This window comes from Corynebacterium sp. 239_CJEI, assembly GCF_001055995.1.
GTDB lineage: Bacteria > Actinomycetota > Actinomycetes > Mycobacteriales > Mycobacteriaceae > Corynebacterium > Corynebacterium jeikeium_D.
In genome coordinates this window covers 1-54,481 of the sequence record NZ_JVOW01000011.1, presented here as the reverse complement: position 1 = coordinate 54,481, position 54,481 = coordinate 1, and the positions used below count along the sequence as shown (strand labels likewise).

At 60.0% G+C, this 54,481-nt stretch carries 48 protein-coding genes and 3 tRNA genes; 11 read left to right on the top strand and 40 right to left on the bottom strand.

From position 1 onward, the window contains the following. Window positions 1-152: 152 nt before the first annotated feature. Complete coding sequence (locus ADB08_RS03945) at window positions 153-1,337, top strand: IS256-like element IS3503 family transposase (RefSeq protein ID WP_015382061.1); 1,185 nt, start codon at window positions 153-155, stop codon at window positions 1,335-1,337. 36 nt (window positions 1,338-1,373) lie between these two features. On the opposite strand, the gene ADB08_RS03940 is transcribed toward ADB08_RS03945, so the two are convergent. The 18 genes from ADB08_RS03940 to ADB08_RS03855 all read right to left on the bottom strand — a co-directional run bounded on the left by ADB08_RS03940 (window position 1,374) and on the right by ADB08_RS03855 (window position 23,138). Next, window positions 1,374-1,727, bottom strand: a complete 354-nt coding sequence (locus ADB08_RS03940) for a hypothetical protein (RefSeq protein WP_239660013.1) — start codon at window positions 1,725-1,727, stop codon at window positions 1,374-1,376. A 126-nt stretch (window positions 1,728-1,853) separates the two neighbouring features. Then, window positions 1,854-3,197 carry a DegV family protein gene (locus ADB08_RS03935; protein WP_049171019.1) on the bottom strand — a complete coding sequence of 448 codons (1,344 nt, stop codon included), beginning with the start codon at window positions 3,195-3,197 and terminating at the stop codon, window positions 1,854-1,856. After that, a complete protein-coding gene (locus ADB08_RS03930) occupies window positions 3,187-3,894 on the bottom strand; it encodes a histidine phosphatase family protein (RefSeq protein WP_053087306.1) in 708 nt (235 codons plus the stop codon). The genes ADB08_RS03935 and ADB08_RS03930 overlap by 11 nt, the downstream gene beginning before the upstream one ends. A gap of 2 nt (window positions 3,895-3,896) precedes the next feature. Then, window positions 3,897-4,355, bottom strand: coding sequence for a ribosome silencing factor (rsfS, locus tag ADB08_RS03925; protein WP_005511538.1), 459 nt, complete (start codon window positions 4,353-4,355; stop codon window positions 3,897-3,899). Between the two features lie 87 nt (window positions 4,356-4,442). Then, window positions 4,443-5,198, bottom strand: coding sequence for a nicotinate-nucleotide adenylyltransferase (gene nadD, locus ADB08_RS03920; RefSeq protein ID WP_049171017.1), 756 nt, complete (start codon window positions 5,196-5,198; stop codon window positions 4,443-4,445). Window positions 5,199-5,219: 21 nt separating this feature from the next. Beyond that, a complete protein-coding gene (locus ADB08_RS03915) occupies window positions 5,220-6,563 on the bottom strand; it encodes a glutamate-5-semialdehyde dehydrogenase (RefSeq protein ID WP_239660012.1) in 1,344 nt (447 codons plus the stop codon). Window positions 6,564-6,577: 14 nt separating this feature from the next. Further along, window positions 6,578-6,730 carry a hypothetical protein gene (locus ADB08_RS11645; protein WP_016422316.1) on the bottom strand — a complete coding sequence of 51 codons (153 nt, stop codon included), beginning with the start codon at window positions 6,728-6,730 and terminating at the stop codon, window positions 6,578-6,580. Next, a complete protein-coding gene (locus ADB08_RS03905; protein ID WP_049171011.1) occupies window positions 6,731-7,444 on the bottom strand; it encodes a class E sortase in 714 nt (237 codons plus the stop codon). Between the two features lie 175 nt (window positions 7,445-7,619). Then, window positions 7,620-8,966, bottom strand: coding sequence for a glutamate 5-kinase (proB, locus tag ADB08_RS03900; protein ID WP_049171008.1), 1,347 nt, complete (start codon window positions 8,964-8,966; stop codon window positions 7,620-7,622). Window positions 8,967-9,064: 98 nt separating this feature from the next. Further along, window positions 9,065-10,579 carry a GTPase ObgE gene (gene obgE, locus ADB08_RS03895; protein WP_049171005.1) on the bottom strand — a complete coding sequence of 505 codons (1,515 nt, stop codon included), beginning with the start codon at window positions 10,577-10,579 and terminating at the stop codon, window positions 9,065-9,067. Between the two features lie 257 nt (window positions 10,580-10,836). Continuing rightward, the gene (rpmA, locus tag ADB08_RS03890; protein ID WP_016422312.1) at window positions 10,837-11,094 is read right to left on the bottom strand and encodes a 50S ribosomal protein L27; all 258 of its coding nucleotides are present in this window, start codon (window positions 11,092-11,094) and stop codon (window positions 10,837-10,839) included. Between the two features lie 40 nt (window positions 11,095-11,134). Next, the gene (gene rplU, locus ADB08_RS03885; protein ID WP_038628111.1) at window positions 11,135-11,443 is read right to left on the bottom strand and encodes a 50S ribosomal protein L21; all 309 of its coding nucleotides are present in this window, start codon (window positions 11,441-11,443) and stop codon (window positions 11,135-11,137) included. 383 nt (window positions 11,444-11,826) lie between these two features. Then, window positions 11,827-15,897, bottom strand: coding sequence for a translation initiation factor IF-2 N-terminal domain-containing protein (locus ADB08_RS03880; protein WP_049171002.1), 4,071 nt, complete (start codon window positions 15,895-15,897; stop codon window positions 11,827-11,829). Window positions 15,898-16,468: 571 nt separating this feature from the next. Continuing rightward, entirely contained in the window at window positions 16,469-16,879 is a 411-nt protein-coding gene (gene ndk, locus ADB08_RS03875) for a nucleoside-diphosphate kinase (protein WP_038629458.1), read from the bottom strand. An 84-nt stretch (window positions 16,880-16,963) separates the two neighbouring features. After that, on the bottom strand, window positions 16,964-17,479 hold the full coding sequence (locus ADB08_RS03870) for a DUF4233 domain-containing protein (RefSeq protein WP_016422309.1): 516 nt from the start codon (window positions 17,477-17,479) through the stop codon (window positions 16,964-16,966). Continuing rightward, the gene (gene folC, locus ADB08_RS03865) at window positions 17,476-18,981 is read right to left on the bottom strand and encodes a bifunctional tetrahydrofolate synthase/dihydrofolate synthase (protein WP_246819399.1); all 1,506 of its coding nucleotides are present in this window, start codon (window positions 18,979-18,981) and stop codon (window positions 17,476-17,478) included. The genes ADB08_RS03870 and folC overlap by 4 nt, the downstream gene beginning before the upstream one ends. A gap of 224 nt (window positions 18,982-19,205) precedes the next feature. Beyond that, on the bottom strand, window positions 19,206-21,941 hold the full coding sequence (locus ADB08_RS03860; RefSeq protein ID WP_049170997.1) for a valine--tRNA ligase: 2,736 nt from the start codon (window positions 21,939-21,941) through the stop codon (window positions 19,206-19,208). 213 nt (window positions 21,942-22,154) lie between these two features. Next, window positions 22,155-23,138, bottom strand: coding sequence for a malate dehydrogenase (locus ADB08_RS03855; protein ID WP_049170995.1), 984 nt, complete (start codon window positions 23,136-23,138; stop codon window positions 22,155-22,157). 230 nt (window positions 23,139-23,368) lie between these two features. On the opposite strand from ADB08_RS03855, the gene ADB08_RS03850 reads away from it, so the two are divergent. Then, complete coding sequence (locus ADB08_RS03850; RefSeq protein ID WP_016422305.1) at window positions 23,369-24,154, top strand: TetR/AcrR family transcriptional regulator; 786 nt, start codon at window positions 23,369-23,371, stop codon at window positions 24,152-24,154. Between the two features lie 63 nt (window positions 24,155-24,217). Here the strand turns inward: ADB08_RS03850 and clpX are convergent, their stop codons facing one another. The 5 genes from clpX to ADB08_RS03825 all read right to left on the bottom strand — a co-directional run bounded on the left by clpX (window position 24,218) and on the right by ADB08_RS03825 (window position 28,550). Beyond that, entirely contained in the window at window positions 24,218-25,480 is a 1,263-nt protein-coding gene (gene clpX / locus ADB08_RS03845) for an ATP-dependent Clp protease ATP-binding subunit ClpX (protein WP_042388518.1), read from the bottom strand. Window positions 25,481-25,653: 173 nt separating this feature from the next. Next, window positions 25,654-26,277 (bottom strand): ATP-dependent Clp protease proteolytic subunit, encoded by a 624-nt coding sequence (locus ADB08_RS03840; protein ID WP_369707172.1) that lies wholly within the window; start codon window positions 26,275-26,277, stop codon window positions 25,654-25,656. A 46-nt stretch (window positions 26,278-26,323) separates the two neighbouring features. Then, window positions 26,324-26,896 carry an ATP-dependent Clp protease proteolytic subunit gene (locus tag ADB08_RS03835; RefSeq protein WP_016422302.1) on the bottom strand — a complete coding sequence of 191 codons (573 nt, stop codon included), beginning with the start codon at window positions 26,894-26,896 and terminating at the stop codon, window positions 26,324-26,326. Between the two features lie 141 nt (window positions 26,897-27,037). Next, on the bottom strand, window positions 27,038-28,414 hold the full coding sequence (gene tig, locus ADB08_RS03830) for a trigger factor (protein WP_049171025.1): 1,377 nt from the start codon (window positions 28,412-28,414) through the stop codon (window positions 27,038-27,040). A 59-nt stretch (window positions 28,415-28,473) separates the two neighbouring features. After that, a tRNA-Pro gene (locus ADB08_RS03825) sits at window positions 28,474-28,550 on the bottom strand. A gap of 563 nt (window positions 28,551-29,113) precedes the next feature. Between ADB08_RS03825 and ADB08_RS03820 the strand changes: the two genes are divergently transcribed. Both ADB08_RS03820 and ADB08_RS03815 read left to right on the top strand, forming a co-directional pair. Then, a tRNA-Gly gene (locus tag ADB08_RS03820) sits at window positions 29,114-29,188 on the top strand. A gap of 186 nt (window positions 29,189-29,374) precedes the next feature. Continuing rightward, window positions 29,375-29,587 carry a hypothetical protein gene (locus ADB08_RS03815; RefSeq protein ID WP_048735147.1) on the top strand — a complete coding sequence of 71 codons (213 nt, stop codon included), beginning with the start codon at window positions 29,375-29,377 and terminating at the stop codon, window positions 29,585-29,587. A gap of 38 nt (window positions 29,588-29,625) precedes the next feature. On the opposite strand, the gene ADB08_RS03810 is transcribed toward ADB08_RS03815, so the two are convergent. The 3 genes from ADB08_RS03810 to ADB08_RS03800 form a co-directional block, all read right to left on the bottom strand. Beyond that, window positions 29,626-31,146, bottom strand: a complete 1,521-nt coding sequence (locus ADB08_RS03810) for an alpha/beta fold hydrolase (protein WP_126107929.1) — start codon at window positions 31,144-31,146, stop codon at window positions 29,626-29,628. Window positions 31,147-31,406: 260 nt separating this feature from the next. After that, the gene (locus ADB08_RS03805) at window positions 31,407-32,696 is read right to left on the bottom strand and encodes an MFS transporter (protein WP_049170992.1); all 1,290 of its coding nucleotides are present in this window, start codon (window positions 32,694-32,696) and stop codon (window positions 31,407-31,409) included. Next, a complete protein-coding gene (locus tag ADB08_RS03800) occupies window positions 32,693-34,216 on the bottom strand; it encodes a glycoside hydrolase family 1 protein (protein WP_049170990.1) in 1,524 nt (507 codons plus the stop codon). Before ADB08_RS03800 ends, ADB08_RS03805 begins: the two co-directional genes overlap by 4 nt. 377 nt (window positions 34,217-34,593) lie before the next feature. Between ADB08_RS03800 and ADB08_RS03795 the strand changes: the two genes are divergently transcribed. Both ADB08_RS03795 and ADB08_RS03790 read left to right on the top strand, forming a co-directional pair. Next, the gene (locus tag ADB08_RS03795) at window positions 34,594-34,827 is read left to right on the top strand and encodes a hypothetical protein (RefSeq protein ID WP_048734899.1); all 234 of its coding nucleotides are present in this window, start codon (window positions 34,594-34,596) and stop codon (window positions 34,825-34,827) included. Window positions 34,828-34,973: 146 nt separating this feature from the next. Beyond that, window positions 34,974-35,855 (top strand): hypothetical protein, encoded by an 882-nt coding sequence (locus ADB08_RS03790; protein ID WP_016422295.1) that lies wholly within the window; start codon window positions 34,974-34,976, stop codon window positions 35,853-35,855. 16 nt (window positions 35,856-35,871) lie between these two features. On the opposite strand, the gene ADB08_RS03785 is transcribed toward ADB08_RS03790, so the two are convergent. Then, a complete protein-coding gene (locus tag ADB08_RS03785; RefSeq protein WP_016422294.1) occupies window positions 35,872-36,489 on the bottom strand; it encodes a DJ-1/PfpI family protein in 618 nt (205 codons plus the stop codon). Window positions 36,490-36,596: 107 nt separating this feature from the next. Continuing rightward, window positions 36,597-37,070 carry a ribose-5-phosphate isomerase gene (locus ADB08_RS03780; protein ID WP_005511109.1) on the bottom strand — a complete coding sequence of 158 codons (474 nt, stop codon included), beginning with the start codon at window positions 37,068-37,070 and terminating at the stop codon, window positions 36,597-36,599. A gap of 228 nt (window positions 37,071-37,298) precedes the next feature. Here ADB08_RS03780 and ADB08_RS03775 point away from each other — a divergent pair, with 228 nt between their 5' ends. After that, window positions 37,299-38,504 (top strand): TIGR04053 family radical SAM/SPASM domain-containing protein, encoded by a 1,206-nt coding sequence (locus ADB08_RS03775; RefSeq protein WP_049170988.1) that lies wholly within the window; start codon window positions 37,299-37,301, stop codon window positions 38,502-38,504. Between the two features lie 27 nt (window positions 38,505-38,531). On the opposite strand, the gene ADB08_RS03770 is transcribed toward ADB08_RS03775, so the two are convergent. After that, complete coding sequence (locus tag ADB08_RS03770; protein ID WP_016422291.1) at window positions 38,532-39,176, bottom strand: DsbA family protein; 645 nt, start codon at window positions 39,174-39,176, stop codon at window positions 38,532-38,534. 129 nt (window positions 39,177-39,305) lie between these two features. Here ADB08_RS03770 and pepN point away from each other — a divergent pair, with 129 nt between their 5' ends. After that, the gene (gene pepN / locus ADB08_RS03765) at window positions 39,306-42,008 is read left to right on the top strand and encodes an aminopeptidase N (RefSeq protein WP_049170984.1); all 2,703 of its coding nucleotides are present in this window, start codon (window positions 39,306-39,308) and stop codon (window positions 42,006-42,008) included. Between the two features lie 67 nt (window positions 42,009-42,075). Next, entirely contained in the window at window positions 42,076-42,474 is a 399-nt protein-coding gene (locus ADB08_RS03760; RefSeq protein WP_038628076.1) for a globin, read from the top strand. Between the two features lie 36 nt (window positions 42,475-42,510). Here ADB08_RS03760 and ADB08_RS03755 read toward each other — a convergent pair whose 3' ends face one another. The 5 genes from ADB08_RS03755 to ADB08_RS03735 form a co-directional block, all read right to left on the bottom strand. Further along, window positions 42,511-43,314 carry a hypothetical protein gene (locus ADB08_RS03755; RefSeq protein ID WP_048734886.1) on the bottom strand — a complete coding sequence of 268 codons (804 nt, stop codon included), beginning with the start codon at window positions 43,312-43,314 and terminating at the stop codon, window positions 42,511-42,513. A gap of 6 nt (window positions 43,315-43,320) precedes the next feature. Next, a complete protein-coding gene (locus ADB08_RS03750) occupies window positions 43,321-43,764 on the bottom strand; it encodes an acyl-CoA thioesterase (RefSeq protein ID WP_048734885.1) in 444 nt (147 codons plus the stop codon). Window positions 43,765-43,900: 136 nt separating this feature from the next. Further along, window positions 43,901-45,571, bottom strand: a complete 1,671-nt coding sequence (gene ettA / locus ADB08_RS03745; RefSeq protein ID WP_016422285.1) for an energy-dependent translational throttle protein EttA — start codon at window positions 45,569-45,571, stop codon at window positions 43,901-43,903. Between the two features lie 285 nt (window positions 45,572-45,856). After that, complete coding sequence (locus tag ADB08_RS03740; protein WP_049170979.1) at window positions 45,857-46,417, bottom strand: single-stranded DNA-binding protein; 561 nt, start codon at window positions 46,415-46,417, stop codon at window positions 45,857-45,859. A 232-nt stretch (window positions 46,418-46,649) separates the two neighbouring features. Further along, complete coding sequence (locus ADB08_RS03735; RefSeq protein ID WP_049170976.1) at window positions 46,650-48,797, bottom strand: cytochrome c oxidase assembly protein; 2,148 nt, start codon at window positions 48,795-48,797, stop codon at window positions 46,650-46,652. A gap of 86 nt (window positions 48,798-48,883) precedes the next feature. Here ADB08_RS03735 and ADB08_RS03730 point away from each other — a divergent pair. Further along, window positions 48,884-48,956, top strand: a tRNA-Arg gene (locus ADB08_RS03730). A gap of 205 nt (window positions 48,957-49,161) precedes the next feature. Here the strand turns inward: ADB08_RS03730 and ADB08_RS03725 are convergent. The 6 genes from ADB08_RS03725 to ADB08_RS03700 all read right to left on the bottom strand — a co-directional run bounded on the left by ADB08_RS03725 (window position 49,162) and on the right by ADB08_RS03700 (window position 52,900). Continuing rightward, entirely contained in the window at window positions 49,162-49,515 is a 354-nt protein-coding gene (locus ADB08_RS03725; protein WP_049170973.1) for a hypothetical protein, read from the bottom strand. Window positions 49,516-49,521: 6 nt separating this feature from the next. After that, window positions 49,522-49,926 carry a hypothetical protein gene (locus ADB08_RS03720; protein ID WP_049170971.1) on the bottom strand — a complete coding sequence of 135 codons (405 nt, stop codon included), beginning with the start codon at window positions 49,924-49,926 and terminating at the stop codon, window positions 49,522-49,524. Continuing rightward, a complete protein-coding gene (locus ADB08_RS03715) occupies window positions 49,910-50,284 on the bottom strand; it encodes a phage holin (protein WP_049170968.1) in 375 nt (124 codons plus the stop codon). Before ADB08_RS03715 ends, ADB08_RS03720 begins: the two co-directional genes overlap by 17 nt. A 79-nt stretch (window positions 50,285-50,363) precedes the next feature. Then, window positions 50,364-51,260 (bottom strand): hypothetical protein, encoded by an 897-nt coding sequence (locus ADB08_RS03710; RefSeq protein WP_049170965.1) that lies wholly within the window; start codon window positions 51,258-51,260, stop codon window positions 50,364-50,366. Beyond that, window positions 51,257-52,495, bottom strand: coding sequence for a peptidoglycan DD-metalloendopeptidase family protein (locus ADB08_RS11145; RefSeq protein ID WP_053087305.1), 1,239 nt, complete (start codon window positions 52,493-52,495; stop codon window positions 51,257-51,259). The genes ADB08_RS03710 and ADB08_RS11145 overlap by 4 nt, the downstream gene beginning before the upstream one ends. Before the next feature lie 45 nt (window positions 52,496-52,540). Further along, window positions 52,541-52,900 (bottom strand): hypothetical protein, encoded by a 360-nt coding sequence (locus tag ADB08_RS03700; protein ID WP_049170962.1) that lies wholly within the window; start codon window positions 52,898-52,900, stop codon window positions 52,541-52,543. A gap of 245 nt (window positions 52,901-53,145) precedes the next feature. Between ADB08_RS03700 and ADB08_RS03695 the strand changes: the two genes are divergently transcribed. Beyond that, complete coding sequence (locus tag ADB08_RS03695) at window positions 53,146-54,357, top strand: IS110 family transposase (RefSeq protein ID WP_011273191.1); 1,212 nt, start codon at window positions 53,146-53,148, stop codon at window positions 54,355-54,357. The last annotated feature ends 124 nt before the right edge of the window (window positions 54,358-54,481 follow it).

The following is a 54,481-nucleotide window of genomic DNA, read 5'->3' as shown; positions in this document are numbered from 1 at the left end:
GGGTTAAGTAAAGAAAAGTGTGTCCGCATGCCACCATAACCCCAGACCACACACCACAAATCACCAAAGAATAGCTCCCCGAAAGCTATTACCCACACCATCCCACACCTCCGGCCACATTTGTGCTAACCGCACACCGGTTGGATTAAAGGATGACCACCAACCGCCCCAGCTGCCCACTATGCGGCAACAACACAAAGAAAAACGGCACCACCAGCAAATCAACCACCCGTTGGCGCTGCACCCACTGCGGACACTCCTTTACCCGCAACACCCAAACCCACAACAAAAACACCGCCACCATGGCTTTGTTCATCCAATGGGCCACCGGCACCCAATCTCTAACCACCTTCGCCGCACACCATGGCGTAACCAGGCAAACCATGCACCACCGATTCCGATGGTGCTGGTGGATCATCCCCACACCCACCATCGACTCATTCCGCATCCATGACCAAATCTTCCTCGACGCGACCTATCTAAAGTCCGGATGCCTCCTGATCGCAGCCAGTAAAACCCACGTCATCAACTGGACCTGGGCCAGACACGAAACCACCGCCGCCTACACCGAACTCCTACGCCCCATTGCCGCACCACTAATCGCAGTCACAGACGGCGGACAAGGTGCCCAATCAGCCATCCACCACTGCTGGCCAACAACACGCATCCAACGCTGCCTCGTCCACGCCCAACGAACAGTCCGCCGCCACACCACCAGCAACCCCCGCACCGATGCCGGCAAAACCCTCTACCGCCTAGCCCTGAAACTCACTCGCATCACCGACCTTGACCAAGCATCCACATGGGTCGCCCACCTGCACGAATTCGACCACACCTACCGGGAATGGATGAACGAGAAAACCACCATCAAAGACCCCGTTACCGGCGCCTACACCAAGGTCTACACCCACCAACGCGTCCGAGCGGCCTATCAATCATTGCTATCTCTGCACCGCAGAGACCTGCTGTTTACCTACCTGCAACCCCCACCAACAACCATCGACCCCGACAACCTTGCAGCAACAACAAACAGCCTCGAAGGTGGCATCAACGCCCCCATAAAAGAACTAGCCCGCAGACACCGCGGACTATCACTACCGCATCAACGCACAGTGATGGATTGGTGGCTGTATCTACATACAGAAGTCCCTGACGATCCGGTCAAGATCGCCAGGGACCAACGATGGGGTCAAGACGCACTTTCCACAGCAACAGACCTGATCACCCACAACACCACAGCCACTACCAATGACATCGGTGCACCAGCAGAATACGACACCGCCATCGACACCAGCTACCAACACAACCTCGGCATCCAAAAAGGCTGGATCAAATAACCGCAACACGCCCGGAAAAGACACACTTTTCTTTACTTAACCCCCAGGATTCACAACCAACCCCACCACCGACACAATCAACGGCCCCGCCTGTGCCTGAGCGTTAGTCTCCTGCCCCGGACCGCCCGGCATCTCCGCTGAGGTCTCGGGCGTCTCCGGTGTCGTCCCCGCGTCAGCCGCGTCCTGCACCGCAGGCATCTCCACCTGCGGCGTCGACGGCCACACCACCGCAGCGATTGCTCCAACAGCCAACACCGCAATCACAAGGCACGCAGCCATCGCCACCCGCGGCGTCACCACCGCCCGGCGCGTGGAAAAGTCCACCGCCATGCGCTTGTCTTGATCAATCGGTTCCAGGTAGTCCGCCAGCCGATTCCGCAAATTCGTCACGATGCGCACACTAGCGCCCCGCACCACGCCCCACCTTGACGAAAGCACTCATCAAGGCGTCATCTGTGGATAAAAAATGACCTGCGGAGGTTATCCACAGGCCACATCATCTTCGCAGTTCAGCAACTACTTCTTCTTCTCGTCGCCGTCATCATCACGCTTGTCGCTTGACGACGACTCCCGCGATTTCTCCCCTTCGGTGCCAAATACAGCTCCCTCAGGATCGGACTTATCGCGCAACGCCAAATCAGAGATAGCTTTCGCCAGACGCTCAGCCTTGTCCAGGGCTGCTTGGCGATTCTCACTCCACGTTGGCAATTTCGAAACAGCCGTGGTGAAAAGCGGAATTCCCTGTTCATTAGTCACGACTGTGCGATGGATTCGTTTATTGCGGTTGCGACTGGCAGCCGGATTCTCAACTACTTTCACCTCAGCCTGGTCGGTGATTGGCTCACCTGGGCCCGTGGTGCCAGCGTTTTCAGCCGAACCGTCCGTGTCAGCAGAGTCACCGGAATTGTCTATGTTCCCGGAATCGTCGTCTACCGCGTCTGCAGCCACAGCATCAACAGCAGGCGCGTCACTCTCCTCCACACTGTGGAGCAGCGCTGTCACGCCCATCTCTGTTTCAAAATCCATGGCATTCGAATCAATCGAGCCACCGGAGACCATGCCAACTGCATAGGCTCCCTGCCCGACATGAGCGGTAAGAGACTCCGGCAAATCCAGGATTCTAAACCGGGTATCGTCGGGTAGCTCTTCGGCAAGCATGGCCTGGAGCTCGTGAACGTCGTCAAGCGCATCGGAATGATGCAGCAATACCGCAGGCGGACGGTTCGCCGATGACGCGGACCGCACCATCTTCGTGGCGAAATCCACCATGCGCTGCTTGACCTTCGCCTCTGTCCGGCACTTGGCGACCAGCGCTAGTGAGCCATCTTTAATACCGACGATGGGCTTGATAGCGAGAGCCGTGGAGAGCATTGCTTGGCCTGCAGAGATGCGACCGCCACGGCGCAGCGAGTCAAGCTTCGGTACGAACAACCAGAGTCGATAGTGCTGCAGCACATCACGAGCTACATCGGCAACCTCATCACGACTGGCCCCGGCACGCGCGGCCTTAGCTGCCGCGATGGCAGCGGCACCGACTCCAGCTCCGACGGTGTCGGTATCGATGATGGTCACACGGTCCAGCGCACCAGCAGCGGTGACAGCGTTAGACCAGGTAGCGGACATTCCCTTGCCAAGATGCAGGGCGACAACGCCAGCGTCAGAACCATCCTTGTTGGAGCGTTCCAGCGCACGCGCATATGCGGCGCACAACTTCAGTGGACTGACTGCCGACGTGGTGACGGCGTCTTCATTGATGTCATGGCCGATGGGAACCACGGTGATGTCGAGCTTGCGGGCAACCTCCGGCATCAGGCACGCGGTGTCATCGACAACAATGCGAACGCGACCGTCACCGGGCATGGCGGCCTCCTGAAGAATGAGAAACCTGCGACTCCCGCTCACGGACCTTCGCGTTAAAAGCATTCAGGTACCAGGAGGTCTCACCATTGACGCGCGTGCGCTGCTCCATTTCGACCCACGCAGTGTTGCCCAGGCCGTTGAACGTGCTGAAGTAGTCGCGCGGCATCTGCAGCAGGGCTGCGGTAGCGGCAGCAATGGCACCACCGTGGGATACGAGCACAAAGGTATCCGACTCCCAATCGGGGTTAGCCGCTAGCTCAGCAATGACCGCCAGCATTCGGTTGGAAACCTCAAAACGGGTCTCGCCGCCCTTGGGCGCCCAGTTGAGATTATGGCGCCAGTGGTCACGCATACCGGGAAACGCGGAGTCAATCTCGTCGTAGGTGCGCTCTTGCCATTCACCGAGGTTGGTCTCACGTAGCCGCCTATCAAAACTCAACTCTGCACCGGTGGCCTCAGCTAGCGCGCGGGCGGTGTCCGCTGCCCGGGTCAGGTCAGAGGACACGATTTTTGTGATTCGCGGTTCAGCCTCCGCCAGGTACCGCGCCGCAGTACGGGCTTGCTCGCGACCAACGTCGGAAAGCTGCGTGTCCAGCTGTCCCTGAATGCGGCCGGTAGCGTTATACGAGGTCTGCCCGTGCCGCAGCATAATCAGGCGACGTCGAGCAGCAACATGTGCCTCGCGTGAGCCCGCCACAATTAAAACTCGTCCGTGTCCGGGTTTTCGGCAGCCAGCGGAATCTCGTCGATAGAACGAGCATTGCGGGCGGAATCTTCGCCGTCCTCGTTGCTCGGCTGCTCGATGCCCTCGACCTCGATGCGCGGGCAATCGCGCCACAGTCGATCCAGGCCGTAGAAGTCGCGTTCTTCACTGCGGAAGACATGCACGACAATGTCGCCGTAATCCAGCAGCGCCCAACGTCCCTCACGGACACCTTCGCGGCGAACCGGCTTTGCGCCGAGGTCACGCAGATCGTCCTCAATTTCGTCGACGATTGCGGCAACCAGACGCTCATTGTCAGCACTGACCAGGACGAATGCGTCCGTAATCACCACCGGGCCAGAGACATCGAGAACAACGACGTCCTCACCCTTTTTGCTATCGGCGGCCTTCGCCGCGGCGGTCGCCAGCTCAATGGCGCGTGGTTGTGCAGTCACGAAAGACTTCAGCTCCTTGTGATTAAAAGTCGTGAAAAACAGCGTTTGTACTTGTAACTTACCGTCTCAGCGGGATTTTGCTAACTTTCAGTCCGCGGTATCGGACTTCGCATCCACCGATGCCGCATCCTCGGAGGTCGAGTTCACCGATGCGGGGCCCACAGAACCAACCGTGCCCTCAGCAGACTGGTACAGACCCCGCTTAGCGATGTACTGCACCACGCCATCCGGCACCAAGTACCAAACAGGGCGTCCTGCCTCCGCACGCTTTCGACAATCGGTAGAAGAAATAGCCATGGCGGGAATCTCGATGAGGTGCAACCGTGAAGCGTCGATTCCTTCCAGGTCCTCTGCCCGCAGGTGAACCCCTGGACGAGTGACACCGACGAACGTTGCTGCGTCGAACATCTCCTCCCAGTCCCGCCACGTCATAATCTTCTGCAGCGCATCGGCACCGGTAATGAAGAACAGATCCGCATTGGGATAGATGACCTTCAAATCCCGCAGCGTATCGACGGTATAGGTCGCACCCGGCCGGTCAATATCAACCCGCGAGACCGAAAACTGCGGGTTCGACGCAGTGGCAATGACCGTCATCAGGTAGCGATCTTCGCTGTGAGAGACCTTTCGGCCGCGCTTTTGCCACGGTTCACCCGTGGGCACGAAAAGCACAAAGTCCAGGTCAAAACGGTCTGCCACTTCGCTCGCGGCAACCAGGTGACCATTGTGAATGGGGTCAAAAGTGCCACCCATTACGCCAATGCGCTGCCGGGGCGCTTCCGCCGACTTCGCTGTCAACGCGGCGTGTACTCGCGACCGCACACTTTTCTTGCGCTTAATCATGACTGGCACTTTACCCGGGCACTACGGACGAGTCTGTCCACGACCAGCCAGAACCCACTTGCTGCTGGTCAACTCCGGCAGCCCCATGGGCCCACGGGCGTGCAGCTTCTGGGTGGAAATACCAATCTCTGCGCCGAAACCGTACTGCTCACCATCGGTGAACGCAGTGGAGGTATTGACGCTGACAGCGGCAGCATCAACACGGTCGACGAACTCCTGGCACACGCCCCAGTCACGTGCAGAGATAGCTTCCGTGTGACCCGAGGAGTACTCAGTGATGTGATCCGTCGCGGCCACCACACCGTCGACAATGCGTGCGGCAATGTCTAGCGAAAGGTACTCATCCGACCAGTCTTCTTCCGTCGCAGGAATGACCTCACCGGTCCACCCAGAGGCCGCCAGATTATCGACATCGCCGTGGACCGCAATGCCCGCGTCGGCAAGCGCGTCCAAAATGCGGACCTGATCCTGCGCGGACAGCGCCGAGTCAATGAGAACCGTTTCAGTGGCGTTACAGACGCTCGGACGGCGGGTCTTGCCGTTAATCATCAGCGCAATCGCCTCGTCGATATCGGCGGAAGCATCGATGTAGATATGGCAGTTACCGGTACCGGTCTCAATGGTCGGCACCGTTGCCTTCGTCACGACGGCCTCAATCAGACCGGCACCGCCGCGCGGAATCACTACGTCAACCAGGCCGCGGGCAGTGATGAGATCCTGCACGGAATCGTGGGTCTCACACGGCAGCAGCTGAACAAGGTCCTCCGGTGCATCGTGGTTGGCCAGCACCTCACGCAAAACCGCGACCAGCTGCGTGTTGGAGTGGACGGCGGACTTGGAGCCACGCAGCAAGGCCACGTTGCCCGACTTCAGCGCCAGACCAAAGGCATCGACAGTAACGTTCGGGCGAGCCTCATAGACCATGCCCATCACGCCCAGCGGAACGCTGACCTGGGAAAGCTTAATGCCGTTAGGAAGAGTGCTTCCCCGCAGCACCTCGCCTACCGGATCCGGCAGGGCCGCAACCTGGCGCAGCCCACCGGCAATACCCTCAACACGATTGGCGTCAAGACGCAGGCGATCCAGCAGGGAGTCACTAAAACCACGGGCCTTACCGGCCTCGATGTCCTTGGCGTTGGCTACCAGAATCTCTTCAGTACGGGCGACCAGCGCATCTGCTGCGGCCAGCAGGAGCTCGTTCTTGCGTGCCGACGTAAAGCGAGCCAGCTCTCCCGCGACAGCCTTGGCACGCTGTGCCTTATCTAAAACCTCGGCGCGCTCAGCAGCACGCTCCGGGCTAAGAGCCGAATCCTCGGCAATGCCCTGTTGAATGGTGTTAGCAGTTTCGTTCGTTTGAGCAGTCATGCCTACCAGCATAACTAGAGTGAGACATCATTTGAAGGAATTAGCTCAGCAACCCAAGGAAAGATGTAATTCATCAACAGCAGGAACACGATGACGGCAATCACGATGGTGATGATCGCTTTCACCCACCACGGACCCGGCAGGGATCGCCAAAAAGCTGCGTACATCTAGTTGACCTCCTTGGTCTCAACACCGGCGAGAACCGCGTGAATAATGAGCCGATGAGTGTTGTCCCACTGCGGATGGCAGGTAGTCAGCGTAAGTAGAGTCGCGTCACCGACCGGATTGAGGACATCGGCGCGGTCTGGAGTGACAATGTGCTGGCCGGGAATCTCGGGGACGTTAGTTCCTTCTGGCACGCAGTCGAAGCTTTCCCCTGCGCCAGCCATACCGTCGACCGGCAATACCTTGTAGCGGTAAATAGCATCACGCGTCTCTACGGTGATGTCATCGCACGTCTGCAGGCGGTCAATGTTGTCAAAGGGAGCTCCGTGGCCGTCACGATGGGCGGCATAAGAGCTGTTGCCCACCTGCCCCGGAAGGGCTGTGCTCGGATAATGGCCGGGGCCACCGCGCAAAACTTCCTGAGAGACACCTTCGAATACGACCAAATCGCTAAAACCGGCCTTAGGAGCGGAAATCATCGCCACCGCAGAGCCAGGCACCCAGGAGCCCTCAACAGCTGGCTCCGTGCCTTCTGGCGCCTGAGCTGCGGCCGATGCCGGTGCGGACCATGCCTGCTGCAGCTCATCACGAGCCTGCTGCTGAGCTTTCCCAGTTTCAAGACCAGACCAGTACAGCAGATAAAAGGCGAAGAGCGCCACCAGCACTCCAGCTGTCAAGAGCAACTCGCCGATGACGCCAATAATTTTCGATAACACACTTAGGATTATGCCCGAAAGTTCCTCATCCAGGCAGTCCGCGCTCAGGCGCTCCTCCCCCCAGCCAGTCCGCACTCAGCTAGTCCCCACTCAGCCGGTCTTTGCCGAGGCACCTCTGTCCGGGCGCGCCCAGGTGCGCGTCTTTAAGCGCTGCAGCTCTCAGCGCAACGCTCTCCTAAGCGCGGGAGGCGAAATCCGACAGGTAGTCGGCATGGACGACAGGCTTCTGCATGTCATTCGGCAATTCCTCGGTGTGGTAGCCGATCATGCCCAGCAATTCTTCAGAGTCATAGTTGACCTCGCCGCGTCCGATGACCTCACCGCTCGGGCCAATCAGGTCGACGATGTCACCAGCGGAGAACTCACCGTCAACCGAGGTGATACCGACCGGGAGCAGCGACTTGCGCATGCGGGTCACAGCGTCGACCGCGCCGGCATCCAGGCGAAGCAGGCCCGAGCTATCCGCTGCGTAGAGCATCCAGAACTTCCAGGCGCTCAAGCGGTTGTCCTTCGCGGCGAAAGCGGTTCCCACATCTGCCTGGTCCAGTGCTCGCTCAATGTTGGACGCCGAAGTCAGCAGCACCGGCACCCCAGCACGCGAAGCCAGGCGTGCGGCAGACACCTTCGAGGCCATTCCACCGGTGCCCAATGCCCCACCGTCACCGGCGATAACACCACGCAAGTCGTTACCGCTGCGCACCTCTGGCACAAAGGTTGCACCTGGATCGGCCGGGTTGCGGTCGTAGAGGCCGTCGACGTCGGAAAGCAGAATCAGTGCATCGCAGTACGCCAGGTGACTGACCAGGGCGGCCAGGCGGTCGTTGTCGCCGAAGCGGAACTCCGAGGTCGCGACCGTGTCATTTTCGTTGACAATTGGCACTGCACCCAGCTGGCGCAGGCGGTCGATAGTGCGCTGAGCGTTGCGGGCACGCGAACGCACACCTGCATCGTCCGAGGTCAAAAGCACCTGCGCAGAAGTGCGGCCATAGCGCAGGAAGGAGCGTCCCCACTCCTGTGCCAGGCGCACCTGCCCCACCGCTGCAGCCGCCTGCTTGGTCGCCAAATCAGTGGGACGCGAAGTCAGCCCCAGCGGCCCCATTCCGGATGCCACCGCGCCGGAGGACACGACAATGACATCGCTAAAGCCCATCCGCTTTTCCAGGGCATCGGCAATGAAGTCGATGCGTTCGGGATCGGTACGACCGTCAGATCCGGTCAACGAGGAAGAACCAATCTTCACCACGACACGCTTCGCGGTCCGAATTGCCTCACGAGTCTCGGAATCGAAACCGCCTTTGGTTCCCGGAGATAAATTCTCAGTCGCCTTTTCAATCTCAGCGACGGTGGACTCAGGATTGTTGTGAAGCAGCTCGTCGACCTCCTCACGGGAAATCGGCGCGTCCGATTCAGACTTCGGGGTAGCTACCGGGGCATCTAATGCATCTGCTCCAGTGACGTCAACATCGTTGGCAACGGTGTCGGAAGGGATAACTGACTCACTCATTTCACTAATGGAAAACATGACGGTCTAATGTAATTCTGACTATATAATTGTTTAAACAATTAATGGCAAAATGCAAGTTTGAAGTCTTCGCTTGCCGACGACGCTGGCGCCCGCGACTATGAGTACCGGTCGCGAATAGCCTCTTCGCCATCTCCGAAATCGTACTCGTCAATCAGACCACGGCGGGCCTGCGATGCACGCTTACGCTGCTCAGCGCTAGTGCGCTCGTTGACGTAGAGACGATCGTCGGTACCACGGCCACTCGGCACGAAGTCATCGGTGCCCGCGACCTGCTGCGGGTACCACTCGAAGGTGAGATAGGAAATCGTCACCGGGCAGCCAACCGTTGCCCCAGCCTTTGCCAGGGCATCTTCTACACCAAGCTTGGCCAGGCGGTCAGCCAAGTAGCCGACTGCCTCGTCGTTTTCGAAGTCCGTCTGGTTAATCCAGCGTTCCGGCTTACGGCCACGCACAATGAACCCATCTGGGGTATTCGGATCGCGCTCGATGGTGAAGTCCGCGCCTTCGCGCTTCTTGCCACGCACACCTTCCGGACGGATGACCGCACGGGGCTCCTGCTCTGTTGGCAACGGATGCGCCTTGCGGTAGGCGGCAATCTGATCCTTCAGGCCGTAGGTCAGCTCCTTGAGTCCCTCGTGCGTCACCGTAGAGATCTCATAAATCGGCCAGCGGAACTTCTCCAACTCCTCGCGCTGCATGTCAATCATCTCGCGAGCATCGGGCAGGTCAATCTTGTTCAGCACGATGACGCGCGGACGCTCTGCGAGGTCCCCAAGCCCCACGTCGGCCTTCAGCACCGACTGGTAGTTGGCGAGTTCCGCCTCCAACGCCTTGATGTCAGAGACCGGATCGCGGTCGCCCTCCAGCGCAGCAGCGTCCACCACATGCACCAGCACAGCACAGCGCTCAATGTGACGCAGGAAATCCAACCCAAGACCACGGCCTTCAGACGCCCCCGGGATAAGGCCCGGCACATCTGCGATGGTGAAGGACTCGTAGCCAACGTTGACCACACCCAGGTTCGGCTGCAGCGTGGTAAATGGGTAGTCACCAATCTTCGGCTTAGCAGCGCTCAAGGTGCTGACCAGCGAGGACTTTCCGGCTGACGGGAAGCCCACCAGTCCAACGTCTGCCATGGATTTGAGCTCCAAGACAAGATCCTTGGCCTCGCCAGGCTCACCGAGGAGAGCGAAGCCCGGCGCACGGCGGTTCTTGTTCGCCAGCGCTGCGTTGCCCAGGCCACCGTAACCGCCTTCAGCGGCGATGAAGCGGTCCCCCTTACCGGTCATGTCCGCCAGCACTTCCCCATCCTCGGTCATCACAACCGTGCCCTCCGGCACTCCGAGAACCAGGTCCTCGCCGCGAGCACCATTGCGGTGATCACCCGCGCCGGGCTTACCGTTGGCAGCCTTGATATGGGGGTGGAAGTGAAAGTCCATCAGAGTATGGATCTGGGGGTCTACCACAAGCACAATGTCGCCACCGTGGCCACCGTTACCGCCGTCGGGGCCACCCAGTGGCTTGAACTTTTCACGCAGCACCGAGTTACAGCCGTGACCGCCGTCGCCGGCCTGCAAATGCAGCACGACACGATCTACAAAACGAGACATAAAATCACACACACTTCCGAGCGGAGAGCCATCTTCTAGTGCCTGGAGTAATGCCCTAATTTAAGCGAGCCGACGGGCAGAAGTCTAGGCGGTAACAAAACGCTGCCTCGCAACCTAACGGCGCGAAACAGGACATAAACAACAAAAGAGCCGATTACCTTTCGCAGTGGGAAAGGAATCGGCTCTTCTGCAAGGCAGTTAAACCTGCCTCAAATTCAACGTTGCAGTAATCCTATGCGGACAACCGAAGGTTGTTCTTAGGAGTTGTTCTCAACGATGCTGACAATGCGGCGGTTGCGGCGGGTACCGAACTCGACTGCGCCTGCCTTCAGAGCGAAGAGAGTGTCGTCGCCGCCACGGCCAACGTTCTCACCCGGGTGGAACGAGGTACCGCGCTGACGAACGAGAATCTCGCCTGCCTTAACCTGCTGGCCGCCGAAGCGCTTCACGCCGAGGCGCTTAGCTTCGGAGTCGCGGCCGTTGCTGGTGCTGGATGCACCCTTCTTAGTAGCCATGATTTTCTCCTAGGGAAAAGCTAATTGGAATTTCGGCGGTTTACTTGGAGACGCCGGTGATCTTCAGAACAGTGAGCGGCTGACGGTGGCCGTAGCGGCGCTTGTAGCCAGTCTTGTTCTTGTAGTGCATGCCGCGGATCTTCGGGCCCTTGACGGCCTCGACGATCTCTGCGTTAACGGTAACGTTGGCAAGCTTGTCGGCATCCGCAATGACATCTGCGCCATCGACGAGCAGAACCGGGGTGAGAGCCACGGACGAACCCGGCTCACCCTCGATCTTCTCGACCTTGACGAGGTCACCTTCGGCAACCTTGTACTGCTTGCCGCCGGTCTTGACGATCGCGTACATAGGAGGGCTACCCCTTTATCTGAGAAACTCGACTCAAGGAATCCTTGTAATTCCTTGACTGGACAATGGAATTGCGATTAGTTGCGTGTGCAGAACACTTCAGGGACATACCCGAAAGCCAAATCCGAGTAGATTTCCCCGCTCTGGCCGTTTCCTTACCGCCAGCACCTCAAGCGCCAGCGGGCATGACCAGATACGCCTACTAATCAGCGACTGGTCAAGAGTAGCGAAAAATCCCCCTAAATTACAAACTGCCCGAGTAAGACCCTGTCCCCCATTGGTTTTCACGGTCTTCTCGGGCAGTTTCCGAAGCCACTTTCCACCCCCTGCTTTAGGGGACGAAAAACAGCCTCCTATCTGGCCTTATTCCAGATTTTTAATACCTAGTTCCGGCCGCTTCGGCGCACCGCACGACGCACTCGGCGGCGACGATTGGCCGGTTTCTTCTGCGGCACCGCAGCACCGCGATTAGCCTGCTTCTGCTCTGGCTTAGTAGCGCGGTTTGAAGTGCCCTGTCGCTGCTTCGGCGCAGTCGCTCCAGCATCGCTTTGCGACGAGACCCTGCGCACCGCCCGACGGCGATTACGGCGAGCTCCCGTGCCCTGGACCGCTACCACTTCAACCCGCGACTTGCCCGAGCGACGGCCACCGCCACTGCGGTTGGCGCTGCGGTTGCTGTCATCGTGGTTGTCTTTTGCACGATCTCCGCCCTTGCTGCCTTCTGCGTCCGCCTTTGGCTTAGTGGACTCGAAGTCCTCGCGACGCGGTGCGCGATCCGAGCGGGAGTTACCGCGAGTCGGACGACGACGGCGTGGGGAACGCTCGAACGCCTCCTTAGCCTCCTCATAGGTCTGGGACTCCGTGGCCGCAGCCTTGGCGGTCTTGTTAGCGTTGCCACCCTTGTCATCCTCGGCTGGCTCCCGCACATCTGTGGTGGAAGCTGCCTGGGACTCGGTCTGAGGCGCAGTGGTCTCATCCACAGCCGTACGACGAACAGCGCGACGACGGCGACGTCGAGCACTGGCGCTGCTGGAGCGTTCAGCGTCGCCACGGCCTCCACGGCCGCCACCGTTATCGGCGATGTTGGCGCGCTCAGCACGAGCCGGGCGCTCCGAACGCTTGCGACGATCGCCATGTTCTTCGTCGCGGTCATCAGCGTCGCGTGCAGCCGAATCAACGGCGACATGCTCCGCTACCCGGCGACGCGTAGCCCGACGGCGGCGGCGCTGTCCCTCCTGCGGCATGTAACGGTCATCCGATGGCTCTTCCGGATCCTTCTCACGGGCTTCCGCAACAGCTGCGGCAGCCAGAGCAGCCAGGTCATCGGAGCCCTCCGAACGCTCGTTGCGCTCATCACGCTCGCGGCGCTCCTGACGGCCATTGCCGTCCTGTCGCTGCTCATCGTTTCGGCTCTGGCTCTTACGAACCCGGCGACGACGCGGTGGCTTCGGCTCATCGTTCCCAGAAGAGACGATGACAGCTTCGACAGCAGCTGCAACTCGCTTGTCGGCTGCGTCTTTATCGCGCTGGTTGGTCTCCGCGTCGTCGTCACGCGTTGCCTTGGAAGTGCCGGCCTGGTCGCCCTGATCGCGGTGCATGGCGAGCGCGGCCGGGTGGTTGGCCGGATTGTGCTCCGAGCGCGACTTGTTGCGGCGCTTGGACTTACCCTGCTCTTCGTTGCGGCGACCGTTCTTGTGACCACGGCCCTGATTGTCCTGCTCGACCGGGTCGATGTGGATAATCAGACCACGGCCATTACAGCAGCTACACGGCGTGGAGAAGGTCTCCAGCAGGCCTGTGCCCAGACGCTTGCGCGTCATCTGGACGAGGCCGAGCGAGGTGACCTCGGAGACCTCGTGACGCGAGCGGTCGCGGCCGAGCGCCTCCTTCAGACGGCGCAGCACCAAGTCCTGGTTTTCCGGCAGCACCATGTCGATGAAGTCGACGACGATCATGCCGCCCAGATCGCGCAGACGCATCTGGCGGACGATTTCCTCAGCGGCCTCCAGGTTGTTGCGAGTGACCGTCTCTTCCAGGTTTCCGCCAGCACCGGTGAACTTACCGGTGTTGACGTCGATGACCGTCATGGCCTCGGTGCGGTCGATGACCAGCGTGCCGCCCGAGGGCAGCCAGACCTTGCGGTCGAGTGCCTTGGCCAGCTGCTCATCGATGCGGAAGTGCTCGAAGACATCAGCGCCGCCGTGCTCCTTGGCGAAGTAGCGCTGCAGACGCGGCTCCAGCTCCGGTGCCAGGTCGCCGATGTAGTCCGTCACTGTGTTCCACGGACGGTCGCCCTCCACCACAAGACGCGAGAAGTCCTCGTTGAAGACATCGCGGACGACCTTGACCAGCATGTCCGGTTCTTCGTACAGCGCAATCGGCTTTGCCCCGCGCTTCGCCTTCGCCGCCTCGGAGGCTTCCCAGATTTCCTGCCACTGCGATTCCAGGCGCTTAATGTCGGCCTGGATGGCCTCCTTGGACACGCCCTCGGCCGCGGTGCGAATAATCGTGCCCGAGCCCTCCGGCGTAACCTCACTCAGAATCGACTTCAGGCGCTTGCGCTCCGGCTCCGGCAGCTTGCGGGAAATACCCGCGCTCCGGCCGCCCGGCACGTACACCAGGAATCGACCAGCCATCGAAATGTGAGTGGTCAGACGCGCGCCCTTGTGACCAATCGGATCCTTGGACACCTGGACCAGAATCTGGTCGCCGGCCTTCAGCGCATGTTCAATCTTGCGCGAACGCGACTTCGTGCCCAGCAGCTTCCAGTTCAGGTCACCTACGTAAATGACACCGTTGCGGTCGGTTCCGATATCGATGAACGCCGCTTCCATGCTGGGCAGGACGTTCTGCACGCGACCGAGGTAGATATTGCCGATCTGCGTGGTCTGCGTGTCAGAGGTAACGAAGTGCTCGACCAGCAGGTCATCTTCCAGCACACCCACCTCAGTGACAATGCCCGCGTGGTCATGGCGCTTGCGCTCACGCACCACCATCGTGCGCTCCACCGACTCACGACGAGCCAGGAATTCCGCCTCCGAGATTACATGGCGCTTGCGCGATTCCTCACGACGCTCGATACGGCGACGTCGCTGCGCCTCCAGGCGAGTCGATCCCTTAATCGCCTGCGGTTCCTCGACCTCTTCGCGGGTTTCCTCTTCCTCGCGCTCTGTGTTTTCGGTGGTCTTCTCCGCCTGTTGCGCGTCATCATTACGACGCCCACGTCCACGACGGCGACGACGCGGGCGCGGCTGACGCTCCGTTTCGCTTGACGACGAGCCGTCCTGCCCCTCCCCCGCGTTGTCATCGGTGCCCTGGTTGGAGGCACCGCTGTCAGCCGAAGCTGCATCCTCGGTGGCCGAATCCTTGGCCGAGGCCGGAACAGCCTGCGGAGCCAGGAAGATAGGCGCAAACGCGGTCTGCTCTTCCGCAACCGGCGGCTCCGGAACTGCCGGCGGCTCGATATCTTGCAGGGCTTCGTCCTGAGTTGCCTGCGTATCCTGCGGCTCTTGCGTTTTCTGCGGCTCTTGCGCTTCCTGAATTTCCTCTGCTGCTGGAGCGCTGGTCGTGCGGACCGCACGGCGAACTCGGCGACCACGACGTGTGGTCACTGCAGCGCTCTTTGCAGCAGGTGCTTCGGCGGAAGCTTCCTCAGCGGAGGTTTTCTCAGCGGTCTCGGCTACGGTGTCGGAAGCCTTTTTGTCGGCAGCCTTCTTATCGGACGCCTTCTTCGACGACGACTGAACGACAGCCTCAACAGCTTCCTCGACGACCGAGTTCGAGTCCTTCGGCTCGTCCTTCGCTGCGGTTTCTTCCGGAGCGCCAGCGGTCTTCTTCACAGCCCGCTTACGTGTTGCCCGCTTCTTAGTCGTGCTCTTCTTCTCTGCGCTCTGCTTCTCTTCAGCCTGCTTCTCTGCGCTCTGCTTTGCCGAGGATTTTCTAGCCGAGGCCTTCTTGGTGTCCTTCTTCTCGGTCACTTCCTCGGCAGGCGCTGCGTCCGACTCCGCTTCGCTCTTGGCTGCCTTCGGCGCAGCCTTCTTTGTGGCCTTCTTCGCAGCCGACTTCTTGCCGCTCTTCTTCGCAGCTGGCTTCTTCTCGGACTTAGCTGCAGTTTGCTCGTCCGACTTCTCATCTGCCGCGTTCGGCTTACCTGCCGACTGTTTTTCCTTCGCGGCTGGCTTTTCGCCGGTTGGCTTGGTCGCAGCGGATCCGTCGTCAAGCGAGGCATCCTCTGGATGATCACCGATGAAATTCAGCACTGCGTCGAGCTGATTTTGATTAATGGTGGACGCAGCGGACTTTACGACGATCCCCGCGTGCCCCAGTGCTTCGATGGTTTCCTTCGAGGTCAACCCCAAGCTCTTGGCCAGGTGGTGGACTCGGGTTTTCAGAGCCGCTGACTCACGATCAAATTCGCGTGCCTTAGCGACAACATCCTGGCTGAAATTTGCCACTGTATTTGTTTCTCCTTGACACCCCACCACGCAAAACCCGACAACAGGAAGCACACTCTTTGTCATTCCATGTGCGCCTACATCCGTTGTGGCCTTGGAAACCAGGCGGAGCAACGATGTTGCGACAGCCACTTCATTTGCGCCAAATGCGCAGATAGAGGGCCGAAAACGATGAACAATTATGAAAGTCTTATTGGCAGGCCTACCGGCTGACTCGGGGATTCAGCGATCACATGCGGCATATTTCATCCGCCGGAGCGAACTCCCGGGCACTACTGCTGCTGTCCATTGTCGCACATATCGAGCAGGTGGCGCGCACCGACATTGGTGGCGGCGGGCCAATCCGAGTTACTGACTGCGTTTATGACAGAAATGGCCTGAAAAATTGCCGGAAAGTGTCATAAACTCCTACAGTTTCACATTTGCAGCCCGTGCCCGCATTCACACGTGCAGCCCGCTGAAGGGCCGCCCCACGGTCGTCGACAAGCAAAAAGCGCCGAACCGGCAAACAATTGCTTGCTCAGTTCGGCGCCAGTTCAACGCTCACGGGTCAATGCTGAACCGTCAACGTTTAGAGGTTCGGGAACCAAATACCAATCTCGCGCTCAGCGGACTCCGGGGAATCGGAACCGTGAACAACGTTGTTAGCAACCTCAAGTGCGAAGTCACCGCGGATGGAGCCCGGAGTTGCGGCCTCAACCGGGTTAGTGCCGCCAGCGAGCTGACGCCAAGCAGCGATTGCGTTCGGGCCCTCGATAACACCAGCGACCAGCGGTGCAGAGGTGATGAAATCAACCAGCTCACCAAAGAACGGCTTATCGACGTGCTCTGCGTAGTGCTCCTTCGCAGTTGCCTCGTCAGCAACACGGAGGTCAAGCGCGACCAGCTTCAGGCCCTTACGCTCAATGCGGGAGATAACTTCGCCGACCAGACCGCGGGAAACGCCGTCCGGCTTGATCAGAATAAGAGTACGTTCAGTCATGGTGAGCATCATACTATGACAAACCCCGCTGCACCGGAGTGGTGGTGCAGCGGGGTGAAAGTCGCGACTACGAGCGCGGGAGATCTACGAGTGCTGGGTGGTCAACAGACCGCGCTCCATACGCTGGATGAGGTTCTTCCGCAGGTGCAGAATGTAGGCCCACACTAGTGCGAAGAAGATACCCACCACGCCCATCGACACGTGTGTGAAAATAGCCAGCACACCAAAGACCTGCAGTACAATGTTGGCCTTCAGCGCCCAGGGCTGCTTCTGCAGGAAAGCCATCGCAATCAGAGCCAGGCCCAGGATGGTGATGTACGTAACCGAGAAGGTCTGGTTAATCTGACCGTCGGGAATGCGCGTGACCACAGTCAGACCAAGCAGCACCGAGATAGCCTGCATGATCAGCGTGCCGGACATAACACCGCGCAGACCCTTCAGCGGGTCCTTAGCCGGATCGTGTCCCGCACCGAGCGGACCATACTTGCCGCCCTCACTCAGGTCACGCCCCTCGCGGTAGGCGCGCAGGGCCTCGCGGTCGGCAGCGGTGTAATCCTCCGCGCCATTGCCCTGTGGCTGGCTCGCCTGAGATTCGCTCATTGCGGGTCCTTTCCAAATAGTGTCCGGGCCTCGCCCGCGGTAACAACAGATCCAGTGACAATCACACCGGAACCAGAGACAATACCGTCACCGGTGTCGGTTTCCTCAGCCAGCGCGACAGCTAGCTCAACGGCGGACGGCAGAGTTGGCACGCGATGCACGCGCTCCTCGCCGAAAATCTCCTCCGCAAGGTCAGCCAGGTCGTCGTAGTGCAGCGCACGCGGCGAGGTGTTCTGGGTGATTACCACTTCTTCGAAGTACGGCTCCAGCTCCACCAGCAGCCCACGAGCGTCCTTCTCCCCCAACACCGACAGCACACCAATGACACGGCGGAAGTCGAACTCAGCGGAGAGCGCCGTGCGTAGCGCACGGGCACCGTGAGGATTGTGGGCGGCATCGATAAACACCGTCGGGGTCGAACGCACGCGCTCCAGGCGGCCGGGCGATGCGACCGTCGCAAAGCCTTCGCGAACCGCATCAATGTTGAGCGGACGCCCCGGACCTGCGCCGAAGAACGCCTCCACCGCAGCCAGTGCTGTGGCTGCGTTACGCGCCTGATGCGGACCGTGCAGCGGCAGATGGATGTCGTCATACTCGCCGGCCAGGCCCTTGAGCGTCAGGTTCTGCCCGCCGACCGCCAGCTGATGACTGACGACGCCGTACTCAACTCCAGCGCGGGCGACGGAGGCGTCCATTTCCACGGCACGTCGCAAAACGACGTCCATTGCTTCCGGCTCTTGCTCGCCGACAATGGCGACATTGTCCGGTGGCGTGAGCAAGTCGTCCTTGTTCCACCGCGACTTGATGATGCCGGCCTTCTCAGAAGCGATTTCAGCCAGGGTATCGCCGAGGTACTCCGTGTGATCGAGACCGATTGGGCAGATGACTGCCACGTCGGCCTCCACCACGTTGGTCGCATCCCATGTGCCACCCATGCCGACTTCCACCACGGCGACATCGACAGGAGCGTCGGTGAAGGCAGCGTAGGCCATGGCCGTGAGGACCTCGAACTTACTCATCTGCGGGCCGCCCTTTTCGGCGGACTTGGCGTCAACCATTTCCACGTAGGGCTGAATCTCGCGCCAGATGCGCACGTAATCGCGTGGATGAATGGGCTGGCCATCGATGGCGATGCGCTCGGTAACCAGCTGCAGATGCGGACTGGTGGTGCGGCCGGTGCGACGACCGAGAGCGCGCACCAGCGACTCAATCATGCGCACAGTGGAAGTCTTGCCATTCGTGCCGGCAACGTGAATGACCGGAGTGGCACGCTCAGGATGGCCAAGGATGTCCATCAGCATCTCGATTCGCTCGAGCGACGGGTCAATCTTGGTCTCCGGCCAGCGCTGATCCAGCTCGGCTTCCACCTCTGCGAGCTCGCGCAGCTCCTCGGCGGTGGCCTCCAGCGGAGCCGGCTCATTGACTGGGCGATCCACATCCACCGGCAGGCTCAGGCCTTCCTCGGACACGGAGACCTCACCGAGGCGCATGTCATCGGGCATGCGGTCATCAGCCATCACACCGGCGATTTCGCGAGGTTCGAGGTCCTCGACGATCTGGGAGTCAGCCGGATCGAATTCGAACTCAGGCGCTGCAGTGGACTCCTCTCGCAGCGCAGACTCTTCCTGCGTCACCGAATCGTCGCCGCCACCAAGATTCAAACGAATCTCCCCTGCAATCTCATCGTGTGATTCAGCACCCCGAGGTTCGATATCCCGTGGTTCGGTCATGCCTGCGGAAGTCCCTCCAAACGAGCCTTAATGCGGTCAATTTCCTCCAGTGCGAACTGGTGGCGAGTCTTGATCTTCTCCACGACCTGCTCCGGAGCCTTGGACAAGAAGGCCTCGTTGCCGAGCTTCTTTTCGGTGCCGGCCAGTTCCTTCTCGGCCTTGGCCAGGTCTTTTTCCAGGCGCTTGCGTTCAGCGGCCACGTCGACGGTGCCGGAGGTATCCAGCTCGATCAGGACCGTGGCCTGAGACAGGCGCACCTCAATGGAAGCGGTAGCGGTGAAGCCGTCCTCCGGTGCCTCAGCACGAGCCAGCGAACGAATCATCTCTTCCTGAGCAGTCAGATCAGCATCCGCCAGGTTCATGCGTGCCGGCACGCGCTGCGACGGCTTCACACCCTGGTCATTGCGGAAACGACGCAGCTCGGTGACCAACTTCTGGGCATCGGCAATACGACGTGCGGCAACCTCATCAACAGCAGCGCCGTCGGTGGTCATGGTTGCATCCGGCCAGGCGGAAATAACCAGAGAGTCCTCGAAGCCCTCCGCGCCGTCGGTAAGCGCCTTCCACAGCGTCTCCGTGACGAACGGCATGGACGGGTGTAGCAGACGCAGTAGCGTATCCAGCACGCGGCCTAGAACCAGACGAGTGGAGGCGGCTCGGGCGGCCTGCTCCTCGGTCATGGTCTCGCCGTCATTCAGGCGTGGGAAGTCAACCTTGGTCATCTCCAGGTACCAGTCACAGACCTCGTCCCATGCGAAGTGGTAGAGGGCCTCGTTGGCCTTGGAGAACTCGTACTTATCCAGCGCAGAGTCGACTTCGGCGCGGACCTGTTCCAGGCGGTCCAAGATCCAGCGGTCGGTGTCGGTGAGCTGGTCACGGTCCGGCAGCTCGCCCACGTGGGCACCGTTCATCAGTGCAAAGCGGGTGGCGTTGAACAGCTTGGTAGCGAAGTTACGGGAGCTCTGTGCGGCGTCGTTACCGACCGGCAGGTCAGAGCCCGGGTTAGCGCCACGAGCCAGCGTGAAGCGAAGTGCGTCCGCACCGTAATCACGCACCCAGTCCAGCGGGTCAATGCCGTTGCCGAGAGACTTCGACATCTTGCGACCCTGCTCATCGCGGACCAGACCGTGCAGGAAGACATCCTTGAACGGCACCTGCGGACGACCGTCGCGACCCTTGCCCAGCGGTGAATCAGGCAGGGTGGCAGCAAAGGTCGAGAACATCATCATGCGCGCGACCCAGAAGAACAGAATGTCGTAGCCGGTGACCAGCACGGATGTCGGGTAGAACTTCTCCAGCTCTGGGGTGGCGTCCGGCCAACCCATCGTGGAAAACGGCCACAGCGCAGAGGAGAACCAGGTATCCAGCACATCCGGATCCTGCGTCCAGCCGTCGCCCGTCGGGACCTCATCATCCGGGCCGACACAGACGACCTCGCCATTCGGGCCGTACCAGATCGGGATGCGGTGGCCCCACCACAGCTGACGGGAAATACACCAGTCGTGCATGTCATCGACCCAGTCGAACCAGCGCGGCTCCTGCGAAGCCGGGTGAATAACCGTGTCGCCCTCGCGAACAGCATCGCCGGACATCTTGGCCAGCTCATCGACCTTAACGAACCACTGCAAGCTCAGCAGCGGCTCAATCGGCTCACCCGAGCGCTCCGAGTGACCAACCGAGTGAACATACGGGCGAATCTCCTTGACAATGCGTCCCTGCTCACGCAGCGCCTCCGTCAGCGCAGTACGGGCCTCTGCACGATCCATGCCGTCGAAACGCGTGCCAGTGTTGAAGATACGGCCAGTAGTGTCGATGACCTCCGGCATATCCAGGTCGTGGCGCTGGCCCATAGCGAAGTCATTCGGATCGTGCGCCGGCGTGATCTTCACCGCGCCGGTACCGAACTCGCGGTCCACGTAGTCATCGGCGATGACCTGAATCTTCAGGTCCTCGCGGAACGGGTGGTCCAGAACCTTGCCCACCAGGTGCGTGTAGCGCTCATCCTCCGGGTGCACGGCAATTGCCACGTCACCCAGCATCGTCTCCACACGGGTCGTCGCCACAACAATGGAGTCCTCCCCATCGCCGTAGCGGAAAGACACGAGCTCGCCTTCAGCGTCCTCGTACTTGACCTCAATATCCGAGATTGCAGTCTGCAGCACTGGCGACCAGTTGACCATGCGCTTGGCGCGGTAAATCAGGCCGCGGTCAAACAGTTCCTTAAAAATCGTCTGAACCGCACGGGACAGGCCCTCGTCCAGAGTGAAGCGCTCACGTGACCAATCCAGGGAGTCACCAATCTGGCGCATCTGGTTGCCGATACGTCCGCCGTAATCGTGCTTCCACTCCCAGACCTTCTCCACGAATTCCTCGCGGCCGTAATCGAAGCGGTCCTTACCTTCGGACTCCTTCAGCATCGCCTCGACCTTGGTCTGCGTTGCGATACCCGCGTGGTCCATACCCGGCAGCCACAGCACCTCGTAGCCCTGCATGCGCTTACGGCGCACCAGCGCATCCATCAAAGTGTGGTCCAGTGCGTGGCCCATGTGCAGCTGACCCGTCACATTCGGCGGGGGCAGCACAATAGAGTAAGCCGGCTTGGAGCTAGACGGATCAGCCTCGAAATAGCCAGCGTCTACCCAGCCCTGGTACAGGTCCGACTCCACGTCAGCCGGGTTCCACGACTTGGGCAACTTATCTGCTCTGTTTAGGTCCACGTTGTTCTCAGTCACGCGTCACATCTTAGCGCCTTGCCCGGATTTGGTTTTCCAGGGGCTTTACGACGGCCCTTGCGCCCCACCCATATCTGCTATCAGCGACTTATGCACCGCCGAATTCAAGCCTTATTCTCGCTCCGAACCAAACCGTGATTACCGCGCAAAATAAAAGCGCTCTCTTGTGAAATCATCACAAGAGAGCGCCTCTAAACGGCCGTTGAACAGCTCTTAGACCAGCAGGTCCTTAACAGCCTCGCGCTCTTCGCGCAGTGCCTTGACGTTGCGCTCGATGCCAGCGCGCTGAACCTCGGAGAGATCCAGGCCCTCAACGCGAACCCACTCGCCGTCCTTGGCGTAGCACGGAACACCAGCGACCAGGCCCTCGTCGATGCCGTAGGAGCCGTCGGACGGAAGTGCGACAGAGACCCACTCGCCCTCTGGGGTACCCGTGACCCAGTCACGCATGTGGTCAACTGCGGCAGCTGCAGCGGAAGCTGCGGAGGAAGAACCGCGGACCTCGATGATTTCTGCGCCACGCTTCGCGACACGCGGGATGAAGTCCTGCTCGACCCATGCAGCGTCAACCTTGTCGGAGACCTTCTCGCCTGCAATGGTGGCGTAGGTGATGTCCGGGAACTGGTCTGCGGAGTGGTTACCCCAGACGATCATGTTCTTGATCTCAGTGGTCGGAACACCAATCTTTTGCGACAGCTGGGACAGGGAACGGTTGTGGTCCAGGCGCATCATGGCAGTGAAGCGCTCTGCCGGGATGTCCTTAGCGTGGGAAGCGGCAATCATGGTGTTGGTGTTGGCCGGGTTGCCGACAACCAGAACCTTGATGTCGTCTGCTGCATGATCGTTCAGTGCGGCACCCTGCGGACCGAAGATCTTGCCGTTGGCACCCAGCAGTGCGGAGCGCTCCTCGCCCTTGCCGCGCGGCTTTGCACCGACCAGGAATGCGGCGTTGGCACCGTCGAATGCCTTTGCCGGATCATCGGTGATGTTGATGCCAGTCAGAAGCGGGAAGGCGGAGTCAAACAGCTCCATGGCGACGCCTTCGGTGGCGTGCAGCGCCGGAGTGATCTCCAGCAGGTTCAACTCAACCGGGGTCTCAGGGCCGAAAACCGAACCGCTGGCAATGCGGAAGAGCAGGGAGTAAGCGATCTGTCCGGCGGCGCCGGTAACTGCAACCTTTACGGGAGTCTTGTTCACTTCAGGCCTTTCTCGAGAGAGAATCAATTCGCTGCCCACTCTAATGCGACTACAGAATTGGCGCAGACGGGGGCGATGCGCTCAGGCCATTTCTGAAAAACGGATAGCATTAGGCATGACTTACGGTCGTGTACTCATTTCACTAGAAAGAAGTCCGCGACTGACCAATTTCACCCCCGTTAGATAGCCAAAACCCCTTAGTCTCTCTCTAGTCCAAGCAAAGGATTTTCATGAAGTCTCCAGGCTCCTCTGATGCAATCCCCCATGCAGTCTTGGTGGCAGCACTTCAAGAATTCACCGCAAAGGGGTATGCAGATGCCCGTTTGGATGCCATTGCTGCCGCCTCTGGTGTCTCCAAGCGCATGCTTCACTACCACTGTGGTGACAAGTTGGGACTCTACAGGGCGACGTGGGCACATGTGCTGGAGACCGTAAGGCCTGACGACGACGACCTGCGCCCGCACTCCAATGTGCCGGTGGAAGCCCTGCAGCATGTGGTCGGTGTTATCTATGACTACTTCTCGGCGAACCCGCTCGCCGTGCGGTTCATCATCCAGGAAAACCTACATCCGGTCCTGCCGCTAGAAGGCGTGACTGGGCTTGGTGGTCAGAGCCCAATTGTTTTGGAGTTTGACCGCATCTTGTTGCTCGGCCGCGATTACGGTGCATTCCGCACTGATATTTCCGCACTTGATCTTTATATTCTCGTGCTGTCGCTGGCCACCTTCCCCACCCTGCACCAGCGGACTTTTGAAAACCTCTACGGCATTGAAATGCAGTCGACAGTGTTGTCGGACAAGCTGCGTGAGTTCGCTCAGGACACTGTGACCAGCCTGTTGACGTCCTCGCCTCGCAACGAACCGGGCAGCTCGTACACTTCCCTGCTGGCCTCCCATGGCGCCAACTCGTCCGCGCTTGGCGCAGAGGTCTACGGCGATCAGCCCAACCCAGAGACTCAAGACTTGACTACTGACGATGCCCCGGATTACCGCGACATCTACGGCATGGACGACTAGGGCTCCATACAGACATCAAAAACCCGGTTAGAGCGGCTACTCTAACCGGGTTTTTAGCTACCTTTACGCAGTCTTCTTATCCTCGCTGCGTTCAACGAGTTCCGGCGCTGCACCGTCCGTGATGCATTCCTTGTGGACAATGACCTCCGCGACGTCGTCACGCTCTGGTACCTCGAACATCACGGGAACCAGGATCTCTTCCATGATGCCGCGCAAACCACGGGCGCCGGTATTGCGGCTAATCGCCTTGGCAGCAATGGCGCGCAGTGCCTCATCGTCGATGGTAAGGCGCACACCGTCCATGTCGAACAGGTGCTGGTACTGGCGAACCAGGGAGTTCTTCGGCTCGGTGAGTACACGAACCAGCGCGTCCTCATCGAGGTTGGTGACCGATGCGATAACGGGAAGGCGGCCAATGAACTCAGGAATCAGGCCGAATCGAACGAGATCCTCCGGCAGTACGTCGCGGAATGGATCCTTCATGTCCTCGTCGTTAGCCGAGGTGACATCTGCTCCGAAGCCCAGGCCCTTCTTGCCGACTCGCTCCTGAACGACCTTTTCCAGACCGGCAAACGCACCAGCGACGATGAACAGGACGTTGGAAGTGTCGAACTGAATGAACTCCTGGTTCGGCAGCTTGCGCCCACCCTGCGGCGGCACGGCGGCTACGGTTCCCTCGAGAATCTTCAGCAGCGCCTGCTGCACACCTTCACCGGAGACATCGCGAGTGATGGAAGTGTTCTCGGACTTGCGCGAAATCTTGTCAATCTCATCGACGTAAATGATGCCGCGCTGTGCCTTCTCGACGTCGAAATCAGTAGCCTGCAGCAGCTTCAGCAGGATGTTCTCCACGTCCTCACCGACATAGCCGGCCTCGGTCAGGCTGGTGGCGTCAGCGATCGCGAACGGCACATCCAGCTTGCGAGCCAGCGTCTGTGCCAGGTAGGTCTTGCCACAGCCTGTCGGCCCCAGCAAGAGAATGTTCGACTTCTGTAGCTCGACGTCGTTGTCCGACTTGGTCTCTGCAGCACGAAGGCGCTTGTAGTGGTTGTAGACCGCGACGGCTAGGGTGCGCTTTGCCATGTCCTGGCCGATGACGTACTCATCGAGGAAGTCGCGAATTTCCATCGGACGCGGCAGGCGGTCGTCGTTGCCAGTTGCCTCGCCGCCGGTGTTGAGCTCCTCTTCAATAATCTCGTTGCAGAGCTCGATGCACTCATTACAGATGTACACACCAGGTCCGGCAATCAGCTTTTTGACCTGCTTCTGACTCTTTCCACAGAAAGAGCACTTCAGCAAATCCGCACTTTCTTGCATACGCGCCATGAGGCTCCCGCCGCCGCCTTTCCGCTTCGTTGCCAATAACTGCTTCAGACCAGCCTACCGTGAGTGTGCGCAAATACCGGCTTCCACGCCAGGGGCGAGGCGAATTTCACGCGATCTCGCCCGGTGCTTTACGACGGCCAGTGCGCAGCACTCCAAAGAGACCATGTCCCCATTTAGGCGTTGTGCTTGCGGTACTCGAAGACCTGGTCGATGATGCCGTACTCGACGGCCTCTTCAGCGGTCAGGATCTTGTCACGGTCGGTGTCCTTGCGGATCTGCTCTGCAGTGCGACCGGAGTGGCGAGCCAACGTCTCCTCCATCAGCTTGCGCATGCGCTCGATTTCGTTCGCCTGAATCTCCAGGTCGGAAACCTGGCCCTGGATTCCCTGGGTAGCCGGCTGATGAATGAGAACGCGCGCATTCGGCAGAGCTGCACGCTTACCCGGTGCACCCGCAGCGAGCAGCACGGCTGCCGCGGAGGCAGCCTGGCCCAGGCACACGGTCTGCACGTCGGGACGCACGTACTGCATCGTGTCGTAGATGGCCATCAGCGAGGTGAAGGAGCCGCCTGGGGAATTGATGTACATCGTGATGTCACGATCCGGGTCCAGGCCCTCAAGCACCAGCAACTGCGCCATGATGTCGTTAGCGGCGGTGTCATCGACCTGGGAGCCGAGGAAGATAATGCGCTCTTCGAAGAGCTTGTTGTATGGGTTGGATTCCTTAGCACCAAAGCTGGAGTGCTCCACGAAAGAAGGAAGCACGTAGCGCGACTGCGGCATCTGCATATTGTTCATCTCCATGTTGATTAAATCGCCTCTAATTATTCGCTACTGTCCGCTTTTAGCGTGCGGTGTCCTTGAGGGCGGTTACGACGTGGTCAACCAGGCCGTATTCCTTAGCCTCAGCCGCGGTGAACCAGCGGTCGCGGTCCGAGTCTTCCTCAATGCGCTCGACCGGCTGGCCGGTGTGCTGCGCGATCAGACGAGCCATCTCCTTCTTGGTGGCAGCGAACTGCTCAGCCTGAATGGTGATGTCGGATGCGGTACCGCCAATACCTGCAGACGGCTGGTGCATCATGATGCGGGCGTGCGGCAGCGCGTAACGCTTGCCCTTAGCACCTGCGGCGAGCAGGAACTGGCCCATGGAAGCTGCCAAGCCCATGCCGTAGGTAGCCACGTCGCACGGAACGAACTGCATGGTGTCGTAAATGGCCATGCCGGCGGTGACGGAGCCGCCCGGGGAGTTGATGTACAGCGAGATATCCGCCTCCGGGTCCTCGGCTGCCAGGAGCAGCATCTGACCGCAGAGCTTGTTGGCAATCTCGTCGTCGACCTGCTCACCCAGCCAAATAATGCGCTCCTTGAGCAGCTTGTCGAAAACCGTGTTCGTCGACATCTGGGCGTTATCGCTCATCTGTGTACTCCTTTTTCGTACGTGTGCGAGTTTTGTCGTTCATTAGAGGGTAACGAAAAGGGCCGCCCCTTTGTTTCGGGAACGGCCCTTGTTCGCTATAAGCGTTGCGGCATGAGGAACGCGCCGCGCTAATTGCGGGGCTTACTCAGCGGAAGTGTCCTCAGCCTTGTCGGACTCAGCCTTCTCAGCCTCCGGCTCGACCTCACCGAAGTACTCGTTCAGGTCGATTTCGTTGCCCTCGGTGTCCTTGGCGGAAGCCTTCAGGATCGAGGTAGCCAGAGCCTTGCCGCGGCGAACGTCTGCGAACAGGTTGCCGAGCTGGCCGGACTGCTGAATCTGCTGGATGAACTGGTTCGGGTCCATGCCGTAGGACTGAGCAGTGAACAGGATGTGGTCGGTGAGTTCCTGCTGGGAAACGTCCGGCTGGATCTCCTCAGCCAGTGCATCCAGGAACAGCTGGGTGCGAACAGCTTCCTCAGCGGACTTCTTGGAGTCCTCGTCGAACTGCTCGCGGGTGGTGCCCTGAGCCTCCAGCATAGAGTTCAGAACCTTCTCGTCGCCGCCGAACTGCCCCAGCAGCTGCTGCAGCTGGCCCTCGACCTGCTCCTTGACAACGCCCTCCGGCAGAGCGATGGTGGTCTGCTCCATAGCGGCAGCCAGAACCTTGTCGCGAACCTGCTGAGCCTGCTCACCCTTCTTGGTGTTCTCGACCTGGCGGGCCAGGTCTTCCTTCAGCTCGTCGATGGTGTCGAACTCGGAAGCCATCTGAGCGAAGTCGTCGTCAGCTTCCGGCAGCTCGCGGACCTTGACGGACTGAACGGTAACGGTGACCTGAGCGTCCTCGCCCTCGTGCTCGCCAGCAACCAGCTTGGTGGTGAACTCCTTGGACTCGCCCTGGGACAGGCCGACAACAGCGTCATCCAGGCCGTCAATCAGGTCGTCGGAGCCAACCTGGTAGGACAGCCCCTCGGTGGAAGCCTCTTCCAGCTCTTCGCCGTCGATGGTGGCGGACAGGTCGATGGAGACGAAGTCGTCCTTCTCGACTGCGCGCTCGACGCCGGTCAGGGTGCCGAAGCGAGCGAGCAGATTCTGCAGCTCAGCCTCAACAGCTTCCTCGTCGGCGACCAGTGGGTCAACCTCAACTGCGATGTCCTCGAACTTCGGCAGCTCGATCTCCGGGCGGACGTCAACCTCAGCGGTGAACTCAACGAGCTCGCCATCTTCCAGCTTGGTGATGTCAACCTCAGGCTGACCGATAACCTTCAGGTCCTCCTCGCGAACGACCTCGTCGTAGCGGGACGGAACCATATCGTTGAGCACCTGCTCCAGGATTGGGCCGCGGCCGAAGCGGGCCTCAATCAGCTTTGCCGGTGCCTTGCCCTTACGGAAGCCTGGAATCTGGACCTGCTGAGCCAGTGCCTTGTAGGCATTGTCGAACTCTGGCTTCAGCTCATCAAACGGGACCTCGACGGTAATCTTCACTCGGGTCTCATTGAGCTTCTCAACGGAAGACTTCACTGGTGCACTCTCCTGCAACTCGATGATTAATTCATAGACCACGGGAGTGCCCGTGATACTGGTCGGGGTAGCGGGATTTGAACCCACGGCCTTCCGCTCCCAAAGCGGACGCGCTACCAAGCTGCGCCATACCCCGTATGCGTCATTCGAAACCTAGCAGAAACCCCTTTGGAGCATCTGCACCGGGGCCCTCATAGTCGCGAAATCGCGTTTCCATAACGGACCCGTATAGATTTACCTGACGATTAATGAAATCACAAAACCACGCGTTCAACCAGGCTAATGCTCTGTCTGAAAACGCTTTACGACGCCATCGAGAGCCAACCTGCCAACTACTACTGGTTTCATGAAATCCATGCATATCACCGGGCGTTTGCATCTCCTCGGCGCTGCTTTTGGCGGCCTCGTTTACTGCAAACACTCCATTCGTCGGCCGACTCCCCAAAGAAGCCGCCTAAAACGACTGCCCCTTTGTTGAGTCGTGTGACAGTGTAATCAACGGCTATACGCCTGTTTCATATACCCCATATTGCTTTAGTTTCATTTTCTGTTTTTCCCGGCCACAGCCACTTTTCTTTAAATCCTTCGAGAAAAACCTGGCATCGATTTTTGTATGTGCGCTTTAACGAGTTAATATGCCTTGTACCAAGACACGGTCTGGTTGAGGCGAGTGCGCATCTAAACCGGATTTCTGTCTATGGGGATGTCGTATAGTGGCTAATACCTCAGCCTTCCAAGCTGAAGACGCGGGTTCGATTCCCGTCATCCCCTCCATGTGAAAGCACCCTCCGGCCAGCGTCGGAGGGTGTTCTTCTTTTTGACGGGATCCGTCCCGAAATCCGTCACAGGCATGTCACGACCGCGTGCGCGCGTCACGGTTTCATACAGCGTCGGTAACAAGTCGGTGGCACTGTCATGTCGGGTCTTTTGCCGTCGTCACGCACAACTAGTCCCGGCGGCATGAATCCTCGCATCATCGACAAGGACACCGGCGTCGAGCTGTGGACCGTCGCCGAATGCGCGGAGTTCACCGGTACCGCGCGCGGCACGTTCACCAGCTATGCGGGCCGTGGCAAAGCGCCGGTGCCGGCGGCGAAGCTCCACGGGCTGAACCCGCGGAACTCCGACGACGTGCGCGAGTGGCAGAAAGGCCACGAGGCGAAGGGCAAGTAGCCGGCCCAATCTCGGACCGGTCAGCCCGGCATGACCGGTCAGCCCAAGTAGTGGGCGGCGACGACGTTGGCGATCTCGTCGGCGTCGTTGTGGGCGACGAGCACGCCGTGGCCGTGGCCCGGCAGCTCGATGAGCTCGCCGCCCATGACCGCCTGCATCGCGCGGCCGCCCGTGCCGGTCACCGCCGCATCGCGGTCGTAGTGGAGCAGCAGCGGCTTCGACTCGAGGGCGTCGCCGCTGAGTTCCACGGCAGCGCCCTGCCCCGGCCAGCCGAGGCATAGCTGCCCCGACGACAGCGCATCGGCGTTGAGGCGGAAGATGTCGCCGCCGGTGAACTGGTCGAGGTACGTGCGGGGAATGCGGGACGGGTCGGCGGCGGTGACGTTGTCGTTGCAGATGATCGCCCGCTCGATGGTTCCCATCGCCTCGGTCTGCGCCATCATGTCTTCCGGGGTCACGCCCTCGGGTAGTTCGGGGGTCTCCACCTCGCCGGTGACCACGGCGTCGGCGATGTCGGGCCACATGCTCTCCGAGTACGTCGCCGCGAAGGTCTGCTGCAGCAGCACCGACTGATTGCCGGCGCCGGGGCGCATCAGGTTCGCCGCGAAGGAATGGCTGCGCCACGCGACGGGCAGAACGCCGTCGGCCAGCTGCATGAACGCCTCCGGGTCGTCGGCGAAGGCGGCGGGCACGTCGCCCACCTGCGTCGGCGGCGGGTAGACCTGACCCGGCGCGCCAACCTCCTCGTTGATGCGCTGCGACCAGCGCGCGTACACCTGCAGGGCGGTGGTGCCCAGGCCGTACTCGTCGTCACGGTCGGCGATCCACTGGAACATCGCGTTGAGAGCCTCGCGGCGCCACGGCTCGCGCGAGTCTCCGAGCCGAAAGTAACGGTCGGCAGGATCGACCGAGGAATCCAGCACCATCCGGCCCGTCTTGTCCGGGAACAGGGTCGCGTACGTGCTCATCAGATCCGTGCCGTAGGACAGGCCGTAGAGGTGCATGACGTCCTGGCCGAGCACGTCGCGGACATGGTTGAGATCGCGAGCGGTGTTCTCCGTGGTGATGGTCGCCGCGTATCCCGGTTCATTGGCTTCGCAGGAGGCGTACATCGCGCCGACCTGCCCGGAGAGCAGACCCGTCATCGGGATGTCCGCCACGTTGCAGTTCAGCGGGGTGCCCCAGGCCAGGCCGCGCGGCTCGACGGCGATGAGGTCGAAGTGCTCCCGGACGGCGGTCGGCATCCTCACGGCCTCGTCGGAGAACATTCCCAACGCGTCGCCGCCGGGGCCGCCCGGATTGCCTGCGATGACGCCACGGCGCTCCCCCGTCGCCGGAACCCGGCTGACAGTGAGGGAAATCGTCGCGCCCTCCGGGTCGGAATAATCACGTGGCACGTCGATGTCCGCGCACACGGTGCCCGGCGCGGTCATCGCCGCGGTCGGGCACGCGCCCCAGTCCAACCCGCCGAGATCGGCCGGACCGGCGGAGCCGCCGGCCGACGCCTGCGGCACCGACAGCAACGTGCCCGCCAGCGCGAGCGCCGTGACCGGGGCCAACGCCCTGCGGACGAAGGACGTCCGGGACGACGGGGCCGCTGAGACTCGGCTCGCGGACCGGGCCTCGGCACCGGTCTCCACAGAGGAGACGGCGGGGGACGCTGCGCCGAATGCGGCGGGGGACAACTTCTTCGTGGGGCGCACGGGGATAAACACCTTTCATCGACTGCAACGAACGGTATCAAACCGTAACGCCGACCGCACGCCGTTCAAGGCACGAAGATTAGGGCACCGGCCGCACGCTGTTCAACGCACGGAGATCAGGGCACGGACCGCACCCGGTACACCAGCACCGCACCGACGGCGGTGAGCGCGCCCGCGAAAACGTACAGGCCGGGGTACCCGCCGAGGTTCGCCAACGCGAAGGCGGCGAGCACCGGGGCGGCCATGTTCGGGCCGGCGACGGCGAGGTTCATGACGCCCACGTCACGCCCGCGCTCATCGGCCTTGGGCAGCACCTGGTTGATCAGGGCCTGATCGACGGCCATGAACACGCCCCACGACAGACCCAACAGCACCGCCGCGCCGACGACCATGGCGAAGCTCCCGGCGAACGCCATGATCGCGCAGGCCCCGGCGACGCCCATCGACGACAACGCCACGAACACCCGGCGCTTGCCCATCTTGTCGGACACTTTGCCCGACAGGATCGCGGTGACGATGACGCACAGGGCATACGCGCCGGTGAGGACGAGCACGCCGGCATCCGGATCGGGGTGGCCGATGTGATCGCGCAGGTAATAGAACAGGTAGAACAACGCGACCGAGTTGCCCGTGGTCACCAGGAACCGGGCGATGAACACCCACGTGAAGTCGCGGTAGAGCCCTCCGGGCACCTCGGCGACGGCGGGCACCACGGCGTCAGCGTCCCCGCCGGCGTCGTCAAGCACCGGAGATGCGGCCGCCTGCGACCGCACCCGGGACACGTCGCGGAAGCCCGGCAGGAACTGGCCGATGAGCACCAGCAGCAGCGCCGCGGTGACGATGTACGCCAGCCCCAGGTCGAACACCGTGGCCACGACGGTGCCCAGCACCACGCCGAGGGTGTACGTCAGCCCCAGCACACCCGAGACCACGCCGTACTGATTGTCCGGCACCGTATCCGGCGCCACCGCCTGGGCCGCGTTGATTGACGCCGCGATGGCCAGCTGGAACACCGCCCACCCGATGGTCAACGCCATGAAGCTCGGCGCGGCGCCCAGGAACACCAGCGACCCGGCCGCCGCCAGTCCGCCGAAGAGGATCCACGGGGCGCGGCGGCCCCAGCGCGTGTCCGTGCGGTCCGACAACCACCCGGCCAGCGGATGCCCGATGATGGAGAAGAACCCGCCGACCGCCATGAGGAGCGCGAACTTCTCCTCCTTCTCCCCCGGATGCCAGATGAGGATCTGCTGCGCCAACAACAGCTGCGTCGGCGCTGCCCACGAGATGTTCTGCCCCAGGTACAGCAGGCCGTACCGCACGATCCAGCCGGTGGTCACCGGCGTGCGCTGGGCGGGGTCGGCGGTGAAACGCCCGACGTCGGAGATGGCGCGTTCGGAGGAGCTCATCCCTGCACCCCATCCGGCTCCGGCGGCTGCGCCCGCACGTTGGGGTCGGTGTGTTCGTCCGCGACGGGGTAACGACGGCCTGCGGTGTAGCGCCGGTGCAGCTCCGGGGTGATCCGCCCGGTGCGGGCCAGCTCGGCCAGCAGGTGGCCCGACGGCTTCATCGTCCGTTCCTGCGTCTCGTAGTCCAGGTGGACGATGCCGAATCGCGGCTCTTCGCCGTCGGCCCATTCCCAGTTGTCCACGAAGCACCAGTGGTACCAGCGCTCGATGGGCACGTCCGACTCGGCGATGGCCCGCAGGTGCTCCAGGATGAACCGCGGCCGGAACGACTCCAGCCTGCGGTCGGCAGCCCCGGCGTCCGGGTTGGCGTAGTCCCCGGCCGGATTCGGCTTTTCGACGCCCGCGTCCACGCCACCGACCGACAGCTCCAGATCGCCGAGATCGCAGGTGCCGTTTTCGGTGATCCAGACCGGTCCGCCGAAACGCTCGTTCAGGTCGCGGGCGCATTCGACCAGGCCCTCGGGGTGGATTTCCCACCCGAGGTCGTTGACCGGAGCCCCGACGAAGGTGCCGTCGTCGAACTTGTCGACGGCCGTGCGCGAGTAGTAGTTCAGGCCCAGGAAGTCGTGGTGGCGGCCCGACGGCAACCCGCGGCCGACCTTCGCCCCGCCCAGCAGCGGATGGAACTTCCCCGCCAGATGCGCGTCGGCGACGATGTCCTGGAACAGATGCCGATTGATCCGCGCCAGGCCGCGGTGGATGGGGTTGCGCGGATTGCGCGGCGCGAACGCCCGTGCGTGGTGGGCGATGCCGACCTTCGCCCGATCCCCCTGGATGCCGTGGATGACCTCGTAACCGCGGATGTGGGACACCGCCATGTTGCGCAGCACGGCCATCGTGTCGCCCCACGAGCGGTTGCCCGGCGGGCCCGAGCGGAACATGTGCGCCTGGGTGGCGTACACGTTCGGCTCGTTGACGGTGATCCACTCGTCGACGAGGTCGTCGAGCGCCCGCACGGTCGTCTCCGCATAGCGCAGGAAAGCCGCCGGCGATTCATCGGAGGTGAAGCCGCCGCGCCGAGCGAACCAGAGCGGATTGACGAAGTGATGGAGCGTCACCAGCGGACGAATCCCCTTGTCCCGCAGGTCGGCAATCTCCTCACGGTAGCGATCCAGCACCGCATGGTCGAACTCCCCCGGCCGCGGTTCGATACGCGCCCACTCCACGCCGATGCGAGCGATGGGCAGACCCAGCGACGCCATGAGCTCGTTGTCCTCCCGCCACCGGTTCCAGTGGTCGGTGGCGCGCAGCGGGGTCGAACCATCGGCGATGTTGCCGGGCTCGCGGGCCCAATCGAACCAGTCGTTGTTCTCGTCACCGCCCTCGATCTGCCCGGCGGCCGACGCCGTGCCGATCAGCAGACCCCGCAGATCGACGTCGTGATGCAACGGCTTCGCGAGCGGCGACGTGCGCGGCTGAGGATGGAGAGTTCGGTCATTGGCAGGCACATTGGTTGACATGCCGACATCCTATGTCACACATCACGCCTAGTTTTTGGTTTTCAAACAAACTATTATGGGTTTCGCGCGTCGACGGGGTCGTCGTAAAGCAACCGAGTAGAGCAACCGGATCGTTCGCGAAAAATCCGCTCCCCCTGGAACGAATCGGAGCCCCGGCCCGTTGTTGACGATGTCCCCCCCCCCAAAAAAAATCAAAAATCACGTTAGGAACCCCACTTGTCAGCCTTCTAAGCTGAAGACGCGGGTTCGATTCCCGTCATCCCCTCCACGCAACCGGGCGCATTGCTCCCGGTTTTTACTTTCTGAGCCGACGTCCGGGGACCAGAAATTCTTCTGACCTCTGTTCAGGATCCAGTGCTACGGGTACTCTGGGCACCATGAAGCCCACCATTATCGATGCCGATACTGGACACGAACTATGGACCGCGGTCGAATGCGCTGCTTTTTCCGGCACCGCACGTGGCACTTTCACCAGCTACGCTGGCCGCAAGAAGGCTCCTGAACCCGTCGCGAAGCTTCATGGGTTGACCCTGTGGGATTCCGAAGAAGTTCGCGCATGGCACGCCAATCGGAAGAGCCGCACCAAGAGCACCGACTCCGCCGAATCATAGATACCTACCCATACCCAATCATTTCCTGGTTCCCGAGCTACATCTGTCGGACAGATATGTAAGCTCGGGAACTTTTTTCGCTCTACATGCGTTATCTCAAGTAATTACAAGCAGTACCCGCAATTTCCTTTTTGGAGGCCTAGCCCATGGGGGCTTTAATCCTGATCGCGATCACCGTCGGCGGCGCAATTATCATCGCGTCGATGGCTCAAAACCGCTCTAACAGGGCCTTTGATGCTCGCCAGAACAATCAATTGGAAGACGCCGTCGCAGACGCCCGCCGATGGATTGAGCGACTGGGCTCACAGGTATTGAACCTGGCTGGCACCGATTCGGCTTCCACGCAGGCTCTTGCTGACGCATCCGAGCGCTACAATGCCGCTTCCTCGCAGATTTCTACTGCGCGCACCCCGGCACAGGCGCGAATGGCCCGCGAATCGGCGCTGGAGGGCCTGCACTACATCAATGCGGCTCGCGAAATTATGGGCCTGCCGGCGGGGCCGACACTGCCACCGCTGGAGGGGCAGAAGGCCGCTGGTTCTGTGACCGAAACTCGCACCATTGAGCACGAAGGCCACTCGGTTACCGCCTCTCCATACGCCACCCCGGAAACTCCGAACTACTACCCCGGTGGTCGTGTCGCTGGCCGTCCGGTTCCGGCCGGTTGGTACTCCGAGCCATGGTGGAAGTCCGCGCTCCGCACCGGTGTCTGGACCGCAGGCTCGATGCTGCTGTTCTCTACCCTCTTCCACGGTATGGCCGGTGTTGCCTACGGCGCTGATGAGTTCGCCAGCGGCATGGGCACCGGCGCTGACGACTTCGGCGGCACCGAGGACTTTGGAGCCGAAGACTTCGGTGGCGACGATTTCGGTGGAGATGACCTTGGCGGCGACTTCGGTGGCGGCGGTGCAGATGCCGGTGACGCAGGCGACGGCGGAGGCTTCTTCGACGGCCTCTTCGGTGGCGGCGACGGCGGCGGCGACGGCGGCGGATTTTTCGACGGCGGATTCGACGGTTTCGATATTTAGAAAAAGCCCGGCGCCGCTATTTCGCTAAATCCGCAAAAGGATCGACAGTGCCGTCTGTCTGAGGCCGATACTCAATTTTTCTGGCGGCGAATCGACCAGCTTCCTTGCCAAGGATGCTGCTAATTAAAGCAACAGCCATATCCATACCTGCTGCGACTCCTGATGAGCTCCAGCGATCTCCGTCTTCAACCCATCGAGCCGCTTTCACCCACGTCACTTCGTTTCCGAACGAGGTAGCCCAATCAAAAGCCAACTTATTACTAGTTGCCCGCTTTCCTTCAAGAAGCCCAGCCGCAGCAAGCAGTGCGGAACCTGTGCAAACCGATGCCACTAACCGCGCCCGGGATCCGAGGTTGTTGAGCCAGTCCAAAAACTCTGCATCGTCAACTAGTGTTCTACTCCCGGCTCCACCAGGAACTAGAAGAATATCGACCGTTTCGAGGTCAGTGGCACAACGTGTGGCGATAACCTGCGCCCCCTGAGCGCTGGTTATCGGACCAGCAATGTTGGCGACATATTCGACCTCAATCTCTGGGACATGGCCAAAAAGGCCAACCGGTCCAAATACGTCCAAGAGCTCGAACCCGGGGAATAGCACAACAGTTACTCGGCGATGCGCTTCTTGATTTGTCATACGACAATTCCTACTCCGTCTACACATGAAAAAAGGTCTGGTCCCAGAGTTTTCTGGAACCAGACCCCTTTTTTATTCCTATCAACAGATAGCGAACAGCAATCCCTTTAAGCTTCTGGCAGCTCCGGGGCAACGCCAGTCTTTTCGTACTCTGCCAGAATGTCGATGCGGCGCTGGTGACGCTCCTCCTCGCTCCACGGCTGGGAGACGAAAGCATCGACGATAGCCAGGGCCTCTTCCTCAGAGTGCATACGACCGCCGAGGCCGATCAGCTGAGCATTGTTGTGCTCGCGGGCGAGCTTTGCGGTCTCCACCGACCAAGCCAGCGCACAACGAGCGCCCTTGACCTTGTTAGCAGCAATCTGCTCGCCGTTGCCGGAACCGCCGAGCACGATGCCCAGGCTGCCCGGATCAGCGACGGTACGGGAAGCCGCCTCAATGCAGAATGCTGGGTAATCATCTGCAGGGTCGTAGGTGTGAGCGCCGCAATCAACGACGTCGTGGCCAGCCTTCTCCAGGTGGGCCTTAATCAGGTTCTTCATCTCAAAACCGGCGTGGTCTGCACCAAGGTAAATACGCATGGCAGCAAGTTTAGCGGTTCCCACGGATTCCACGGCGCCTGCACCCGTTTTAGGTATTGCTTGACGACGTCTCCTGCGCAGCCGAATAGGGTGAAAAGTGACTGTATTTGCGTTTCAGCACGCCTTCGAAACCGGAAATTGGGTGCTTTTACCGTGTCTCCTGCGCCGCAAGCTCACTTCCAAGTCGATCCTGAAGCCCATGGCTCCCATGGGAATCATCACGCACCGGTGGTGCGAACGGTTCGGCATGACATCAACAAGAAACCATTTATTGTCATTTGGGAGGTCACGCGGGCTTGTGGCTTAGTCTGCAAGCACTGCCGTGCAGATGCGCAGCACGAGCCGCATCCTCACCAGCTTTCGACCACCGAGGGCAAGATGCTGCTGGAGACCTTGGCGTCGTATAGCAAGCCGAAGCCGCTTGTAGTGCTCACCGGCGGTGATCCTTTTGAGCGTGATGACCTGGAAGAATTGGTGCGATTCGGCACGGAGCAGGGCCTGAATATGTCGCTATCTCCATCGGTGACGCCGCGGCTCACGCCAGAGCGGATTCAGTCACTGCGTGAGGCCGGTGGCAAGGCGATGTCCATGTCGCTCGATGGCGCGACTGCCCAGACCCATGACAAGTTCCGTGGATTTTCGGGCACTTTTGAAAAGACGCTCGAAATGGCTCCGCACATCAACGAGGCCGGTTACCGGCTGCAGATTAACTCGACCCTGACCAAGGGAAATATTCATGAGGCGCCAGCGCTGCTGAAGACCGTCATGGAGATGCAGGCCAAGATGTGGTACGTCTTTTTCCTCGTTCCCACTGGTCGCGGTGCGGATTTGGGCGCATTGTCACCGGAGGAACGCGAGGATGTTCTGCACTGGTTGTCTGATGTGTCCAACCGAATTGCCATTAAGACGACGGAGGCGCCGCAGTATCGGCGCGTCGTCATGCAGCAGGAGGAAGCGAAGGAAAAGGGGCTGCCACCCTATGAGGGCGGCGAGCTCTACCGTTACTTGACCGAGGAAACGACAAAGCTGCTCGGTGCTGTGCCGGAAAAGCCACGTCGCCCGCGCTCCCCCATGGCCGTCAATTCCGGGTCAGGTTTTGCCTTCATTGACCACATCGGCGACGTCTACCCCAATGGTTTCCTGCCGTTGCACTGCGGTAATGTAAAGGCAACACCCTTCCAAGAGATTTATTCCAACTCGCCGGCTTTTAAGGCTCTCCGCGATCCTGATAATTGGCACGGCAAGTGCAGCGTCTGTGAATACCACAGCGTATGCGGTGGATCCCGCTCGACTGCTTACGCTTTGACCGGGGATTACACGGCATCCGATCCGACATGCATCTACATCCCGCCACGGTGGGCTGCCATGAGCGAAGAAGAACGGCAGGCCTCCACCGGGCAGAATGCCGAAGCTGGGGCCGCTCAGGTTTCTTAGCCGCATGCCCCAGCTGCTACAGGTTTCTTAGTCGAAGCGCGGATCCTCAGTGCGAGAGCGCTTAATTTCGAAGAAATACGGATAGCTGGCGACGGCAACCGAGCCGTCGAAAATCTTGCCGGCTTCTTCGCCGCGTGGGATACGGGTAAGCACCGGACCGAAGAAGGCAACGTCGTTGAGCTTGACCACCGGAGTGCCGACGTCGTTGCCGACCTCCTTCATGGCCTCTGCGTGGTTTTCACGCATGAGCTCATCGAACTCGGTAGTCAGGGCCTGTGCCAGGCGCTCTTCCGGCAGTCCAACCTCTGCGAGGGCTTCCTTAATCAGTTCGTCGAATGCGTGCTCCGGCTCGTCGACATGCGCGTGGCGATCGATGCGGTTTTCGTTGTGAATCTTCGTGCCCAGCGCGGTGTAGAGCTTGTCGACAGCCTCCTGACCATCCTGGGAGAACACTGCATTAAACAGGCGTGCCGGGGTCCAGTTGCACTGCATCATGAACTTGTACTCTTCCGGCAGCTCGTCGCGGCCTTCATTGAGTACCGACAGGCTCATCGGCTTCCACTCGACCTCGATGTCGCGGACCTTTTCGACTTCCTTAATCCAGCGGGATGTCACCCAGCAAAACGGGCAGGAAACGTCGAAGTAGAAAGTGACCTTGTCTCGATTGCTCATGTGAAAGTCCTCCTAAAGCATTGATTGACTTATCAACGACTATAGGGCGGAATTTTTTGGCTCGCATTCATGCATTCCGCGCATAATCGGAGTCTGACTCCAATCCGGGGTCGTGGTTACACTTGTCGCATGACTTCCACGAACCTAACCAGGACCGAAGCCGCCGACCGTGCGGCCATGCTCGAGGTGTCCCACTACGACATCTCTCTCGACCTCACTACCGCACCTGTTGGCGCGCCGCACAGCGCACCAACATTCGCTTCCAAGACCACAATTTCTCTGACGGCGAAGCGCGCTGGTTCCACCTTTATTGACCTGCGTGATGCGGTTGTTAAGAGTGTGACCATCGACGGTGTCGATGCCACGGAGGCCGCTCGTTATGCCAGCGAGACCGGTATTAACGTGGACCTGACCGAAGGCGACCACACCGTCGTTATCGACGCGGACTGCCGTTACACCAACAACGGCCAGGGCATTCACCGGTTCCAGGATCCTGCCGACGGCGAAACATACCTGTACTCGCAGTTTGAAACTGCCGATGCCAAGCGCGTGTTCGCCTGCTTTGACCAGCCGGATTTGAAGGCGACGTACTCAATCCACGTCGTGGCACCGAAGGGTTGGAAGGTTGTTTCCAACTCGGTGGCCAAGACCGGCGCCACCACCGATGTCCACGGCAATGAGGCCGATACCTTCGACTTCTCGGTGGATGTTCCGCTGTCGACGTATCTCGTCGCAGTCTGTGCGGGCCCGTGGCACGAGGTCACTGACTCGTGGACCGGCACTGTCGCACCGCACCCGGAGACCCCTGCCGAGCACCAGCCGGATGGCGAGCTGACCATTCCGCTGGGGCTCTACTGCCGCCAGTCCATCGCCGAGTACCTCGATGCCGACACCTTGTTCAAGGAAACCAAGGAAGGCTTCGACTTCTACGCCAAGCATTTCGGTGAGCCCTACCCGTTCGGTAAGTACGACCAGATCTTCTGCCCGGAGTACAACATGGGCGCGATGGAAAACGCCGGCTGTGTGACCATCCGCGACGAGTACGTCTTCCGCTCCAAGCCCACTCACTACCTCTACGAACGCCGCAACGACACCATCCTGCACGAGATGGCTCACATGTGGTTCGGTGATTTGGTCACCATGCAGTGGTGGGATGACCTCTGGCTCAATGAGTCCTTCGCCACCTGGTCGGCCGCCGCCGCTCAGGTCGAAGTTTCCGATTACAGCCACGCCTGGACCACCTTCGCCAACGTAGAGAAGGCCTGGGCCTACAAGCAGGATCAGCTACCGTCGACGCACCCGATTGCCGCCGATGCCAGCGACATTGACACCGTCGAGCAGAACTTCGACGGCATCACCTACGCCAAGGGCGCATCCACGCTCAAACAGCTGGCCGCCTACGTTGGTCAGGATGCTTTCCTCGCCGGTGCCCGCCTTCACTTTGCCCGCCACCGCTTTGGCAACGCCACCTTCGCGGACCTTTTGGAGGCGCTCTCCGAGGCCTCGGGACGCGATCTGTCCGGCTGGGCCGATCAGTGGCTGACCACCACCGGCATCACCACTTTGGCACCGGAGTTCCAGCAAGAGGACGGCAAGTACACTTCCTTCGCAGTCACGCAGGAAGGTGCCGAGCCGGGTGCTGGTGAACTCCGTGACCACCGAGTCGCCGTGGGCATCTACAACCTGCGCGGCACCGGATCGGATGCCGTACTCGAGCGCACCAAGCGCGTGGAAATCGACGTCCGTGGTGCACGCACCGAAGTCCCAGAGCTGGTCGACACCCCAGTCGGCGATGTCGTGCTGGTTAACGACGACGACCTCACCTACAGCATGATCCGCTTGGACGAAGGCTCGCTTGCCACCGTCATCGACAACATCGGCGCCTTCACCGATTCAATGGCACGCACACTGTGCTGGTCCGCTACCTGGCAGATGGTTCGCGCAGGCCAGATGCGCGCTCGCGACTTCGTCAACCTGGTGCTCCGCGGCATCCCGGGCGAGGACAAGCTCTCCGTCTTGGAGCGCGTCATCGCTCAGGCGGTCAGCGCCGTCAACGTCTACGCCGATCCACAGTGGGCTGATTCCACCGGCCGCGACCTGCTGGCTCAGGGCCTGTTGGACTACGCGAAGAAGGAAACCGACGCCGACCGCGCCCTGGTTTTCGTTAACGCTTTGACCACCGTGGGCTCGTCGAATAGCGACGTCGTTGACGCACTGCGCGCCATCTACACTGGCGACGCAGACAAGGCTGGTTTCCCAGCTGTCACGGTAGACACCGACATGCAGTGGCGCGCCCTGAAGCCGCTGGTTTCCGCCGGTCTCGAGGGCGAGGAAGCCATCGCAAAGCTTGAAAAGACCGACAACTCGGCACTCGGTGCGCAGGCCGCCATCGCCTGCCGCGCCTCCGTGCCGACGCTCGCCAACAAGTCCCGCGTCTGGGCAGAGGCGACGGTCTCCGGCAACGATGCCCCGTCGAACCTTGTCATTCGCCACTTGCTGGCCGGCTTCAACGCGCCGGGCTCGGGTGAGGTGCTCGCACAGGCGCTTGACGACGACTCCCGCGCCACCATCAACGCGGAGCAGTCGGCGACCTCGCTGTCGGAGCACTTCTTCGCCGTTGCCAACAGCTGGTGGAAGCAGTTCTCCTCCGAGACGGCACAGACGCTGCTCGAGGGCTTCTACCCAACCTGGGAGATCAGCGATGATGCAATTGCAGCCGCTCAACGTCTGCTCGACAGCGACGAGACTGCATCGCCGGTCAAGCGCATCATCTCTGAGCAGCAGTTCCTGGTGAAGCTCGCTCTTCGTGCCCGCGAGTTCGACGCGAAGTAACAAGTGATTTCGGCCGGCACTTTGGCCGTTATCGTTTTCGTGGCATCAAGTCGATAGACTTGGTGCCATGACAACTTCTCAGACGCTCTTTGACTCCGTCGGCGGCGAGGATGTCTTCAATCGCATCGTCCATGGCTTTTACACGCGTATGCGTTCCGATGACCTCATCGGCCCGATGTACCCCAGCGATGACTGGGAGGGCGCCGAGGATCGACTCCGCATGTTCCTCGTCCAGTACTGGGGCGGGCCGCGTTCGTACAGCGAACAGCGTGGTCATCCGCGCCTGCGCATGCGCCACATGCCGTTTTCCATCGGCGAAGCCGAACGCGACCGCTGGCTGGAGATCATGAGCGCCTCACTCGCAGACATTTCCGATGAAGAGCTCCCCCGCCCCCAGCGCGAAGCCATGTGGAACCACATGGTGCAGGTCGCTGACATGCTCATTAACCGCTTCGACGCGCAGTAGGAATTAGGCTCCTGCCCCGCTAGTTCAGCAGCCCCGCTAGTTCAGCAGCGGCAGCACGCCAAAGGACTCGAGCGTAAAGATCGAGCCAAACCGTCCATCCAGCCGGTGCCACCGTCCCTTCGTGGACACGCGCACCGGCTCTTTTTCATCCGGTTGCTCTGGAATGAAGCCCATCGCACACAGCGCAAACACATCCCGCATGGTCACGTCGACAACGCTTTTCGACGTCTCCTGCGACTGCCCCTCCCCTGAGTCAACGGCGGCTTCACCGGCCTCTCCGCTGACAGTGAGAACCTTCTGATCCAGCAGAGATGGCGGCATACCCATGGGGCCGGAAGATTCCACAGCGACCGCGCGCCCCTGCTTCTCGAGAGTCCGGAAAGCAGTGGCCGGAACATAGTCGACAACCTGCCATCCTTCCGGAACTGGCAAGAATCCCGGCCAGGAGGACGCCGACTGCGCATGCACCCGATACGGCAGCGCGGTGAGCGAAGCTTCTTTGTCCTCCGCATTGTCGGATGATTTTGCCTGCGCAAAGGCACGCACTGCGATGTCTTTAATCTCCGCGGCAGTGACGATGATGTCGTCGGGAAGCGCGTGTAGCGCAATTGTGCGCATGGCGAGCGGGCCGATCGGGGTCTTCACCCATACCTGTGACATTGCTGGCGCAGCGGTGGGCTCGGGCGATGAACTGATACCGGCGGCGGCGGTCTTTCGTGCGCGGATGCGAAGCAACGTGTTCTCGTCGAGGGCGTAGGCCTTATGGGCTAGGACGCCCAGGTTCTTCAGGGCATCGGGAGTGCCGAAGGTCAGCTCGGCAGCGGGATGAGAAGTGGTCACGGCGAATTACTTGTCCTGGTCTTCCTTGTTGTCTTCGATTGCGGGAGCTGCAAAACGCTCCAGTTCACGGCGGGCAGACGGGGAGAGCTCGACTGCCTTCGCAGTCTTGAGATCAAACATCACCATCACGGTTTCGAGCACAGCCACGATGTGACCATGCTGGTCGGAGATAGTCTGGCGGAGTGTGAAAGAGGTGCGACCGAAGTTGATGATCTCGGTCTCAACCACAACTTCCTGGGTGTCCGGCAAGATAGCGCGGACGTAGTCAATCTCCAGGCGACGCACCACTGCCGCAGGCATACCTGCCCCGCCGCCGAGGCCGCGCATCACAAAGTCGAGACGAGCCTGCTGGGCGTATTCCAGGAATGCGGTGTTGTTAGCGTGACCATACTGATCAAAATCAGACCAGCGGATAGCGACGTTGGTACGAAATGGTGCTGATTCAGTCATACCCAGAACTATAGGCGTTTTCTGGAGCTACGAACCTGCAAATAACGCGAAAGCCCGGGACCTGTGCACTGGTGCGAGCCAGTCCACACGGTTCCGGGCGTTGCCGTTGGCAAAGATCAGATTCGCGGGAAACTGATTAGCGGGTCAGGCGACGGTGAGTGACACGCGACGGGCGTGCAGCCTCCTCGCCGTAACGCTCAATCTTGTTCTTCTCGTAGCCCTCGAAGTTGCCTTCGAACCAGAACCACTTGCCCTCTTCGAAGTTGCCTTCCCATGCGAGGATGTGGGTACAGGTGCGGTCCAGGAACCAACGGTCGTGGGAAATGACCACGGCACAGCCCGGGAAGTTCTGCAGTGCGTTTTCCAGCGAAGACAGGGTTTCGACGTCAAGGTCGTTAGTCGGCTCATCCAGGAGGATAAGGTTTCCTCCCTGCTTGAGGGTCAGCGCGAGGTTCAGACGGTTGCGCTCACCACCGGAGAGAACCTTCGACGGCTTCTGCTGATCCGCGCCCTTGAAACCGAAAGCAGATAGGTATGCACGAGACGGCATCTCGTTCTGGCCGACCACGATGTAGTCGAGACCATCAGAGACAACCTCCCAAACGGTCTTTTCCGGATCGATGTTTTCACGGCCCTGGTCAACGTAGCTGAGCTGAACAGTCTGACCGACCTTGACCTCACCGGAATCCGGCTGCTCCAGCCCCACGATGGTCTTAAACAGGGTGGACTTACCAACACCGTTCGGGCCAATCACACCGACGATGCCGTTACGCGGCAGGGTGAACGACAGATCCTTGATCAGGACGCGGCCATCAAAGCCCTTCTCCAGGTCCTTGACCTCAACAACCTGGTTACCCAGGCGCGGCGGGGTCGGAATCTGAATTTCTTCGAAGTCGAGCTTCTTGTACTGCTCGGCTTCCTCCACCATCTGCTCGTAGCGCTCCAGACGGGCCTTGTTCTTGGCCTGGCGAGCCTTCTGCCCCGAGCGGACCCACGCCAGCTCATCCTTCAGGCGCTTCTGCAGCTTGGCGTCCTTCTTACCTGCAACCTCAAGGCGCTCAGCCTTCTTCTCCAGGTAAGTCGAGTAATTGCCCTCGTACGGGTAGAGCTTGCCGCGGTCGACCTCACAAATCCAGCCAGCGACGTGATCCAGGAAGTAACGGTCGTGAGTCACGGCCAGGACAGCGCCCGGGTACTTAGCCAGGTGCTGCTCGAGCCACAGCACAGACTCGGCGTCCAGGTGGTTAGTCGGCTCGTCGAGAAGCAGCAGGTCCGGCTCGGAGAGCAGCAGCTTTGCCAGTGCTACACGACGACGCTCACCACCGGAGAGGTGAGTAACCGGCTCGTCCGCCGGCGGGCAGCGAAGCGCATCCATTGCCTGCTCAATCTTGGAATCCAGCTCCCAAGCATCAGCGGCGTCGAGCTCCTCCTGGAGCTTGCCCATTTCTTCCATGAGCTCGTCGGTGTAATTGGTGGCCATCTCCTCGGCGATGGCTTCAAAACGAGCCTTCTTCTCGAAGATGTCGCCGAGGCCCTCCTCGACGTTGCCGCGAACGGTCTTCTCCTCATTCAGCGGAGGCTCCTGCAGCAGGATGCCGACAGTGGCGCCCGGCTCCAGGAAAGCTTCACCGTTACTCGGCTGATCAAGGCCAGCCATAATCTTCAGAATCGACGACTTACCTGCGCCGTTCGGACCGACCACGCCGATCTTTGCGCCCGGGTAAAACGCCATGGTGACGTTGTCGAGAATAACCTTATCGCCGTGCGCCTTGCGCACGTTTTTCATCTGGTAGATGAACTCACCCATGGTGGAATTTCGTCCCCTCGTAGAAAGGAAATAAGCAATCCCTGTAGAGGTTACGCATAGGAACCAAAAGGCACAATCTACATGGGCGTACCCGCAATCCTTTCCCACCAAAATCTCTGCCAGGCTCCTAGCAAAACTAGCTGCGAGATAACGCTGCCGAATCGTATGCGATCCCTCCCCTTTCTCAGCAGCGTCACCTCACGTGCAGTAATTACCCCTCCCCTCTTTCCGCTCTTTCAGCGGCTCCCCCTCATTCCGCTCTACAACGATGTACTGGCTCCTGGGTTAGAACGGCGCACTGACTCCTGCATCAGCCATTTCTCGCTGCTCCGAACTAGCTGCACCTGTGTTCCCCGCCTCACCAGCGCCGCCCGTACTAGCAGTGAAGGTGCGCACGGCCCCGGCCTGAGACGCAACTGTCTCAGTAACCGAAGCTTCCGAATCCCCAGTCGATGACTCACCAAGACCAGTCGGCGACTCATGCGGCTTCTCAGTCATAGTCTTCACCGTTGCCAGGTGACGGCGCAGATTCGGACCTACCGCCTTAGCAATGATCTTCTGGCGCTGATGCTTCGTACCATCATCGCCCTCCCAGCGATCCGTACGAACGTGACCGTGGACAATGACGGCTTGGCCCTTCCACACCGTGTTATTCACGTTCTCGGCGAGCTTGCCCCAACATTCAACATCAAAATATGACGTCTCCGACTGCTCCCAACCATTCTCCCCCTTCCATGACTTGCTGGATGCCACAGAAAACTTGCAGACCTTTGCCCCAGAATTGGTATTTCGATTTTCCACATGATGGACCACATTGCCCACCACGGTAATAACTGCCTCAGACATCGGGCTCCTCCCCCAAAGAAAGCGTTTACCTACTGCGGCCGAATAATTCGAAGGTGTCTCATTCGTGCCGTGCCAATTACTTTTCCGGCTTCGAGAAACAAATGAAAGAGGTACATAAAAAGCCTGTGGATAAGTTTGTCGAAAAGACAACTATCCACAGGCTACGTATGAAGTTGAGGGGCGAAGTCGCGGCAATCCTCGTCGTCAAGCATGCAAAATCAGCTTAACGACGCTACCTTCCGCGCCTCTTCGAGGCATCAATCGGATTATCCATGTGCACCGGATGCTGCGCGTCAACCTCCGAGGTGTAGTAATCGCGCTCATCCTCGCCGCCAACACCGACCTGCTGGCTCATGCGAGCGAGCATTTCGTTGTAAGCGGCCAACTCCTCATCATTGTTGCGGTCCGCGACGCGGTCGTAGCGGGCTGCATCCTTTTCATCGGAACGCCGCCACTGTACAAACAGCGCAACGGTGACGATGTAGAGCGGAACCTCACCGGCAGCCCACGCGACGGCACCACCAACGTTCTGATCTTCCAGGAGATTCACTGCCCAAGGGAGATCCAGGCTGGCGTAGTAGGTCTCGGCAAGCACCTGCTGCGACTGCATCAGCGAAATACCGAACCAAGCGTGGAACGGCAACGACCCCATCAGCGTGACCAGCTTGACCGACGGCTCAATCTGCTGTGGTGCAGCATCGACACCGATAATGACCCAGTAGAAGATGTAACCGGAGATCAAGAAGTGGATGTTCATGAACACGTGGCCCGCGTGCTCATCAGCCAGGAAGTCGTAAATCGGTGTCATGTAGAGCAGGTAAAAGCCCGCGACGAACTGCACCGTTGCCACAACCGGGTGCGTGAGGAAACGCGACACCGGGTTGTTGATGAAGACCACCAGCCACTCACGAATACCAGGCAGACCATCGCGGCCGGCCGGCTTCAGCGCACGCAGCGCGAGCGTAACTGGGCCGCCCAGGACCAGCATGACCGGAATGCCCATGGAGTAAAGCATGTGGGCGATCATGTGAACCGAGAACAGAGCCGGCATGTACACGCCCAGCGCGCTGCACGAAGTAAACAGCAGCGTGGCACAGCCGGCGAGCCACCACAGGGTGTTGGACAGCGGCCAGGTACCGCCGCGCTTCTTCAGCAAGTAGAGCCAGTACAAGTAAATCCACGCGGCAATGATGGCGGCAGAGCCGAAGAAGATGTCAAAGCGCCACTGCGTGAACATGGCCTCCCAACCGAATGGGATCTCCAGGTTGTAACCTAGCTTGACCTGCATCTGCGTAATCGACGGCAGGCCCTCACCGCCGGCCTGCTCAGAGAAATTCGGTGGCGGCGGAGTACGGCCCAGAGCTACGGCAACGCCGATTGTCAGCGCCATGATGATGACCTCGACAATGGCCAGACGCCAGAATGGACGATTCGACTGAGCGCGCTCAATCTCCGGAATGGTGATCTTGCGGTGCACATAGCCGCATAGGCCCAGCAAGATAGTGAGAACGGCCTTGACCAGCACCATGATGCCGTAGTTGTTGCTGACCAGGTCAGACCAGTCAATGTTGATGGCTGCGTTAATGAAGCCGGAGGCAGACATGGCGATGAAAGCCACCAACGCCACGAAAGAATAGCGCTTCACTACCTCTGGCATCCATTCACCGCGACGACGCGCGTGGCCAACCAGCGCCATCAAACCGCCGACCCAAAACACAGTGAAGGTCAAGTGCCAGATGTAGGAGTTAGTGCCGTAGTCATGGGCACCACCGGAGGCATTGTGGCTTACAACCGCCAGCGGCATCATCGACACCAAGCTGATGGCGAAGAACACCGGCTGCCAAATCCACTTACGAGTCAGCGATGAACCAAGCGCCACAATGCCCGCAAAAATAGCTACCCACAGCCACGCCAAGCCCTCCTTGGTCTGCTCCAACGACACAGCCCAGTTACTCAGCTGAATCGTCGTCGACAGCGGCTGGCCCGACACATCGGAGAGCACCAGCGGAATCTCCATCAGCGCCATGAGGCCCCAGCCGAGCATGGCCCACATACCCGTGCGGGATGCCGTGTAGCCGTCGAGGCCCAAAGTGCCGTCGGCACGCTGCTTCGTACCGAAAGCGGCGAGCATAAACGAACCGACACCGAGGCAGGCGAGCAGCTCACCGGCCGCCTTCGCGAACGGGAACCCGAAGGTGGTGATTGTGCCGGGATCGGGAATACCCAACGTGGCGCGCGAATCCATGTTGAACGCCATCGAGAGCAAACCAGCTAGAACGCCGCCGATAAGTACAAAAACAACGTACCAACCAGCAGATTTACGGACTTTCTTATCCTTGCTAACAGGCGGAGAGGTCTCGGCCTTGGTCGTGGCAGTCATAGCCCTAAGCTTAGCGACCAAAGTCCCTAGAACAGAACCGGTTGTGATTGGCTACATTAGAGACGCTACAATGCTTTTCTTAGCTAGCCTCCATAGCTCAGTGGACAGAGCAGTCGGCTTCTACCCGATTGGTCGAGGGTTCGAATCCTTCTGGGGGCGCTTTTCTACCCCCGTCTTGAACTGGTGTTTTCCGTGTTCGGGCGGGGGTTTACCCTACTCAACTACCCCCGCTAATACAGCCGGATACAGCCCCAAACAGTGCCGTATGTCGTGGAAATGTCGTGCCGTTTCCGGGCATGAAAAAGGTGCCCCCACCGGCCAACTGTTCGGGATTTCCGAACAGCTCAAGCCAGCAGGGGCAAACCTAATCAATGCTTTTAATCGCTTCCTCAATTTCCTCTATCGTCTGCTGCACATCAGGCGGTGGGGGTTTTGCTCCCGCGCCTATCCAGATGGCGATTTCGTGGAGTGCGTCTAGGCTGCGTTTTAACGACCTCGTTAAATCCCAGGCGTGGTTTTCCCACCGGATACGCAACCCTCGTTCGGCGTCGAACTCCGTGCGGAGTTCTTTCATGCTTTTTTCGAGGTCGGTGACGCGCTGCATTAAATCGTCTGTGAATACGCCTTGCTTGTCGCTTTTCTTGCCTGCCCAGCCGCCGTATGCGGTGACTGCGGTGCCTGCGAGGGCGAGTAGCCCAACGATGATCGTGGGGTCCATGCGGGGCTACTCCTCCGTTTCATGTCGACTCCGGGTGTTGCGTCCCATGACAGGGCTTGTGGCCATCGCTGCGAGGGCGAGGAAGGCGTAGTTTTTGCCACTCACCCACATTCTGCTGCCTGCGTGTATGCCTTCGTAGATGTAGGCGGTTGCCCAGGCGAGTAGGAGCCAGGTGGTGATGATGAGCCCTACGATTCTCGCCCACCTGCCTATCGTCCGGTGCCTGCATACGGTGCCGAGCGTCAGCACGGTGGCGGTGGCTATCCAGACGAGGAAAATATGCTGCCCGGGTACTAGGCGCGCTACTGGGTCAAGTTGGCTAGGGGTTGTGCCCCAGTAGGCTGCTGCTGCGAGCCATGCCCATGCTGCCCAGAATGCGGAGAGGACGCGGGGGTTAGTGATGATTTTCATCGACGCGATGCTCACCTACGTACTCACCGGGGTTAGTGGTCGCTGCAGCGGTTCCCAGGCCGAGAACCGGGGCGATGACCGCTAGTAGCGCGTCCATCTGCACTTCGCTTCCCCAGCCGAGGTACACGCCGAGGACACCGAGCGCTGCTGCGAGGCCGTAGACGGCTTGGCGCCATGGTGTGTCAGAGTGCAGGAGGGCGAAGATGAGGGTGACGGTGGCGATGGCCACGCCGGTGATGGCTGGTGCTGCGGTGTCGTCCAGGACACCCCAAGATACGAGCGCTGCTACGAGAGCGGACGCTACCGCGTACCAGCTGGCGCGAGCGGACGCTGGGACAAGATTGCGAATGGTTTCCATGATTGTGCCTCCTAAACGGCATAGAAAAATGCCCACGCCGGTCGGCGCAGGCAAAAGAAAAGCACCCCGGGCGGGGTGCCTAGTCGGTGGTTTCTGGTGGAAGGTCGTTCGTGTAGTAGAACGTGGACAGGGTCATGCGGTTCGACCCGGTTTCCTTCACCACAGCCAAAACATCATCCAGCGCTACGCGGAATGACAAAATCCCAGATCGGCTATTCAGATGAATTGCGGCCGGGTCCAGCTCCTCAGGAAACTTCGCTCTGGCGTATAGCCTCACAGAGGCGAAGGAAACACTGTCGCCGGAGAATGCTGACACCTTCGGGAAATGCGGGAGTTGCAGCCCGTCTAACGCGCGCAGCGTACCTTCGATGTCAGCAGTAACAAGGATGTCGATGTTTACTCGGCCTGCGTGCTGCACTACTGATGGTGTCGCACCTGTGCTCCATATTGGGTCGAGGTCGTCTCCTGGCCCGTCGAGCCAGGCTAGGTTTACGGGCGTGAAGTGTGCTCGTAGTTCTGCGAGCTGGGTTTTGAGCTCTGTGGGGTCGAACGGCTTCGGGTCCGGCTTGCCCTCCAGTACCGTCACGCGGTTGCCTAGGTCGCGGGTCGCGTCCTCCAGCGGGGCGAGGTCAACAGCCGGGGTGTTCTCCAACGCTTCAACCCGCTTCGCGAGTTCCGCCCACACGGTTTCCTGAAACTCATCCGCCTGCCATTCCAACAGGTCGAGCAGGTCATGCTCGCCCTCAGCCGGGATAGTGACCTGCCAGTCTTTTGACCAGCACCCCGCGTTCACACGCACCCGCATAGCCCCCGGCAACAGGTTCTCAACACGAGCCTTGCCGTCACGAATCTTTACCTCCACCGCAGACGGCACAATGTCAGGGTCGCCCAAAACCAGCCGCTCCAGACTAAACCGCAGCGTGCCCTCCGGGCGCGAACCGTCCAAGTTCACAAGGTCAACAAAAACAGTAGTCACTTCTTACCTTCTTTCAGCAGCGCCAGAATCTCCGCGTTCTGCTTCTCAATGCGCTCTGTAGCAGCAAGAACCTGGTCAATCTGATGACGGCCTTCATACACGCCACGGTCGATGTACATGATGTAATCAGCCAGCGGTGCAACATGCTTAGAGCCTGCAACATGCGACTTACACGGAGTATCCAGCGTCATCGGAGCCTTCGGAGCCGGTGCCGGCGGGATAGACACAGCCGGGGCTGATTTACCCTCATTGATTTCCTTTGCCCGCTTCAGAACCACGTCATACGGGAAGTGATAGCCGGGATCCCAATGTGTGGTGTTGCCCCATACCTGCGCTTCCAGGTGACCGGCGACACCGTGCTTGCCTGCGCCGAGTTCCTGGCGTGAGAGCTTCACTAGTGGGATGCCGTATTTCTTCGACCAGTGCGCGATGACGCGGGCGACGCCCTCGAGCATTTTCGGTTGTGCTAGCCATTGCTCGCGGGTCATTTTCGCCTGCGCCACGCAGCTGACGTGTAGGGCGATGTCGTTGCCCTTATTGCCCGTTGACCACGTTTGCCAATCATCCGTATTAGCGAGCGTGATTTTGCCAGACGCATCAACAAGGCGATGATACGACCCCGTGCGCGTGCGCACCTGGTAGTCCAGGATTGCCTGCGAGGACGTGCCCGGAGTGTTCTCCGTAGTGTGAACGATGATGATTTTCTTCGGCAGGGGCGTTGACCTACCAAAGGTGATGAGATGGTGTTTGTCGATGTCGACGGCGTTGTCTGACATGGTTTCCTCCTTTTTTGCGGTGGTTGTGTTGAGCCACGTAGCTGTTGCCAGCCAAGTGGCGGGATTTTCGTGTTTCCCGCCGATACGCCCCGGCGAACCCCACACTTCGAAGTGCAGGTGTGGGCCGGTGGATTGGCCTTCGTTGCCGACGCGGGCTATGAGTTGCCCGGCTTTAACTCGGTCTCCTTTGCGGACGAGGATGTCTGCGTGCCGCATGTGCCCGTAGATGAAGTCCTTGCCGCATTCTTTTTGTGAGTCTTGCCAGACCCAGTTTCCGAACCCGGTGACGCTGCCTGGTGCCCGGTCGCGTCCCTCGATGATTACCCCATCTGCGACTGCGTAGATCGGTGTACCTAGGGGCGCTGCGTAGTCTTGGCCGTTGTGGTGAGTACCCCAGCGTGGCCCATAGCCGGAGCTGAGGGTGCCGGTTCCTTCGGCTAGTGGGTGGTAGCGTGCCATGCTGTTTCCTCCCTTTTTGGGTATGAAAAAAGCCCCGCTCGGGGGCTAGGTGGTTGGTTCCGGTTCCCAAATCGCCTTATAGAAATAGGCATTTTTGCGGCGACTGAGACCGTAGTCATGCAGGCTCCCAGCCATATCCAGAAACACGCGTGTTCCCGTGCGGTGGTCTGCCCAGGACTTACATTGCAGTTTCTCGGAACTGCCTTCGCCCATCACCCAAATGTCTTCTGCAACGTTTCGGGTGAAGAACCCCGCCACAGCAGACTTCCCCGGCTCTTCCTTGAAGGTGATGCGGTTCTGAATGTTTGATGTGTCATCGATGACATAGGGGCCTCCGAGTAGTTGCCATTCTTTGATGGTTCGGCTTGGCCATATTTTTTTGGTGCCGACGGTCACTGTTTTCACTAGCCCGTTACCTTGTGAGTGTCCCCGATAATGGGGATAGTCGCTGGTCCGGTATGGCTTACCTGCCCTGTAGTTTCCATAATCCGGGGGGTGTTGCCGCCGGGTGCCAGGACTTTCGATGACAGCTGATAGGGACACGGCCAGTTTTAAACTAGGTCTCTTTGTAACGTGGGTGCTTGCAACGAAGGTCATGACACCAGCGACTGGAACAACGCCATACCCATCTCGTTTTCTAGGAGCTCATCATGTCTCCGGAGCATTCCATCGACATATTCCTTGGGTTAGACGTCGGCAAATCTGAACACCACGCCTGCGCCTTAGACCGTGATGGCAACAAGGTCTTCGACAAACCGTTGCCTCAACTCGAATCCGAACTAGCAGGCGTTTTTCACCAGCTTCAGAAGCTTGGCACCGTGCTCGTGATCGTCGACCAACCCAACACCATCGGCGCACTACCGATTGCTGTAGCCCGGGACTGCGGTTGCGAAGTCGGATACCTGCCAGGTCTTGCGATGCGCAAAGCTGCAGATCTCTATCCGGGACGTGCAAAAACAGACAAACGCGACGCATTCATCATCGCCGACACCGCCCGCACAATGCCCCACACGCTACGTGCCGTCGACCGCAATGATGAGGTACTCTCCGCCCTAAAGATGCTGTCCGGCTTCGATGATGACATCGCCCGCGATTGCACTCGCACTGTCAATCGGCTTCGCAGTGTCCTCACCCAGATCTACCCCAGCCTGGAACGAGTTTTTGCTGGTAGCACCCTGACTCGCACGCCGATCCTGGAATTATTGATCCATTACAAGGGACCGCAGGGGCTAAAAAGAGCCGGATACCAACGAGTGTTGAACTGGATGATCAAGCGCACACGTAAAGACCCCACCCCGCTGGTAGACGACATTTTTACAGCGCTGAAAGCTCAAACAGTCACCGTGCCTGGAAGCGATGCCGCCGAGTTAGTAATTCCTCAACTGGCTGCAAACATCCAGGCCCTCAAAGAGCAACGAAACACCATTGCTGAGCAGGTTGAAGAGATGCTCGCTGATTTCCCTCTTTGTGAGGTCTTGATGAGTATGCCCGGAGTCGGCATCAAGACCGCAGCGCAGATCCTTCTTGCGATCGGTGATGGCTCCGACTTCGCTAGTGCTGGCCACTTAGCTGCTTATGCTGGAATAGCACCCGTGACTAGACGATCCGGTTCGTCGATCAGAGGTGAATTCCCGGCACGGTCAGGCAATAAACGACTGAAAAACGCCTTGTTCTACTCCGCATTCGCAGTTATCCGCAGCCACGAACCGTCACGGCGGTATTACGAACGCAAACGCGCTGAAGGAAAACGCCACAACGCAGCAGTCATCTGCCTGGCACGACGCCGATGCAATGTCATCTACGCGATGCTGAAAAACAAGGAGTTCTTCCGCGAAATCCCGCCACGCCCCGTCGCCGCATAAAGCCCCAAAGACGAAGCCGACCAGCACACGCTGGCCGGCTCCTAGGCACGCCTAAGAAACTACTCCCAAGACTGTGCTCGTCAACATCGGTCTGGCACTTGACAAAAACATAGGGACACCCCCC

Coding starts and splice junctions, on each gene's coding strand:
- ADB08_RS03945 (WP_015382061.1), top strand. CDS start 153: ATGACCACCAACCGCCCCAGCTGCCCACTATGCGGCAACAACACAAAG.
- ADB08_RS03935 (WP_049171019.1), bottom strand. CDS start 3,197: ATGCCCGGTGACGGTCGCGTTCGCATTGTTGTCGATGACACCGCGTGC.
- nadD (WP_049171017.1), bottom strand. CDS start 5,198: ATGATTAAGCGCAAGAAAAGTGTGCGGTCGCGAGTACACGCCGCGTTG.
- ADB08_RS03915 (WP_239660012.1), bottom strand. CDS start 6,563: ATGACTGCTCAAACGAACGAAACTGCTAACACCATTCAACAGGGCATT.
- ADB08_RS11645 (WP_016422316.1), bottom strand. CDS start 6,730: ATGTACGCAGCTTTTTGGCGATCCCTGCCGGGTCCGTGGTGGGTGAAA.
- proB (WP_049171008.1), bottom strand. CDS start 8,966: ATGTTTTCCATTAGTGAAATGAGTGAGTCAGTTATCCCTTCCGACACC.
- obgE (WP_049171005.1), bottom strand. CDS start 10,579: ATGTCTCGTTTTGTAGATCGTGTCGTGCTGCATTTGCAGGCCGGCGAC.
- rpmA (WP_016422312.1), bottom strand. CDS start 11,094: ATGGCTACTAAGAAGGGTGCATCCAGCACCAGCAACGGCCGCGACTCC.
- rplU (WP_038628111.1), bottom strand. CDS start 11,443: ATGTACGCGATCGTCAAGACCGGCGGCAAGCAGTACAAGGTTGCCGAA.
- ndk (WP_038629458.1), bottom strand. CDS start 16,879: ATGACTGAACGTACTCTTATTCTGATCAAGCCGGACGGCGTTTCCCGC.
- ADB08_RS03870 (WP_016422309.1), bottom strand. CDS start 17,479: ATGAGCGAATCTCAGGCGAGCCAGCCACAGGGCAATGGCGCGGAGGAT.
- folC (WP_246819399.1), bottom strand. CDS start 18,981: ATGCCCGATGACATGCGCCTCGGTGAGGTCTCCGTGTCCGAGGAAGGC.
- ADB08_RS03850 (WP_016422305.1), top strand. CDS start 23,369: ATGAAGTCTCCAGGCTCCTCTGATGCAATCCCCCATGCAGTCTTGGTG.
- clpX (WP_042388518.1), bottom strand. CDS start 25,480: ATGGCGCGTATGCAAGAAAGTGCGGATTTGCTGAAGTGCTCTTTCTGT.
- ADB08_RS03840 (WP_369707172.1), bottom strand. CDS start 26,277: ATGAACAATATGCAGATGCCGCAGTCGCGCTACGTGCTTCCTTCTTTC.
- ADB08_RS03835 (WP_016422302.1), bottom strand. CDS start 26,896: ATGAGCGATAACGCCCAGATGTCGACGAACACGGTTTTCGACAAGCTG.
- ADB08_RS03815 (WP_048735147.1), top strand. CDS start 29,375: ATGAATCCTCGCATCATCGACAAGGACACCGGCGTCGAGCTGTGGACC.
- ADB08_RS03805 (WP_049170992.1), bottom strand. CDS start 32,696: ATGAGCTCCTCCGAACGCGCCATCTCCGACGTCGGGCGTTTCACCGCC.
- ADB08_RS03800 (WP_049170990.1), bottom strand. CDS start 34,216: ATGTCAACCAATGTGCCTGCCAATGACCGAACTCTCCATCCTCAGCCG.
- ADB08_RS03795 (WP_048734899.1), top strand. CDS start 34,594: ATGAAGCCCACCATTATCGATGCCGATACTGGACACGAACTATGGACC.
- ADB08_RS03790 (WP_016422295.1), top strand. CDS start 34,974: ATGGGGGCTTTAATCCTGATCGCGATCACCGTCGGCGGCGCAATTATC.
- ADB08_RS03785 (WP_016422294.1), bottom strand. CDS start 36,489: ATGACAAATCAAGAAGCGCATCGCCGAGTAACTGTTGTGCTATTCCCC.
- ADB08_RS03780 (WP_005511109.1), bottom strand. CDS start 37,070: ATGCGTATTTACCTTGGTGCAGACCACGCCGGTTTTGAGATGAAGAAC.
- ADB08_RS03770 (WP_016422291.1), bottom strand. CDS start 39,176: ATGAGCAATCGAGACAAGGTCACTTTCTACTTCGACGTTTCCTGCCCG.
- pepN (WP_049170984.1), top strand. CDS start 39,306: ATGACTTCCACGAACCTAACCAGGACCGAAGCCGCCGACCGTGCGGCC.
- ADB08_RS03760 (WP_038628076.1), top strand. CDS start 42,076: ATGACAACTTCTCAGACGCTCTTTGACTCCGTCGGCGGCGAGGATGTC.
- ADB08_RS03750 (WP_048734885.1), bottom strand. CDS start 43,764: ATGACTGAATCAGCACCATTTCGTACCAACGTCGCTATCCGCTGGTCT.
- ettA (WP_016422285.1), bottom strand. CDS start 45,571: ATGGGTGAGTTCATCTACCAGATGAAAAACGTGCGCAAGGCGCACGGC.
- ADB08_RS03740 (WP_049170979.1), bottom strand. CDS start 46,417: ATGTCTGAGGCAGTTATTACCGTGGTGGGCAATGTGGTCCATCATGTG.
- ADB08_RS03735 (WP_049170976.1), bottom strand. CDS start 48,797: ATGACTGCCACGACCAAGGCCGAGACCTCTCCGCCTGTTAGCAAGGAT.
- ADB08_RS03725 (WP_049170973.1), bottom strand. CDS start 49,515: ATGGACCCCACGATCATCGTTGGGCTACTCGCCCTCGCAGGCACCGCA.
- ADB08_RS03720 (WP_049170971.1), bottom strand. CDS start 49,926: ATGAAAATCATCACTAACCCCCGCGTCCTCTCCGCATTCTGGGCAGCA.
- ADB08_RS03715 (WP_049170968.1), bottom strand. CDS start 50,284: ATGGAAACCATTCGCAATCTTGTCCCAGCGTCCGCTCGCGCCAGCTGG.
- ADB08_RS11145 (WP_053087305.1), bottom strand. CDS start 52,495: ATGGCACGCTACCACCCACTAGCCGAAGGAACCGGCACCCTCAGCTCC.
- ADB08_RS03695 (WP_011273191.1), top strand. CDS start 53,146: ATGTCTCCGGAGCATTCCATCGACATATTCCTTGGGTTAGACGTCGGC.